Origin of the sequence: Bacteroides sp. D55t1_190419_B8 (genome assembly GCF_015558905.1) — a bacterium.
Lineage (GTDB): Bacteria > Bacteroidota > Bacteroidia > Bacteroidales > Bacteroidaceae > Bacteroides > Bacteroides vicugnae.
Genome location: NZ_JADMOU010000013.1, coordinates 57,672 through 115,342, shown reverse-complemented (window position 1 = coordinate 115,342; position 57,671 = coordinate 57,672). Strand labels below are relative to the sequence as shown.

Here is a 57,671-nt window from a genome sequence, read left to right as displayed (position 1 = left end):
TCTGGGCATCTTCAAGATACTTAGGTTCTTTTGTTTTCATATAGAGCTTGCAGGCTACAACACAAGCCGGAGCATTCGTACAAATATAACGAGTATCCTTATCAGCGGGACTAGTCGTTTTCCATGGCAACGCCCAACCTTTCTCATCTTCCTTGCCCTGAGTGACCATATGTGTATCATAAATCTTTTTGGCCATATTGAAATAGGTATCATCGCCCGTTGCCTCCGTCATATGCAACATTGTCGACGAAATCCAAGCCATATCATCTATAAACTCATTCAAGAAGCCCGTCTCATCTCCCTGCCCCCTCCAATCATACCAATTATTGGCATGGTTCTCAAACCATAACTTGAAGTAATTCTCATAAGTTGCAGCCCGTTCAGGGTCTTTATCCTTAATACGTTCGTAAGCATATACCAACACATCCATGGCGTGCGCCTGTTGCCAATAAAGATATTGCGTCCTGCTTGGAAGTTTATTCTGAACAGCAGCCCAGAATGTTCCTTTCTCTTTATCCATAAATTGATCTATCAAGACTGAAATACAGCTATCGGAAGCCGCAGCCCATATCTCTTCAGGAGTCTTTGTTTCAGCGTTATTTTCATTTTCATCAGGAAAGGATGCTCCCTCATTTTCGTTACTACATGCTATTAACGAAAAAGTAATTACAGCAAATGCCCAAAATAATCTCTTCATGTTTTTCAATTTAAATATGTTTTTATCAGTAGATTCTCTTATTTCATTTTAAGGAAAGTTATTGCTTGCCCTCCACCTTTTGCCATTACTATATCCAATTCGTCCTCGGAAGTAACCGCCTTTTCGTAAATTCTGTATTCTGTCGGGTTGGTCTTCCAGTCGGTTTTCTCCGTATCTGCATAAATAATAGCTTTATAAGACCGATAAGGTTCCAGAAAATCCAGCTTAATATAAACTGTTCTCGCCTCCTCATTGGTAGCTGCGCCCAAAAAGTACTTGTCATCAGCCTTCCGCACAATAACAACAAACTTCCCCGGTTCCCCATCCAAAGCTTTCGACCAATCACAATCGGCATCAAAATCACGAAAGAATTGAAACGCCGGATGCCCGTCGTAGTTATCAATGAGGTCAGATGCCATCTGTACCGGTGAATATAAAATAACCCAGTTTGCCAATTGTTTGGCTAATGTAGTATTTACGCGGCTATTCCCTTTATCAAGTCCATGCCATTTTTTATGTTTGGGTGAACTTTTACTTTTCTCCAACAATATATCAAAAGTTCCCGGAGTATAGTCCATCGGCCCTCCCAATAAACGCGTAAAGGGCAATATCACGTGATGAGAAGGCGGATTACCTTCACTCCAGCCGTTCCACTCCATCCCACGGGCTCCTTCTCTTGACATCATGTTTGGCCATGTTCTGCGAATACCAGTGTCTTTGATCGGTTCGTGCGCATTAATAGTCATGTGATGGGCAGCAGCCAGTTCTACTACTTTCTGATAATGATTCACGCCATATTGTCCGTGATGACTGAGATGATTGGGGAAACCACCCGCATATCCGGTCTTCACATTGATAATCCCCAAGTCTTTATACCACTTATAAGCTTTCTCCATTTGAGCTTCATAATAAGGGATGTTCCCTCCTGTCTCATGATGACCGATAACAGTCACTCCACGTTCTTTTGCATAACGAGTGATTTCTTCTATATCGAAATCTGCAAAAGGTTTCGTATATTCAAAACGTTGATTACCGCCCCAATTCTGCCAACCATCATTCCAACCTTCAAACAAAACACCCCGGATGCCATTTTTAGATGCAAAGTCAATATATTTTTTGGCATTCTCTGTAGTAGCTCCATGTCGGTCGCCCATCGTCCAAGTTTCTACACCAACATGCATTCCCCACCATACACCTACGTATTTCATCGGTTCAATCCAGTCGGTGGTTTCCAACTGACAGGGAGGATTCAGGTTCAGAATCAGTCCCGAATTAATTAAGTCCACAGCTTTATCGCCAATCTGCAATGTTCTCCATGCAGTAGTAAAATGATTCGGTTTCTTCACTTTCACTCCATCGGGCCAAGGAGCCAGATTAGACTTGAAACTCGTACCTTCTCTATGTTGCAGTGTCATTTCGGGAAAGTCGTATAATGCCGCTTCATGAATACTGCCATATACACCGCTATTTGTCTTGAAAGTCATTGGTGTGTTGGCATCTTTAATGGCACTGACCGGTTTTTCCGAATACAATATTTCATAAGTATCAAAGTTAGCCGGAATAGACCACGAAACACCATCTTCAGCAATATTGAATGTAGTCAGTTCATCCATTACAAAAAGAGAATCGACACTTGGAACATCATATTCATAACGGAAACCAACTCCGTCATTAAAAGCACGAAAACGAATTGTCAGGTTTACTTTGCTATTCTTCAAGTGAACGGCCAACTCATTATAATGCTCACGCATGGATTTATTTTCTCCCCATGGCTGAGTCCAATGCTCGTCTTTTGTATGAAAGCTTGTCTTTCTGAGTTTGAACTCATTCGCCAGATTTATATTATTCTTCTCTATAAATCCCAAAACAGAGGGTGAAATCAACATTTTACCATCGCGAAGGAGTTGATAAGTCGGGGTTCCGCCAGCATCCAAAGAGAATACGATTGTATTTCTACCATCAGGTGACGACACCTTCTTATCATTAGCCGCCTGCAGACAATTTACATAAAAAAATGCCAATAACAATAAGCTTAATACTTTTACTTTCATCTTCTTTCTTATTAATTATTTTATTATCGTATTGTAAGAGCGCACGGTTAACTCAAAATTCATCGACTTTCTGTTCGGTCCGGATTTTATCCAATTCCTTTTGTAAGCGTGCCGCCACTTTATCATATTTCGGATTACCATACAAATTGTGTAATTCATTCGAATCTTCCTTTAAGTCATACAATTCATTGTAGTTAATCCCATTCCCGTAGAAATGGATTAATTTATAACGACTGTCACGTATCCCATCGTGACGGCGCACATTATGCACTGCCGGATAATCATAATAATGATAATACAAATATTTACGCCAGCCAGAAGGAGCCTTTCCCTTATTCTTGAAAAGAGGAGCCAATGACGTTCCTACCATAAAATCCGGTTTATCAATACCTGCCATATCCAGAAAAGTAGGAGCATAATCAATGTTCTGAACCAGTGCATCAGATACCGTGCCAGCCTTAATCCTTGTCGGATAGCGGATGATCAACGGAGTACGGAAAGATTCTTCATACATGAAACGCTTGTCAAACCAGCCATGCTCACCCATATAGAATCCCTGGTCGGAAGTATAAACAATAATGGTATTATCCATCAATCCCTCTTTCTCCAGATAAGCCAACAATCGTCCGACTTCTTCATCAACAGATTTGATACAACGCATATAATCTTTGATATAACGCTGATATTTCCACTTCAGCAATTCGTCTCCCTGCAGGTTTTGCTCGATAAACTTCCGGTTACGGGGTTCATAAGCTTCAAGCCACTTCTTACGGTCTGCCGAATCCATGCGGTTCAATGATCCCTCCATGCTCCGGATACTCCAGTCATTCTTCAATCCCGGTCGGTCGCCCAGCTCCCGCACCTTCAGGTCATATGCCAATGAAAGGTCTTTGGATATGCTCATCTGTTGCTTACGCGCAGCCTCACCACGGGTAGCATAATCATCTTTGAATGTTGCCGGATAGGGAAACTCTACCTCTTCATATAAATCCACATATTTCGTATCAGGCATCCAGTTCCGATGCGGAGCCTTGTGGTGTACAAACAGGCAGAATGGTTTATTCCTGTCTCTTTCTTCCAGAAATTCAATGGCATGGTCGGTGATCAGGTTGGTTACATAGCCTTTCTCTTTCACATATTTTCCATTCGTTTTTTTACTCCTGAAACCCGGATTATAGTATTCACCCTGATCCCACAGGATATGATAGTAATCAAAGCCCTTCGGTTCACAACGCATGTGCCACTTACCAACTACTCCGGTTTCATAACCATTCTCCTTAAGTATCTCCGATACAAATACATGCGCAGTGTCAATGCCCGCATCCAGACGACGTTGCCCGCTTTGATGGCTATACAGCCCCGTCATCAGGCAAGCACGACTGGGAGTAGACAAAGAGTTCTCAACAAACGCTTGCCGGAACAGCATACCTTCAGAGGCCAAGCGATCCAGATTGGGAGTCGGAGCCTGCACGGAAAGCGGATGTCCGTAAGCACTAATGGCTTGATAAGAATGATCATCCGTCATAATGTGGATGATATTAGGACGTTGCTGCACTTCTTTCTGTGCAGAAGCATCAGACAGCACAAAAAACATCGGCACAGATGCACAAATAAGGTTCATTTTGTTATTCATGTTCTTCTATTTTTTCAATCTCGTCAAACGCAACTGATCTATCAGTGCCTGATTGACATTAATATTCATATTTTCATTATGAGGTTCAAATGAAAGTGAAATGGTGTGTTCACCAGGTGTCAGATGAACCTGATGGCTATTGCTCCATCCCCAATTCTCCCACGCATTCATCCCACGCTGTGGGAATATCGAAACTCCCGACAAGTGATTATCTACATACAAGGAACGAATAGCACAACGGTTATCATCAGCAATGGTATTATTGCCGTTTGCGTATCTCCAGTCAATCGCATAAAGGCCTTCATCTTTAATTGATACCGGAATTTCAATCATAGTATTCTCTTTCTTGTCAATGTTGACAAAGCCTGTCCCCATGAATCCTTTGTGTTTCCTTTCTGACTTTGGTGCATAATCTTCTACTTCGTATGTGCTATGCTCTTCAATTACTATCGGTTCACTCGCAAATGAAGCCGTATATTTATCTGCGGCAACAGCGATTACCTGATATTCACCATACGCATCCTCCGGCAAACGATAATGAGTTGTCTCAACAAGCTGACATATCTTACCATTTCTCAAAATCCGGTAAGCAACGGCACTTTCTATTTTATTCCAAACTATCTTATTCGAGTCTTCCAGTTTAATAACCGGAGTCTCGATAGAAGCAATAGCTGGTTGCAAATTAACACCTTGCTTTTTGAGTTCATTGTTGGCCATGACAATCTTCACGTCATGATGTCCTGTCAATGTGCCGGCTACTATCGGATTCTGCTTCTTTCCATCCAGATAAAAGGCTTTAATCTTATTTCCATGACCCTCTACCTCAATATCGAGTGTAGAACTACGGTATGGAAAATTCTTTAGTATACGCCTGCCAGTCAACGCCTTCGGAACGAAAGGCTTAAACAACAATTGTTCGTCATCAAAATGGATGCCCATCAACAACTTGTACACAATGCTTAAGTTTCCTGACAAGCTCCATAGCATATTACTTGAATTAATTTGCGTACCTCGATAGTTACCTGTACTTAGCACAAAGTTTTCCTTATTGGTAACAAATAAGGCAGCTGCACGATAAATACTTCCAACCGCGTGAAGAACAGCCTCTTCATTCCCCGCCATAGCTGCAGCATGCATCCAATAAGAAGATACAAAAGGCCAAACGGCATTATTATGGTAAGGAGGTATATTGGGAATTTCCGGATAGAAAATCGGTGTTCCGAACTCGCAGACCGGAGCATTGCGGATAATTTCCGCACGTTTCCCGGCTGGCGCAATTCCCCACAGTATTGCTAAAGACTCGCCTAATGATTCACTTCTGGAAGAAAGTATATTATAATTGCGTCCGTACAAAAACTGGGCATAATAACCTTTCTCCGGCATCCACAAATAACGATTAACCGCATCGGCAACCTGCTTCGATCTCGTGGCATATTTCTTTTCAGCCACCGTATCACCCATCCTACCTGCCATACAACTCAAAACACGGAGGGCTTCCACATGCACCGCATTAGTTCCCAAACACTTCGATTGGAATATATCTACAGGTTGCATCCAACGGGGATAACTCTGATTTCTCCAATCAATAAATGAAGATTCGCCCATCACCAGCCCTGTCTTTTCATCATAGACAGTGAGATAATCATCTTCCACTGATTTACGGATAATCGGATAGACTTTCTCCAACCACTCACGGCTTCCCGTCACCTTATAGATCTCCCAAGCGGCAACAGCCCAAATCATACGGTCGGTACTGCAGGGCCAACTTCCTCCAGTACCCGTATCCTGAATGATACGTCCGAAACGGTCTACTTTCCGGAGCAAACAGTTCATCGAGACTTTAGGTTGCATATAAGCCATGCTCAAAATAATACTATAGCTTACATCACGTGTCCAAACTCCCGGAAAGCCGGAGCCCGTGCGCAATGTACTATCCGGTTCGATAGCATTGACCATTTCATCCAAAGACATATTATACAATGTATGCTCAAGTAAAAAAGGAGTTTGAAGTTGGGGATAAAAAGCCAAGTCATACTTAGGTTTCCATTCTCCTTTAAAATCCCTAGTACGTTCCTCCTCAAAATTAGAAGATAGATGGACAGGAGACAGTGCTTTACCTGTAAACTCCCCCTGTTCAATACGATCTGTATACCAGGCATACTTGTTATTCTTAAAAATAAGTCCATCAGACTGTGCATAAGAATGTCCTACAGAACAAACTGTAGCAATCGACGCGATAAAAAAAGTAGTGTATCTCATAATTTTCATTCTATAATCAAATCTCATTTTATTGCAGCTAAGCGGGCGTACATCTCCACAATGGCAGCTTGTGTCAATAACCATTTGCGATTCTCCTTTTCTTTGCCACTAAAGTCGACATTAAACAAGCCATTCTCTTCACGGGCATATTTCCAAGCACAATCCAAACTTTTCTTAAAAGTGTCCAGATATGTCTTGTTTTTATCTTGCTTATACAACTCAATATAGCCTCTAAGCATTATAGCAGTGAACCATATATCTCCCTTTCTGATTAGCTTAACAGATGATTCATCAGGAGTTGTAACATAATTAAAAAAGTAGCAATAAGCCTCTTTCGCAATATTCCGGGCATCCGTAAGATAAGCAGAATCGCCTGTCAGCTCAAACAATAATGCCGCAGCTTGCATCATTTGCCCGCTATTATATGCAAATTTCGCCTTTCCTATTTTTCCATCCAACTCTATGTGGTCAAAATAGAGATAATCCGTCGTATCTTGTAGTTTTTCTTTTGTCCATTCATATTGTCTTTCGGCTTCTTTAAGGTATATGCTTTCATGAGTTTCCTGATATATTTTCAATGCTAATACCGCAGCGGGAGCATTAGAGCAAGTATTTTTAGTATCTTTTCTCTGTTCACACCAATAAATACCACCACCTAATTTATCATCTGTCCCACTTTTTACAAACCTCCATATCGCCTTTGCTTTCTCCAAATATTGTTGTTCACAAGTCAGCCGATAGAGATCTATAAAATCAATACCCAACCAAAGGTTATCATCATAAAAGCGGTCGGAAACCGGAGCTGTTGAGATATAAGAAGAGTAAGCATGAGGTTCCCTTTTCCGGTCGTAATATGCTTCCAAGCCGGGTAATATGCTGTTTTCCAGAAGTTCCTTATAGATTTTATCACCTGTCGCCTCCAATAGAGCAACTCCCGCAGAGAATACGCCTGAATAAGGCCACAAATAAGCGTATTGATTGAAGCCTCTCTGGCTGCCGGACGCCAGACTGGGTATAGAATAATATGTATCAGAAGGATAATTCTCGTGAAGCAGACAAGTGGTATCTATGGCATAATTGGTATAAAGGGAGGTAAAAGTCTTCTCAGCCCTCTCTAACCAAATGTTCCGCTCAATAGGATGAGAAGAACAGGCAAGCAATAGAAACATGGACAACAACGTGCCCCAAACAGGAATCAATTTCATAGTCATTAGTATTCTGTAGATGTTCTGATGCGGCAAATATAGGAAGAAGCAGAAGTGGGGTTTATACAAATGCATGACAGAAAATTCCATAATTAGCAGAATAACAGAAAATAATACAAAAATGACAGAAAAGCATACTAATATCTTTTATGTGCCTAACCAGCATCAACACTCCATCCCGAAAAAAGTCATTTTTCTCATGTTTTTTATCTTTAAAAAAAGGTCTCATCCAACAAAATTAGTACATTTGTCACAATCAATCCTATGCTAAATATACTCCAATACTATAAGTACAATGAAATGTAAAAAAGGTTTACTCAAACTACTTCTAGCATTTTCGATGCTTCTTCATGTCCAAGTTTCCTCTGCCTATAATTTACACCAATACTCCAATAAAAACGGATTATCCAATAGTGCAGTTTTGTCCATTTGTCAGGAACAGAATGGAATGATATGGATAGGGACTTGTGAAGGACTGAATATTTTCGATGGTACCTCTATTCATGAATATACTCCAATCAATAGAAACCAGACCCTGTCGGGCAACCTGATAAATAAAATCATCGAAACCGAGAAAGGAGTCATATGGGTAGAGACACCTTATGGGCTAGACCGGCTGAACACTCAAGAACAAACGATCCAAAGCTTCAGGGAATTTAAGGATGTTCGTTTGGCCGCAAGCCAGACAAATGATGTTTTCATATTGAAAGAGAACGGAAGTATTTATTATTATCAGAAAAAAGAAAAACAAGTGAAGCCACTGATAATTCAGGCACTTAATCCAAATCATATCTTAGGAATGACTATAGATAACAATAACAGGTTATGGTTATTTGCTTCTAACGGTAATACGCAAAGTTATCAAATAGAAAGAAGCGGTGATGAAATCAAGTTAATTCCACATACGATTTTCAAGAATAATATCGAACTACGATGGGCCTTTTCTGATAAAGACCAGGCTTTTTTTATTGACGATTCCCTCTCTCTTTATGAATACAACTTCCAAAACCAAAGATTATATTATGTCTTTGATTTAGCGGACGAAATAACAAAACGCGGAGATATCTCCTCTATTGTCAAGTCACAGAATGATTTCTATATCGGATTCAAAAGCAGCGGTTTAGTAAAACTTACCTACCTGCCTGACCAGAAAAATAAATACCAACTGGAAAACATTGCCATCCAATCCGGTATTTTCTGCCTGGTAAAAGATAAATATCAAGATATTATCTGGATTGGAACAGATGGACAAGGACTGTATATGTACTTTAATGACACATTTACAATCACTAACACAGCATTGGACACTCCGACTTATCAAGTAAACCATCCTGTACGGGCACTATTCTACGACGAAGAATCGACTTTATGGGTGGGAACAAAAGGAGGAGGTATTCTACGCTTCCCCAACTATATCCCCCACACACAACACTCGTCTCCTTTTGAGCGATTATTTGCCGGCAATACTCTATTGGGAAATAACTCTGTATATTGCTTTGCTCCCAGCCGATGGAAAAGAATATGGATTGGCACGGAAAATGGTATAGACTACTATTCTTACAAAGAAAAGAAGATTCGTAATTTTCCGGTCACTGCCAGCGGAAAACCTGTGAGATATATACATTCTATCAATGAAATAAACGACAGTACATTGTGGATTGCCACAGTGGGAGAAGGCATTATAAAGGTCTCTTTTTCGACAGACGGAACAAATCCGGTCGTAAAGGAAGCCAAACGGATAGTAATGAACGAAGGACGGGCAAACTCCAACTATTTCTTTACCTCTTATCAGGAAAACGATTCGACAATCTGGTTTGGTAATCGCGGATATGGAGCCTACCGACTTAATACCCTGACTGAAGAGATCACGCCATACTACATGGAGAATGCCCCAAGTCAAACCATTAATGATATTTTTGCCATCCATAAAAACTCCCAAGGATACTGGTTAGGCACTAGTGCAGGACTACTGCATTATCAATCCGGCAAGTATCAGCTTTATAATGATACAGATATTTTCCCCAGTAAAACAATCCACGGGATTCTGGAAGATCAACAAATGAACCTTTGGCTTAGTACAAACCAGGGATTAGTTCGTTTTGACCCGACAAAGAAGAACTTTCAGATATATCAACAACAGGGAATGCTTGCTGTCAGAGAATTCAGTGATGGTGCTTTCTTTAAAGACCCATGTACCGGCACACTCTTTTTTGGGGGAACGAACGGGTTTGTTACAATCAGTATCAATCAATACCAACCCAAACTTCACTCTCCCGCTATTCAGTTTACCGATTTGTCCATATTCGGAACTGAATACAATATTCACAATTTCATGGACACACATAGCCAGCCGGAAGCTCTTACCTTAAATTATAATCAGAATTTCTTCTGTATTTCTTTCAATGCGATTGATTTTATCCATGGCAACAATTATACATATTCCTATAAAATAGAAGAACTAAGTAATCATTGGATAAAAAACGGTAAATCCAATCAAGCCATCTTCTCCAATTTAGCTCCGGGGAAATATACCTTGCTCGTAAAATACAAAAACAATATTACAGGTCAAGAAAGTGATATTCAATCACTCATCATACACATCACTCCCCCGTGGTATATGACAGGATGGGCATATACGGGATACATTCTCTTAATCATTAACATAGCTATATGGCTGATTTTCCTGGGTATTAAACGATACCGAAAGAAACAGAATGCAATACTGGAGCGTTTAACTCTTCAGAAGAAAGAAGAAATCTACGAGTCCAAACTTCGTTTCTTCACCAATATCACTCATGAGTTTTGCACCCCGCTCACATTGATTTATGGTCCTTGCGAGAAAATTCTATCTCATGCCAATACCGACCCATATATTCAGAAATACGGGCAAATCATTCTACAGAATGCAAAGAAGCTCAATGAATTAATCCTTGAGCTGATTGAATTCAGACGACTTGAAACCGGTCACAAGCAACTTAGCATCATCCGTTTATCTGCGTCTGAAAATATACAGAACATGGCTGCCTCATTTAATGAACTGGCAGAAAGTAGAAATATAAACTACCAGTTAAAAATAACGCAAAATATCGACTGGAATAGTGATTTAAGCTGCTTGAACAAGATTGTAAACAATTTGCTCTCAAATGCATTTAAATATACACCGGATAATGGCTCCATTGTTATAGAACTTAAGGTAGAACAGGAACAGCTCTATATTTCGGTTTCTAATTCCGGAAAAGGAATTGCCAAAGAAAATCTGGATAAGATATTCGACCGATATAAGATTCTGGATAACTTTGAAACTTCCAGTATCTACTCACGAAGCGGATTGGGACTGGCCATATGCCATAGTATGACAAAGCTCCTTTCCGGCAATATCGAAGTGACAAGCATTCCGAACGAAATCACGACTTTCACAGTCACTCTGCCCAATCTCCCACTGTCTGAAGAACATGTGGAATACCAGCCCAATGATCTGACACAAAATCCGGCATTTGAATCCCTGTCTGTACCCGGACAGGCATCTTTACCATTCGATGCCAATAAACAAACGGTCATGATTATTGATGATGACACTTCAATGTTGTGGTTTATATCCGAACTTTTTGCAGATACGTATAATGTACTTTCTTTCAACAATGCCGAAGATGCTTTGAAACAACTAGAGATAAAGCAACCTGATTTGATTATATCCGACGTAATGATGCCGGATATAGACGGTATTCTATTTACTCAAAAAGTGAAAGAAAACAAAGTATGGTGTCATATACCTCTCATCCTGCTATCTGCCCGCCATCAGTCTGAAGAGCAAATTAAAGGAATAGAGGCGGGAGCTGAAGCCTACATAACGAAACCTTTTAATAGTAACTATCTCAAAAAGATTGTCCAAAGACTAATACAGAGGGAAGAAGACTTAAAGAACTATTATAGTTCTATTGCCAGTTCTTTCCAGCTGGATGATGGCCGCTTCCTGCATAAAGAAGACAAACAGTTCTTTGACAACATGATGGAGATTATCAACAGCAATATCGCCAATCCCAATCTGTCAGTAGAAACACTTAGTAGCGAACTTAAATGTGGTGTCCGACAGTTCTATCGCAAACTGAAACAGATTACGGACAAAACGCCGGCAGATATTATTCGGGAATACCGACTGGAGACTGCCAAGCAATTGCTCTTCTCTTCAAATTTCTCTATTGATGAAATTATGGATAAAACGGGATTCAATAATCGAAGTACCTTCTACAAACTATTCTCACAGAAATTCGGATTACCACCCCGGCAATATAGAGAAGAAAATAAGAACCAATTCAAAGAAAAGATTCAAGATAAAAATAAAAGTCAGGGAGAGTAATTAAAAAATATGTTGGACATGAAATCTTTGACGACTATTATTATCATTGTAATTTATAGTCTGGATTTATGAATTTAAGGCTGCTATATTCAGAACATAGATATACAAGGATGTTATTTTATGGATGTAATATTACAATACTTATTATTTACTTTGTATTTCCACTTTTCACTTTCTTCACGGAAAGATAAGTTTCTATCCGATAGCCATTTCCTGTGAATCAAAACCGGAGAGTACTAGTTTCACAGTTCTTCACAGCCTTCACTGTGAAATAAAACGATAGTCATGTATATGGATGACTGTAGTCAGCTATTCAGCCGACTACAGTTGTCTTACAGGTCAATTGCAGTCGGCTTATAAGACAACTATAGTCGACTATCTATTGATAAATGCTAAACAAATGAGAAAGAGACGACTTATCTGCATTAAGAAAGGACATTTTTATCGAAGAAGCATGACGTCAATGATATCGCTTGACAACATACAATATCGGGAAATTTGTATCCGGTGAAGAGTGTGAAGGGCTGTGAAAAAGCAAGCAGTGCTGTTCATTCACAGGAGATATCTGAAAATAAACGGTTTAGCATGATGTGAAAAAGGTGAATAGAAGAATAAGACTGAACATTGTACTTATCCGCATAATCTACATTACAGAAGATAAATCCCGGACCGATGTAAAGACATCGGTCCGGGATTTACTGTTTTCCATTAACGTTTTAGTTTCAATTCCAGTACATGTTCTCCCGCTTCTAGTTTTACTACACGTTCTCCCTCCACATTGTCGGGTGCATAAAAGGTAGCAGTGCTATTTGCAGGGACAGTTACCTGATAGACAATACGGTTCTTTTTGCGTTCCCATTTTGAACAGATTTCACCATAAGGCGATTGATGTCTGGCTTCGAACTGATTTAGTCCACTAGGGAAATTAGGGCGAAGGAGGATATGTTTGAATCCGGGATTTTCGGGGTCAGGGAAGATTCCGCCCAATCCTTTATAAAACCACCCGCCAATTTCACCAAACATCATATGATTGTCTGAAATGTCGCGCGTTGCATTCAAATCCCAGTTCTCCAGCAAGGTGGTAGCACCATTGGCAATCCAACAGCCCCATGATGGATAAGTATCTTGTACGGCTAATTTATAAGCCGTTTCGGCTTCACCGTTCTCACTCAACGCATTCAATATAGCTTTTGCTCCCAACACACCTACATCCAAATGAAAACCGGCTGCCTCTACCTGTTTTGCAAGATTCCTGGCCACTTTCCTCTTCAGTTCTTCGGGAACAATCCCCCATTGCAAGGGAACGCTCTGTTCTGTCTGGACTCCGCTACCATAAATACCCGTTTCTCTATTCAAGAATTTATCATTAATCGCATTCTTTATCTTGTCGGCAAGGGCAGAATAATACTCGTAATCTTCCGTTTTATTAAACATCTTTGCGGCATTGGCAAGTATCTTGGTATCCACGTAGAAATAGACAGAAGAAGTCAGTTCCTTGGAAGAATGGGATTTAACAGGCACCCAGTCTCCTCTTCCCCACGAGGTTAATCCGGTTGGACTAGTACGATCCACATAGTCTACATACCGTTTGATGTTCTCATAACAGTCCGCCAATAGTTTACTATCACCGTAAAACATATAAATATTCCATGGAATGATGGCGATGGTACTCGTCCAGTCCAGCCCATTATCCGTGCCATATCCCCAGCCTCCTGTAGGGATAATGTCAGGTAATACGCCATTGGGCTGTTGCTCGTCTCTGTGGTCGGCAAGCCATTTCTCGTAGACAGTGATACCGTCATAATTGTACAATGCCGTTTCAATAGCAAAGTGACCGTCGCCCGTCCATCCGTTTTTCTCACGCTGGGGACAGTCGGTAGGATAACCCATTAAGTTGGATAAATAAGCATTATTCGTAGCCCACCAAAGACGGTTGATAAGTGCATTCGAAGTATGAATCGTCCCTTTCTGCGGAACATCACTATGCACAAAGTAGGCAGTCAGACTATTTTCATTCAGTACAATGGGGTTATTGCTTGTTACTTCCACGTATCTGAAACCTTTATAATTGAATCGTGCCATAAACTCATCCTCTCCTTTCCCGCTCAAAACCAGCATATCCGTTTGGAAAGGATCGGAGTTGTCTACCGGGCGGTGATACACATCAATATTTGACGTATTCACTCGTCCGTTGTCATACAACCGCTCGCCATGTTTCAACCTCACGACAGTTCCTTCTTCTCCGGATACTTTGATGCGGGTGACACCTGCCATATTACGGGCAAAATCAAATACATACGTTGTGTCATTGAGCTTTTTCCATGTCTTTACAGGAATTGTTTCTACCGCACGGATCGGCTGCACTTGTTGAGACACTACATTTAGTGAAGGAACAGCCCTATATCCTACCCCACTCCATTGGGAATCATCAAAGTCCGCTGTGTTCCAACCTTTTTGCTCCAGGCGGGCGTCGTAATGTTCGGCTGTATAAATACTATTGAAGACTAATGCCCCCGATGAAGTTTTCCAGTCGCGCTCTGTAGAAACCACTTCAACGGAACCGTCTTCATACGTAATCCGCACATCCATACAGAAAGCAGGGCGGTTGCGCCACGGTGCACGGTGGAAATCCCACACAGCCATCGACTGATGATTATACCATCCATTACCCAGCAATACACCAATCGCATTCCGTCCCTTCTGTATTTGAGGGGTAACGTCATAAGTTACGTAGAAATTACGTCTGTCGAACCGGGTATATAGCGGGTCCAGTCTATGATTTCCTATTTTCTCGCCATTGATGTACAGTTCATACAAACCTGCCACGGCAATGTATGCCCTTGCTGACCGGACACTCTTCTTTGCATCAAACACTTTCCGGAAATAAGGTGCAGGTTGATAATTAATATCCCTGTTATCCCCAATCCAGGCGCCCTGCCAGTTCTCCATCCCCATCATTCCGGTTTCAAAACAATTGATATCCGAAGAAGATTGGATTCCATCCTGATCCCATACATTCACTTTCCAATAATACTTGGTGAATGGGGTGAGGCCCTCGCCCGAATAAGTAATTAGAATCTCTTCAGTATTCTTTTTGCCTGAATCCCAAGTATCTCCTTTTCCGGCAACAAGTTGAAGAGAGTCTTTACCCACCATGACTTGATAAGCTGTTTGTCGTGCCCCTCTCCGGGTATCATTCAACATCCATGATAACCGGGGAGCAGGATTATCCACTCCCAGAGGATTCACTAAATAATCGCAAGCCAAATTCACGGGTTTGCAATTGCCCGGTACCTGCACCTGCGAAAATGTTGTTTGCAACATTAAAAAGAGTAGCCCCGATACTAATGTCAATCGTTTCATTTTATTCAAAAATTAGTCTGTATTTTCTTTCCGTCTCATAAAGAGCATATTGCGCGCTAATTTACGAAAAATATCGCATAGGGAAGTTATTTTGCTGCAATACTCTTACTTTATCAGTTTATAGGAAATGAATCGGAACGGTACACTTACCTCAAAAAAAGCTATATCTTTGCGACCCGAAATATACTTGACTATGAATAAAGTGAATGGTTTGCTATATGGGCTGCTTTCATCGGCCTCTTTTGGACTTATCCCTCTATTTACCATTCCTGCCATGCAAGCGGGAATGCAATTTGAATCGATACTTTTCTATCGGTTCCTGTTTGCCTGTCTGGCAATGGGAGGGATTTTATTGATGAACGGACAGTCATTTCGTATCAAACGACAGGACATTCCTTCGCTGTTTTTTCTTTCACTTCTTTATTTAATGTCCGCAGTATTCTTATTTTGGGGATATAAATTTATGGCCAGCGGAGTTGCCACCACTATTCATTTCATGTATCCGGTGCTTACCACGCTAATCATGATGCTCTTTTTTAAAGAAAAGAAGTCCGGCTGGCGGATCGCTGCCATTGCGTCCGCAGTAGCAGGAGTCTATTTCTTATCCGGCGGAAACACAGAAACGGGGGGCTTTTCTTTCATGGGTCTTTTCATTGTCCTGCTGTCGGCACTCGGATATGCACTTTATCTCGTTACAATGAGCCAACTAAAGATCGGACAGATAAAAGGCTTACTGCTTACTTTCTACGTATTCCTTTTCGGGAGTATTCTTCTTTTTATCGGAACGGAATCTATCAGCCAACTTCAACCCATCAGCGAATGGCATACTGCCGGCAACTTGATCCTACTGGCCTTAATCCCCACCGTAGTTTCTAACCTCGCTTTAGTAAGAGCCGTAAAAAGCATCGGCTCCACACTCACTTCCGTATTGGGAGCCATGGAGCCGGTAACTGCTGTATGCGTTGGAATCTTTCTTTTCGGAGAAGCCTTCACCACAAGCATCGGTGTAGGCATTGCACTGATTATTGCCGCCGTGATCGTTATTATATTAAAACGATAAAAGAGAGGGGGAAAAATGCACTGCCCCCATTACTTGATTTACCGGGCAATGTTCAACTCCTGAACAAGATTCCCCGCCTTACCGTATTTCTCCATAATAAAAAGCATATACCGCACGTCCACTCCGATACACCGCTGCAAATCAGGCTCGAATACGATATCGCTACTCATTGCTTCCCAGTTGCCATCGAAAGCCAACCCCAGCAATTCTCCTTTAGCATTGAACATGGCACTGCCGGAATTACCTCCTGTTATATCATTGTTGGAGATAAAGCAAACATTCATATCCCCCTGTTCATTGGCATATCTTCCGAAATCACCGGAGGAAAGCAGATTTAACAACTCCGGCTGGACAGCAAAGTCAATATCACCGGCATGTTCCTTCACTTTCTCAAAGATGCCTTTCACGGTTGTATAATAATCATAAGTAGCTCCATCAAAGGGAGTATATCCTCCAACCGTTCCGAAACTAAGCCGCATGGTAGAGTTGGCATCCGGATAGAAATTACGTTCGGCATACATACGGCGCATGGCAGCATTGAATAAACGCTCCCCCTGCTCTATCTGCTCGGAAGCCTCGGAAATGCTCTGATTCATCTCATAATACTTCACGATCAGATCCAGACTCAAGGAAACAGCAGGATCCTCTATGAGATTGTACGTAGTATCTCGCTCCAGAAAGCGTTTCAAGCCCTTAGGAGACGTTATATTGGAAGTCGCATACAAAGAATCTACATAGGTCTGAATATTCCCGTTGTAGAACGTATCTATCTTCTCATACATAGCAGGCAGAAACTTTTTATCCACTTTCGACTGATACTCTTTAAGCATGGCAGCAAAAACCTCCTTATCAATGGAAAGATCGAGATTATCATATTTCTCCAGTAACTTTTTCATGCGAGTTATCACTAGCTTCTCTTCCGCCTCAAAGTCGAAATTGAGAATTTCAAGAGCAAGCTGCACCAACTCGGGACCATTGATAAACGATTCACCGAAATAAGCTAACGCACGATTGGTTTCCCGACGATTGCTATAACTCAACTCTAAAGAAGAGAATAAACGAATCAGTTTCTCTCTCTCTTCCGGATGAGACTGAATCCAGTTACGAAGCGCTGCTTCAGCCACCCGTTTCTTTTCCAACACTTTCAAATGCTTGATGGCTTTATTCGTTCCGATGCTATTTTTCCAATAATTGGAGCTTTCATCGTATTTTGAAGCATACTTAATGCGAATATCCGGACGCCGGTCCATCTCCCGTTTCCAGATGGTTTGTTTCACTCCCCGTACATCAATCATTGCCTGATTGATTCCATTCATCATCTCTTCGATACCATACGAGGAAAGGTAACGTTCCGTACTGCCCGGATAGCCAAGCGTCATGCAGAAAGAACCTTCTTTGTATCCATCCAAAGAAATAGGTGCTACATATTCGGGATGATAGGGGACGTTTTCAGGAGAATAATCCGCCGGACCATTCTTGGCATCAGCATAGATACGGAATACACTGAAATCACCCGTATGACGCGGCCACATCCAATTATCCGTATCCCATCCGAACTTCCCGACAGAAGAAGGAGGTGCAAAAACCAGACGGACATCGTTATAATCACGATAAACAGAAAGCCAGAATTCATTCCCTGCATAATAAGCATCTACAATGCCAGTCAATGTAGAATCCTTTTCGGAGACTTCCATACTGATTACATTCATAATCGAATCAACAGCCACACGGCGCTCTGTTTCCGTTTTAGCATGCCGGGCGGCAGACAATACCCGTTTGGTAACGTCTTCCGTACGAAGCAGGAAACGAACATACAATTCCGGATTCGGCAATTCTTCCTCAAGACTACGTGCAAAGAATCCATCTTTCAGATAATCATGTTCCACTGAAGAATGTTGCTGAATACTGCTGAAACCACAATGATGATTGGTAAACACCAGACCGTCTTCGGAAACTACCACTCCCGAACAGAAACCTCCGAAGCTGACAACAGCATCTGCCAGACATGGCTTCTTCGGATTATATATTTTATTTACAGGCATCTGCAAACCAAGTTCTTTCATTACCCGGTCAGTCTGTTTATTCTTTCGGAGATTTCCCAACAGCCACATTCCCTCATCGGCAAACACATTCGACAGACAGAGAGAAAAGACTATCAAGACGGTTAGTCTGAACTTCATATTATTATTTTTAGATTCATTATTCTGTAATCAGCCTCAACTTCTTCGTTCCTACGCGGGCTTTCAGCCATTCGCTGATTTTCTCTTTTTCGGCAACAGACGGATGTCTGGCGAATTTAAGGACAGCCAATGTTACCGTATCCGTCTTCATCGAATCGACCCGTACTTCGAGCGAGTGAGCGATGGAGAGTGTAGTGATGGAAGGATAAAGCACCTTCAGTTCGGGCACTAATGTACGACTCATAGCATCGTACGTTCTGTATTGCTCCAGCGTTGTCTCCAGTTGGGAAATTTTCACCGCCTGTTGTTGAAGCCGTTGCTCACTGTTTTTATAGAAGTCTTCCATGACCATGGCACGGATAGAAGATACATCTACCGCCTCATTGTTCATTCCCTGTAATACAACCAGTTTCGTATCTTCCAGCTTATACTCTTTCAACTTGCTACGGGCAATAGATATCGAAGCGTCAGGCACTTCAGGACCAATCAAAACAACCCGTACTTCTTTATGTTCATAGCTGATTTTCTTATCAAGTACCTGCGTATTCTCAAAGCTCAACTGATCGTTTATAAAACGATTGGCTGCTGCTTCATAGAAAGTGCTCTTTATAATTCCAAATGTCAGATAAACTGCAGGGCACATGGTAAGTACCACAATCAAAACAATGTATTTACGTACAGTCTTCTCACGGGTTTTATCCACAAATTCCTTTCGTTGGAAATGCATCACACGAACTCCGAGGAAAGTAGCCAGACTGATAAAAACAGAGTTGATGAAATAAAGATAAAAAGCTCCCAGGAAATAAATAAGATTGCCGGAAGCCAACCCGTAACCTGCCGTACAAAGTGGTGGCATCAATGCGGTAGCAATGGCAACGCCCGGAATCACATTTCCTTTTTCCTTGGTAGAGAGAGCTACGACACCTGCCAATCCACCAAAAAGTGCGATGAATACATCATAAATAGTGGGCGATGTGCGTGCCAGCAACTCTGACTGTGAACCGGCAATAGGAGCAAGAAGGAAAAAGATGGTTGCCGTAGTCACACTGAAAGCGGTCGTTATGAGAAAGCTCTTCAAAGAGCGTTTCATTAATTCAAAATCATTTAGTCCGACAGACAATCCTACTCCCATAATAGGTCCCATCAATGGAGAAATCAACATGGCACCGATAATAACGGCAGTGGAGTTCACATTCAATCCGAGTGATGCCATGAATATGGCAAAGATCAGAATCCATAAATTGGCACCTTTGAACTCTACCCCCTTACGGATAGAATCTACTGTAGCCAGTTCGTTATCCTTATCTTTTTTCAAGTCCAGATATTCTCCCAGAAAGGACTTGATAGCAAACTTATTACGTTCATCTGTCTTCATAGTTATTTCTTCTTTATAAATCGATTAATAACAGGAATCTGACTCAATGGTAAATCCTTTTTGATAATATAGGCTATAAATAGCAATAAGAGTACGGTACGGAAAGCGAGACGGAGCACTATATTAGGGATAGGAACCTGCTCTCCAATAACGTAAAGTACCGCTGCCAGCAGAACATAAAGTCCGAGGCTCTTCAAATCATAATGAATCGGGTATTCTTTCTGTCCTATCCAATAGGATAGCAACAAGATGACTGCATAGCCTGCAACAGAAGCCCATGCCGAAGCAAGATAACCGTAAACCGGCACAAACAGAATGTTCAATACGACAATAATAACACAACCAATCACCGAGAAGTAGGCTCCCCAATAGGTCTTATCCGTCAGTTTATACCAAAAGGAAAGGTTGAAATAGATCCCTTTACAGATCTCTGCAAGCATTACAATGGCTACTACCCCCAGGCCTTCCCAGTAACCTCTTGCCACCAGATAACGCAATAAGTCGAGATAAAACATGACAGCAAGGAAAGCCAGCAAGGAAAATATAAGAAAATACTTCATCGCAGCGGCATACATCTTCCGGTTGTCTCCTTCGCGGTCTTTGCCAAAGACAAACGGTTCGTAAGCATAACGGAAAGCTTGCGTAAACATTGCCATTACCATCGCAATCTTACTGGTTGCCGCATAGATACCCAATTGCACCAACCCCTCCTGCCGGTCTTCAAAAAGAAACGGATATATCATCTTATCCACAGTCTGGTTTAGAATACCTACCAAGCCTAAGATTAATACCGGGAAAGAATATACGACCATTCGTTTCAACAATACCCGGTCTAATTTATAAGCAAAACCTGTCAGTTCCGGGATGAAGAAGAACATCTGAACAACTGAGATAATCAGGTTGCTAATAAAGATATATCCCACTAAATAATCCGGATCATAAAACCAGGAGACAGTTGACGGACAATGTACATTCAGCCACGGGCACACCAGTAGGAAAAATAAATTCAAACCGATGCCACCAACGATAGAGAGCAGTTTGATAGCAGCAAACTTGATGGGCCGTTTTTTATACCTTAAATAAGCAAAAGGGATGCATTGGAAAGAGTCTAAAGCTACCACAACAGCCATCATCGCTATGAACTCCGGATGATCGCCATAATCCAGTAAATTGGAAATAGGTTGCAGGAATAACAGGCAAAGGAAAACAAAAATCAAAGATACCCCTCCTACCGATAACAAGGAGTTGGCATATACTTTCATCGGGTCTTCTCCCGATTTATTGGCAAAACGGAAGAATCCCGTTTCCATACCGAACGTAAGCAATACAAGCATCAGGGCTGTAAACGCATATACGTTTGATACCACTCCATAACCTCCGGTGGAAGCCGGCAATACCGCTGTGTACAAAGGCACCAGCATGTAGTTAAGGAACCGTCCGACAATACTACTCAACCCATAAATTGCAGTATCTTTAGCTAATGATTTTAGTCCAGCCATGTTTTATTAGTGATTATCATTCAGATTGGCTTAACGTTGCCTCTTTTGTTTGAACAACCAATCCATAAATCCGGGATAATTGAAAGCCGGATTCCAGCTTCCATGATTACAACCGGGAAATTCAATATATTCCACATCTGCACCGGCAGCTTTCAGTGCTTTATACGCTTCACGAGAACCTTTCACCGGAACTACATCATCCGCATCTCCATGGAAGATACGAAACTTCACATCCTTGGCAACTGACAGCCGGCTCGGATTGACTGTACCGCAAATAGGAACTGCAGCTGCAAAAATCTCCGGATAACGCACTACTAAATCATACGTTCCCATCGCTCCCATTGAAAGACCGATAATATAAACCCGTTGTGTATCCACTTCGGGCATTACCAGATAAGAATCAAGCAACTGTTTAAGCGTTTGCAATATAGGACTGATCTCCTGTCCCACTGGCATTTCTGTAGGGATAAGCGACTTCGGACGTCCTGTATAAGCCCAGTAACCGTCTGTCGGACACTGTGGAATTAGAACGAAAGCGGGATACTTTTCTTGATTGACCGGATTAAGAAACATCTGTCCACCATGAGTCAACTGTTTCTCATTATCATTTCCCCGTTCGCCGGCTCCATGCAGAAACAGTACGAGCGGATACTTTTCACCGGGCTTCACCGATTCGGGATGAATCATCCGATAAGGTAAAGAGTCTCCTTCAGAAGAGACAAAAATATCCCTCCCATATTCCTGTTGAGCCGATAAAGAGAGGCTCAAAAAGAGAAAAACAAGTAAAGTAGTCCATTGCTTCATCATCCAACTACGCTTTATAAAGTTCTTTAATTCCGTTTTTATCAGTCATTAAACAGCGTTTTCTGGCTGTTATAAAGACTCCTTCCCAAATGTTTATAGGCAAGTTCAGTCACTTCACGTCCACGGGGAGTACGCTTCATGAATCCTTCTTTTATCAGGAAAGGTTCGTAAACTTCCTCAATGGTTCCCGCATCTTCTCCCAAAGCCGTAGCAATGGTAGTGATACCTACCGGGCCACCTTTAAACTTGTCTATAATAGTGCAAAGTATCTTGTTGTCTATCTCATCCAGACCGTATTTATCGATATTCAGTGCTTCCAATGCAAACTGGGCAATCTCCGTATCGATAGAGCCGGAGCCTTTCACCTGCGCAAAGTCACGTACCCGACGGAGCAAGGCATTGGCAATACGAGGCGTTCCGCGGCTACGGGAAGCAATCTCCGATGCCGCGCGTACCGAACAAGGCACATCCAGTATGGATGCAGAACGACGGATGATATTGCTCAAAACGTCGTCATCATAGTACTCCAAATGAAGATTAATGCCAAAACGTGCACGAAGCGGAGCTGTCAGCAAACCACTACGGGTGGTTGCGCCAACCAGCGTGAAAGGATTTAAATCTATCTGAATACTACGGGCCGAAGGTCCCTTATCAATCATAATATCGATGCGGTAATCTTCCATGGCCGAATAAAGATATTCCTCCACTACAGGCGACAACCGATGAATTTCATCGATAAAAAGTACATCATTCGGTTCGAGACTGGTTAACACTCCTGCCAGATCACCCGGTTTATCGAGTACCGGACCGGAAGTCACTTTAAAGCCAACTCCCAATTCGTTGGCGATAATGTTCGAAAGAGTTGTTTTTCCTAATCCGGGAGGGCCGTGCAACAGCACATGGTCAAGTGCTTCGCCACGCAGACGTGCCGCCTTCACAAAAATGCGAAGGTTTTCCACCACCTTGTCCTGCCCGCTAAAGTCTTCAAAGCTTAACGGACGGAGTGCATTCTCGAAATCCCGTTCTTTTGAAGTAAGCTGATGTTCGCGTATGTTAAAATCTTCCTGTTCCATTTATTTCTTGAAAGTAGGAGACAAAGATAGAGATTTACATTCATTTTCAGTATAAGAAAGACGAAGATTTAGTTTATTTGAAACGTAATAACTACTTTTGCACTATCTATATACACGTTATCAACTATGGTTCTAAATTACATTTGGATAGGATTCTTCGTCATTGCCTTTATCATCGCTCTTATAAAAGTGATTTTTCTGGGAGATACGGAGATATTTACGGCTATCATGAACTCTACATTCGACTCCTCCAAAACGGCATTCGAGATATCACTGGGACTTACGGGTGTACTAGCTCTTTGGTTGGGTATCATGAAGATCGGAGAGAACAGCGGATTGATTAATACACTGGCGCGCTTTCTAAGTCCGGTGCTATGCCGTTTGTTTCCGGACATTCCTAAAGGACATCCGGTGTTGGGCTCCATCTTTATGAATATGTCCGCCAATATGCTCGGTTTGGACAATGCCGCCACTCCGCTGGGACTGAAAGCAATGAAAGAGCTGCAGGAACTAAATCCGAAAAAAGACACGGCTTCCAACCCGATGATTATGTTTTTGGTGATTAATACCTCCGGCCTCATCATTATTCCGATAAGTATCATGGTGTATCGTGCGCAAATGGGGGCTGCACAGCCTACGGATGTATTCATTCCTATTCTGATAAGTACTTTCATTTCGACTCTAGTAGGAGTTATAGCAGTCAGCATCACTCAAAAGATAAACTTAATCAATAAGCCTATTCTCATTTTAATGGGCATTATCTGTCTTTTCTTTTCGGGATTGATTTATCTGTTTCTAAGTGTATCGCGGGAGGATATGGGTACTTATTCTACACTGATAGCGAATATCCTGCTGTTCAGTGTCATCATCCTGTTTATTTTAACGGGAGTCAGAAAGAAAATCAATGTATACGATTCTTTTGTGGAAGGAGCCAAAGAAGGATTTACGACGGCTGTACGCATCATTCCTTATCTGGTTGCTTTCTTGGTAGGAATTGCAGTGTTCCGCACTTCGGGAGCAATGGATTTTCTGGTGGGAGGTATCGGCTATATAGTAGGCCTATGTGGGGTTGACACGAGCTTTGTCGGGGCTTTACCTACTGCACTGATGAAATCACTTAGTGGCAGCGGCGCAAACGGCCTGATGATCGATACGATGAAAGAATTAGGACCGGATTCTTTTGTTGGGCGTATGAGCTGTGTTGTACGCGGAGCTTCAGATACTACATTCTACATTCTGGCCGTTTATTTCGGCAGTGTGGGAATCACCAAAACTCGTAATGCGGTAACCTGCGGCCTGATTGCAGACTCTTCGGGTATCATAGCCGCTATCTTAATCAGTTATTTATTTTTCTTTTAAATCATAACATTCAATTATGGCTGTAACTTATCAAACAGAAGGCGTAAAAATGCCTGATATCAAGAAACGTGAGACTACGGAATGGATAAAAGCCGTAGCAGCTTCTTACGGAAAAAGACTCGGTGAAATCGCTTATATCTTCTGCTCGGACGAAAAGATTCTGGAGGTAAACCGTCAATATCTGCAACATGACTACTACACGGATATCATTACTTTCGATTATTGTGAAGGCGATCGTTTATCAGGAGACTTATTCATTAGCCTGGACACAATACGCACTAATGCGGAGCAATTTGGCGCTTCTTATGACGACGAACTGCACCGTGTCATTATCCACGGGATTCTTCATCTCTGCGGTATTAACGATAAAGGACCCGGAGAACGGGAAATTATGGAAGCTGCGGAAAACAAAGCATTAGCTATGCGACAAGTGTAAGCAAGCCTCGATAGCAAACGATTTCAAAAAGTTTTCGATTTATTAAAACATACACTGTAACGTACACTATAACAAAGGCGCCCCATCGTAATCACTACGGTGGGGCGCTTCATTAGCAACACGATGCTAATATTAAATTATTTAAGAGAGAGAAATTTATTATTTTATCTCTACCGCTTTGTTTATGCGATAGATTAAAAGATCATAATGTGAACGATCAGCCTCAGGCATAGTCGAAATACTCTTTTCCAACATCTCTTTCGTACGCATCAACAGATCAAAATAATATGCAGCAACTTTCGTCTGATTCGTATAAATAGGCGGAACAGATGAAAAACCACTTATTTCTTCAGGAGCCTGCAAAGAGCACAAATGATGCTCTACATTCTCTCCTTCACGTAAAGCCGTCAGATTAATTTCCGATTTCCGTGTATCTGCAAATGACGCCTTTGAAGCCTTAAAGCTACCAATAGGTGCAGTTACCGTAGAGGTGGCAATGATACTTTCCAGAAAAGCTGTCTGCAGAGCTTTCTCAACATTCTCCAACGGACGATGTTTCAGAGTTCCTTTCCATACTACATTATAAATGTCATCCAAATATTCGGAAGCCGTATAAGCTGTTTCCGGGAAACGTTCCGTACACACTTCGATATAAGGCAAACGATTAAAGATATTCTTGAAAATATTCAAACGCATCATATCGGCCTTTTTATCAGCAATTGTAAAATCTGTAGCACGAGCCGTACTCTCTATCCAGTCCAGTTCTTTTGCCAGGCGAAGAACCCTATTCAATGCTGCCTTTTGCTTCTCGCGGTCTACCATCGAGTAACTCGGAATCACATCTTTTTCACGAATATCGTTAAGATAAATACCACCGACATACGAAAGAACCGCATATACACGACTGTTCAATCGATCACAAAGTGCTGAATATACCCGCTTCCGCATTGTCATATCTCTGTCTCCTTCTAAGAACCAAGTATAATAATTCTCACAACCGGTACGGATATTGGAAAGCATATAATCAAATGACTTCAAATGATCGTCTCCCAAACCGCCACGACTATTACGCGGATCCGAATCGAAACGGGGCTGACTACGTATATAAGCATAATGAGGATCTCCTGTGCGTTGACGAATCCAGCTATCCAACGTCACTTTCTCTTCTTGTAATGAAGAAGCATAAATAGGTTGGTACAGATATTTAATAACCAACTCATCATACGGTCCAGGGTTCGTATTAACTAAACGTACTCCCTTCCGGACATCATCTGCCGTAGCTACATCATTAATCACTACCCCACCCATAACAGAAGAAGCCAAACCATACTTTTGTGTAAAGCTAGCAGAACGCAAAGAGTCTACCGGATAAGCAACAGAAGCTCCCCAGTTCGCAGAAAGTCCCAGCCCTGTTCCTACCGCCTGGGCAATAGCAGCCTGAATCAGCTCACCTTGTACCTCTTGTGGGAAAATGACAGTACGGACACGAGGATCGGTTGCTACAGTTGCCGCAATACGGTCTATATACTGTACACTGATCAGGTTTGCATTAATCAAAATAGAAGCATTCAAGATCTCACCGGTACGAGCATCAGAGTGAAGAGTTGTTTGTGCAGTATTCATCCATGAAGCAGAATAACGGATGGTCATGCAGTCCAAACTGTGTGCATTAAACAAAGTGTCATTTTCAGGAAACTCCTTCACACAAATCACATTCTTAAAACCAATCTTTTCAAAAGCTTTATTCCAAGATTCCGCTCCAGCTTTAACATAAGGATGCCATTTGACGGGTAGTAAGCTATCAATATAGAATACTAATTGTTTCTTCGGTTCCACCAGTTCACCCCGACGATAAGCAGCAGAATCCGAAGGCTCAATCCGCCAACGTTTTGCATAGCGTATATTCTTCACCTCTTGTCCAGCTCCGACAAAATCACTTTTCAACTGTGTGGTCAATCCAAGACGTGAATCAGCCAGGCGAGGAGTCATCGGCTCTTCGGGCAAAACGCATAACATTTTATTTACTACAGCCGTCAACGGAACATTCTCATACATGCTATAAGCTCCCATCAAGGTATGATTCACCTTATATGCCAATTCCTCACGAACGGTAATATTATCTCCGGAAGCAGAAACGCCTAAAATAGACGATTTATCAGATTCTAATGAGTGGTCGCGAGACACAAAACCATAATAGCCGTTAGCAGAAGTCGACGGAAAAGGTTTGGTAAAAGCCGAACCTTCCAAGAATAAGCTTTTCATATTCACCACAAGAGCCGAACTATCCGGCGTACACGCCAACACTTTAAAGCTCTTGAAGATGCCCGGATTATGTGAATTATTCAGCGCACGGGCGATATCAGAATCACCACTCGTATTGACAGGTTTGCTCAACAAAGGCATACGTGCCACGACTGTAGAATCGATCATCTCAAAACGCAGACGTACATCTGTTCCTCCCAACTGTCCCGGTGCACCTTCTCCCCCATCACTTGTATTCTCAATGGAAGATGTGAACAACAGCTCACGACCCAACATCGCAACCGGAAACTCCACATATATCTTGTCTTCCACCTTATGAATAGTCATCAACCCATGAGCTGTCTGTACTTTCTTATTCTTAAAAAGCTTCTGATAAGGTGTCAGCACTTCTTTCTTTTCCTCTTTTTTCTTCTTTTTAAAAGGCCATATCGCATTTCCGTCTTGTGACAGGCAACACATAAAAAGAAGCAATAAACAAAGTATCTTACTATATCTATTTCTCATACTTCCTATCATTTTAATGCCTGGTCAATTTTGTACAACAATAAGCGATAATGGCGTTGCGTATCAGCAGAGCCGGTAGAAGCACTTGCTGCAACCAAGCTGCGGATTTTCTTCAGTTCACCGAAATAAACGTGTTCCATCGGTTCCAACGGAGCCTTTAAATCAACATCATCTTCAAAACCGCTAATTTCCTCCAGACGAGCTGCTTGCATCTCAGCATGCTTATTATTAAAACATCCCATAAACTCTTCCGAGATAATGCCGAAACGCTCACGCGAAGCAGCCTTCAACCATTCAGGAATTTCAATAATACCATACATATCCGTAATGCCTTTACGAGTCGCATTTTTAGCAACTCCAGTTACAGATCCTTCTATCAATTTTGTCAAATAATTCATCTGCAAACGCATCTCCGTATCTGTCAAAGTTTTACCAGCACGTGTTGGTGCCCATACAAAACGTTCGATATCTGCCAGATATTCTTTTTGAGTATAAGGAGCGGATGTTGCCTTGTTCGAGCAGATAGAAACAGCACCACAACGGGATAAAATACCATCAATAATCGCATTCTCCATTTGCATAGCTACAGAAGTACGAATAGGGAACTCTTTCAAGGTCTCATCCGCCTCCAACCAAGAAAGATCCTTCAACTCATTCAGCAAAAAATTCAATGCTTTTCTCTGTTGTTCTTTCGACACAGTCTGATAACTCGGACGTTGATCGCCATCATAACGCTCATTCAGGTAAATACCTCCGATATCTGCTAACACGAAGCTTAAATAGCGTACATATCCGTAGACAATCTCATCATATAAAGCAGTACGGAACTCAAAATCCTTATCTTTGTCTGCTACCCATTCATTAATATGTTTCAGGATATATTGCAGATTACGACGTCCATACTCTGAAGCTTTCACAGGATCATCCCCTAAATCTTCTTCTACGGAACTCGGGTCAAAGCGACGTTTAAACTGCTGCTTACCATAACGAAACTTAGGATCACCCGATTTCTCACTGATCCATTTGTCCAGTATAGGAATTTCTTCTTCAGATGTTTTCGCTTCAAATATCGGTTTATACAACCAAGAGATCGCATAATAATCATAAGCACCAAGTTCAGGAGGTGTCATACGTACTCCTTTCTCCTTATCACCCGGCTGTGCTATATAGTTGTTACGTGCATAATCCATGATAGAATAGGTTGTTCCATATTCCTGAGTAAACTTCGGATCACGCAACGACTCTACAGGAATGGAAGAAGAACCCGCCATATTGTGCATCAGGGACAAAGTATGCCCTACTTCATGAGAAAGTACGTAAGCGATACAGTCTCCCAATAAATCTTCACGCAACACTACATCACGAACATCCTTATCTGCCGGTGCAGTTTGCAAGAAACGCCAGTATTGAACCAACTGCACAATATTATGATATACCGTTACTGATGCGTTTATAATCTCTCCCGAGCGAGGGTCAATCCAAGAAGGTCCCATTGCGTTAGCTACTGTAGAAGGGGCATAACGGATACAAGAATATTTGATGTTTTCCGGATCAAAGTTAGGATCGTCTTTAGGAAAATCCTTTGCTATAATCGCATTCTTAAAGCCAATCTTCTCAAATGCTTTCTGCCATACCTCAACTCCTTTATGGATATATTTATTCCAACTCAACGGAAATGCATCATCAATATAGAAAATAATAGGTTTTTTAGGCTCTACCAACTCTCCACGCAGATATGCGGCAGAATCCGATGGTTCCAGATTCCAACGATGAGCAATATGGCGAGTACGCAATCCGCGTCCTTCGGAAGCAAACTCAACAATAGAGTGTTCGAAAATACCAATACGCGGATCGGCATAACGATGACGCATCGGCTTTTCCGGCAACAAGATAAAGCTACGGTTCATCACAGCCGAGAAAGGCATGTTTTTTACTGCATAACTTCCTTTAGCTCCTACACTTACTTTATAAGTCAGCAAGGAACGAACACTGATATTGTCTTCGAAGCCTTTGATGCCTTGTATAAAAGAACTTTCCTTTTCAAAATTCTTATCAACGCTCCCTCCCATCATTTCTATCAATGAATAAGGAGAGAAAGGAGAAAGCATTTTCTTATCACTCAACAGATAGCTGGTCATATCAAATACAACCGCGGTACTGTCATTATTGTAAGCCTTTATCTCAAAAGTTTCGGCGATAGCCGGCATTGTACTACTCTGCAAACGTTTTTTAATCTCACGATCGTCCGAGCATTGTCCTGCCTGCACACGACGCAATGTAATCGTTGAATCACGCTGCACGAAACGAATCAAGAAAGGATCACCAGACTTCTCTCCTACACATCCAAACTGATTGTCCGTTGTTTCTGCAATTGTAGATCCCAACAGGATATCACGATTGAGCACTTTGAGCGGCAACTCAAAATAAACTTTGTTATCAAACTGATGAAGAGTGATGAAACCTTTTGCCGTCGTGACTTTCTTACCCTTAAACAGCTTATCATACTTGGTTTCTTTTTTCTCTTTCTTTTTTGTCGTAGCTTCTGTTGAAGCTTTTTTCTTGCTTTTCTTCTTGGCCACAGCGGGAGTAATCATAGCCCCGCATAATGCAACCAAAAGAAGTAAATAGATTTTTTTGTACATTACTATATATTTCCTTTAAGTGTTTTCCTTTTTCATATTTGACAATTTTACCAGGAATCACGAGTTGCCTTCCGTTTGAAAAGCACTTGCACAATTTTGCCTAAACTTTCTTGTTTAAACAACACTTTTTTATCACTATCCCCATTTTTAATCACCTCTTCTAATACCGACTTACTTAAATCCAGCACATAAAAGTCTCCATTTTCCAATCCTACTCCAGCGTGTCCTTCGTATGCACCACCTCCGGTGTCAATTCCTGTTATCGGTGCGTTAAATGTAGCAAACTTTACCATTTTTTTACCTGCATCGCCTTCAAAATAGTATAAATAAAGGATATTATCGCTACTAAATAACAAGTATGGACGATCTGTTTGTTGATAATAGCAAAGTGAATATACGTTTTTCTTACCTGCACCTATCAATCCGTCAAAAGGGACTTCATCTTGACTATTAAAATAAGCACCTGGAGGATAAGAACCACCTGTATAATCATCCACCTCAAAATCTTGAATATAGTATTTTCCTCCTTTCTCTATAACAGATTTATAACTTAAAGAACCACCCCAATCATAAGGAGATTCTGCAACGCCAATATAATGTACTACACACCCCTCCATATTGTCAAAACGTTCATCCCAAGCTTCTAAAGCAAGTACATTACCTGAATAATTCTTTTCTGTCATGCCACCTCCAATTACAAAAACTTCAGTTTTCAGGTCAGCTATATGTAAATAACGATTAGAATTCTTATCAAATAACAAAGTTCCTCCATGCGTATAAAACTCAGGCGTCTTGGCTATCATAGTTCCATCTACAGGATTGCCTTCATAAAGTAAAGGTCTGTCATCCAAAAAATAATTAGTATTAAATAACTCGTACACATCCTTTACGCGAGTATAAATTTTACCATCCTTCCCTATAGCCATTGAAAGATAGATCATATCATATACACTTTGCGGTTCAAATCCTTGCGGATAACTGGCATTAATGAACATAGCCGGCAATGTTCCTTCTATTTGGTATGAGCTACCGGATACATCCACACAGCCTTGACCTCCTTGTTGAGTAATCCACAACCAGCTTGTATTATCTTCCCCTTCCCATTGAGTAACAAAATGTTGCTCCATAGATAGCGGTTTTCCACCCAACGATGCCCCTTCATTAGAAAGACCAAATACATCTTTAGTAACATCCAATGTGTATTTCCGATCTTCCTCATTTTCTGCTTCCGTACGAGTGGGACGCATATAAGTCAACATCGTTGTCCCATCTTCTTTGGCCGACAAAACCACCCAAGCACTCGAAGCATATGGAGAAATAACCGATATCAATGCTGTACCGAAATAAGTCACACCAGTAATTTCATCCTTTACAGCCAAACGCAAATCCTTATATTGTCCCGGATCGTCCACAATCCAATTCAAATTTCGTTCTGTAGATATCTCCTTCCCACCGAAAGTCCACGAGTAGGTTAATTCATTCGATTCCTTTCCAACTGCGAACTCCAAGTTGGGAGTTATTTCCAATTTATCTCCCATCACGTATTCATTGTTTTCCAATGGGATGTGTATCGTGATATCATTCATCTGCCGATAATCATAGTTTCCCTTATCCTCATAACAAGCCGAGAATAGGCAACATGATAAAATCACCGCTACAAACATTAATTTTATCTTAATCATTTTCGTCTTCATTCTATAAAATTAGTAAATAGGTACGGTCATAGCCTTTCCATCGTCCTCTTTTAAACCATATAGTGCAATGGCATCCTTCAAGCGTAAGGCACATTGGCGTTTTTGTGAAGCATTCATACTACCAAAATCAGCTGCTCCCTCACCACCATATTGTACCAAAGCTCTGTACTTGGCACGTGAATAAGTGCCCAAATAAACGTTCTTCACATCCTTATCCCACCATAATGGCTGACTTTCCACAGCATTGAACACCACTCGAATAGTATCAAAGTTCTGAACACTCCCCGCGAAATAATCGTTTGCCTCAATCTTCAATAGAAGCGAAACATCTTCAGTCAAGTTTTCTGTCTTAATAAGTTTCAACTCCAAATTATCCGTAGCAGAATTTGCTTTAAACACAGGATTCTGAGGGATACTATAATTTTCAGGCAAAGCTGTGGTTTTTTCTTTCACAACACCTATCTTGTAAGGAGCATCCTTCGTAAACGGATCACCTACTAATCCCAAACTAATTTTTACAGTCAATTCATTATCTAACGGATAGTTATTGAAAGAAACCCGAATTGCATTTTCATCTTCTTCAGCATCTTTCAATTGACTAAAATATAAGTATTGCCCACCATAATATGATTCTATCTCATCTTCCGAACAGGAAAACAAACAGCAAGCAAAAAGTAACAACAATATATATGGTTTCATAAATATGTACATAATCATTTTATTCATTAAATATCTTCATTCTCTGGAAGGTCGAATACAAATTTCACATTATCGGACAATGATTTATCATTGAAACGCTTGTATTGAAAATAAAGCTGTCCCTCACCCACAAATTCTTTACGCATCTCTTTCAGTAATTTTCTCCTAAAGTCCTCCATTGAAGAGAAATTAGAAGAACTAGAAATCAGTCCTCTTGCCGAACGAACCTTGTCAACCATCTTCCCCGCCTCTGTGAAATTCCCATTTTGGGCATAATACTCTGCCATAATGTAGTACATTTCACTCAAACGAAGTACCGGAATAACATCATATCCCGTTTCTGATTCCTCTAATAAGTATTTCTTAGAATATTGTAAGCTTCCCAAATTGCTGACCCATACCTTTCCCCGCTGATCCTCACTTGAACCTTCATAAATATCTTCTACATTGAACAAGAATAAGTTATCATTACCACTTGTTACAAAAGGCTTGTAATCATCAAGCAACGTTTCACTATTCACAGAAAAAATCAAATTCGTACAATCCTTCATATCACCACTCAACGTTTCTGTAAATCCAAATAACGTTTTTTTGTTATTAGAAGCTTTTGTTACCTCATCTGCACAATCAAACGCTTTCTTATATTCCTTTTCCCACATATATACTCTTGCCAATAAAGCAGTAACAGCATAATAATTCATACGGAATCCACGAAAAGCAAAGAAAACCTCTTCAGGAAGCTCACCAGCAAGTCCCTTTCCAAACATACGGTATTCTGTCTCCATCCACACCGGATGTTTCTCCACATCACACTTTGCTACCAACTTCTGTGCTTTCAACAAGTCAGCTTCTATTTTTTTCAAAATATCAGCATTAGAATAATATGCAGTACTTATCACCGGATAAGAATCTACGTAAGGAATATAACTTTTCCCATCATTTACCTCCATAGAAGGAGCAAACATACGAAGAATATCGAAATGAAACAATGCCCGTAGTGCCAACGCTTCTCCCCAAACCAAGTCCCTTTCCATCTCATTCTCAACAAAAAGAGCAGGATCAGCTTCACTCACCATACTAATAAGTTTATTACATCCGGCGATGGCATTATAGCTTTCGGTCCATAATCCTGAAATGATCGACTTTACATCGGTATCATCATATTTATATGAAGCTGCTTTAGCATAAACCTCCGTAGCTTTCATCTTCTCTGTCAAATACTGCTGTCCTAATACTTCTATAAAGCCCCAACTCATATTTTTGCCGTAAAGAGTACTTCCCGACAATTGCAAATAAAGCCCATTCAATGCATTGCGGTAACCATCTCCATTGCTATACATATCGTCAGCGTTCACCTCGTTGCTCGGTGATACTTCCAACCAATTACAGCTACTCATCAAAAGCAGAGTAAGCAACGAACATAATATGTTTTTTTTCTTATTTATCATTATTCTAACTTTAACAGTTTCAAATTATAAACTCATTTTAAGTGATATAGCAAAAGAACGAGAATACGGATAATCCAATCCACGTTCAGCACGTACTGTAGACACATGGAAAAGATCGTTACCAGAAAGTTCTAATCGCAACATGCCTAAATGATACTTCTTCAACCAAGAAGAATCAAAATCGTAACCCAATGTAAGTGAATTAAACGTCAGCATATTATAATCCTGTATAAAACGACTAGTAGGACGAGTGGTAGCAACCAATTGAGTCTGCAATGCAGCATACGGTGTACGATCCCCTACATTTTGCCAACGTCCAGTCAGGACCCGACGGTCTACGTTCTGTGATGAAATACGGGCATTCTCAACCTTATCTATCAAAGTACGATTGTAACGCTGTCCACCAAATTCATACAAGAAAGAAGAAAATAAAGTAAAATTCTTCCAACGCAAATTCAACCCAAAAGAACCTTGGGCCTTCGGCTCTTCATTACCTACCACCACTTGATCGGCAGCATGCCAATCGTAAGTGATAGTTCCATCACGTTTCACAAATATCTCCTTGCCATCAGACGGATTAATCCCCAATGAACGTACAGCAAAGATAGAGGTCAGTGAACCACCTTCCACATATTGCAGATGAGTATCCGCATACTCTTGTTTGGTTCGCTCATATGCTTTGTCATAATCTTCATATTTAGCCAAAACCTTGTTATTGTAATCTTTCAGACTATCTGAGATTTTTAAAATTTCATTTTTATTGTGTCCTAAGTTAGCATACAAAGCCACCATCCAGTCCTTGGTATTAAGTAACGTACTTCTAATTTGAACCTCTATCCCCTTATTCATCACCTCTCCGATATTATCCTTATAAGAAGTAAATCCTGTAGAACTAGGTAGTGTAATATTAGTCACCAAGTCTTTTGTCTTTTTACGGTAATAAGAGAAATCCATTTGAAACAGTCCATCAAACATATTCAAATCAACACCAAAGTCCCAGTTTCCTGTCTTTTCCCAACCTAGATTAGAATTCCCCAAAGCAATAAGCGAAGCTCCAAGCCCGGTTTTATACCATCTATCTGTAGTAATACGATACATAGTTTGTGCATCGTAGGGAGAAAAGTTTACCTTACCTGTCACGCCGTAAGTTGTACGAATTTTCAAGCGATCAAGCCATTCCCAATCTTTCAACCTTTTATAGTTATGAATATTCAACCCTACCCCTCCTGAGAAGAAAGGAGCAAAACGATTATCAGATCCAAACTCTGAGTTTCCATCAAAACGGGTAGACACATCAGCAAGATAAATATTATCATACGAATAGTTGAAGGTAGCCAAAGCACCCAACAAGCGGCTCTTCATATCAGACGCAGAGGGATTACCATAAATAGAGTGCGCATATCCCGGCGCAGAGAGTGTTCCTGAAGGGAATCCCCGATAGGATATAGCCAATCCATTACCTGCGCTGGACCTAGCATTCACACCTGCCAGAAAATTAAGATTATTCTTCTTTATACTATGATTATAAGAAATAGTCAAATTTGCATCCCAGCTCAAGCTATTACTAGTTACTACGTCCAATTGTCCGGAAACAACATTATTAAATGCAAGTTTTTCTTCATTTTTTTGCGAACGGGGATCTAAAAAATCATTTGCTTCCGAATTTGACTTCGTAATACTAAACTGCCCCTTCAATAACCAGTGGGGAGTGATATTCCAAAGTAACTCGATATTGTCAATTAACTCCCATGATTTATCATGACTATAACTACCCAAAGTAGCTTCATATAAAGGATTTTCACTCCCGTTTGTGGCATTCCACCCATAAGTCGTTTTCAAATAATTCCCATATTCATCCAAATACTCATCATACGGCAACTTAGAAGTATAATCAGAGAAACTTCCATAAGGAGAGTCTGACGATTTAGTATATGTATAAGATAGATAATTACGCAATTGGAATGCCCCCAATCTATAAGACAACGAAAGCCCGGCTGACATACGATCACGAAAAGATTCCTTCATCACACCTGCATCTTTGTGATAAGAGAGATCAACTCCCCAACGCAGGTCTTCCGTACCACCATCTAAATAGAGACTATGTTTATGATTAAAAACAGTACGTAATGGTTTTGATAACCAATATGTATTCACTCCACGAACTACATTATTCAACTTTTTATTATAAATCTCATCCAATTTATTTTGTTCAGTAATATAATTCTCACTTTTCGGATCAGCCTTAAATAGCTTTGCAGCTACTTCTGTTTCCAACTTTTCGCGTGCATCCATAAGGTTATAATCCGTCAAATCCGGATATTCCAATGTTCCTGTAAAATTATAGTTCACATTAATCTTACCCGGTTTAGGAGTTACAGTGGTAATAATAACCACACCATTCGCAGCACGTGAACCATACATTGCCGTAGCAGCAGCATCTTTCAAGATAGTAATACTCTCAATACGACTCGGATCCATATCGTACAACTTTTGCACAGAGATCTCAAATCCATCCATAATGAAGGTAGGAAGATTCGGATTATTTTCCAAAGATGACTTAGAAAGACTTTCCGCATCCAGCTCGGTTGTTCCAATACCGGAACGGCCACGAATATACAATTCTGGCACTTTATTCGGATCTGAACCGGCCAGATTATTTTCTGCAATACGAAAAGAAGGATCAAATACCTGCAGAGCCCCCAATACATTGGTTTTTGACACTGACATTAATTGATCTGCAGAAACAGTCACCGAAGTTCCTGTAAAACTATTCTTACTAATTTTCACATAACCGGTCACCACGACTTCATCCAGCTGCTTTTCGTCCGGCTTCATCACTATTCGCAAAGGTTTATCATTGACAACTTTTATTTCCTGTGCACTCATACCTAAATAAGAGATTGACAATACAGGATTGTACTGATTCGATAAATTAATAGAAAATTTGCCCTGACTGTCTGTTACCGCTGAAGTATTTGTTTTTAGTAACTTGATATGAGCTCCCGGCAAGGGTCCTCCTTCTTCATCTACTACAACTCCGGTTACAGTTTTTTTCTTTTCTTTTGGCTGTTGATATACAATAGTCACAATATTGCCTTCAATCTCGTAAGTATAGCCTGTATTAGCCAATACTTTATCCAAAACTTCAGTAATAGGTTGCCCCTTACTTTGGATCGTGATACGAGACATACTCTTTACTTGCTCAGTGTTATAAATAAAATTTAAACCAGTCTGAGCCTTCACTGCATCAAAAAACTCTTTAACTGATGCAGACTTTAAATTAAGGGATACTTTCATTGAATTAGACTGCGCTGTTGCCGATATCGGTGCGAACAACAGAAAAATAATACAGAGAGACATCACAATACGCTCTCTGGCCCTTTTTATTTGCATGGACTCCTCCTTTTTTAGTAAATGTGGTTAATAATTGTTTTTATTCTCTTCTAATAATAATAGCTTCGCCTTCAACATCCATTTTCAGATGAGTAACTCTTTGAATTGCTTTTAATATAGGAATTATGGAACCGTAACGATCAAGGTCGCCGGTAAAACGTATCGTCTTTATATCTTCATCTTCAAACATTATTTCCTTATCATACCAACGGGATATCACCTCCATAAGAGTTTCCAAAGAACAATTGTCAAATACAAAACGCCCACTATTCCAAGCTATATAAGGTGATATGTCTACCTTGCTGATTTGAACATCTTGTGTTGCTCCATTTAGTACAGCCAGTTCTCCAGGATGTATCTTATGCTCATCTCCCTGATTAGGAAGGACACTGATAGCCCCTTCCACCAGTACCACTTTCGTGACTCCGGCTACATATGTATTAACATTAAAAGAGGTACCATATTGCTTGACAATCCCATTTGCTGTTATAACCCGAAACGGTCGTTTGTCATCCTTAGCTATTTGAAAATAAGCCTCTCCATCCAAATAAACAGTACGGCTAACAGTGCTAAAATGCGACGGATACTTTAAAGTTGTGTTATAATTCAAATGAACTTTTGTTCCATCCTCAAAGGTGAGCCAAAATTCACTATCATCATAAGTGACTAATTTATTATTGTCAGTAGCAGCAACTTCTTCATTTTCTGTTTGTGTTTCTTTCACAACCTTGGGGGATAACACCGGCAAAATAGTCGAATCCTGCAATGATTGATTAGTAACCGATTTCAATTCAATTTCTTGCCCACCGGCCAATACAAGGATAGCTTTCTGCTTTCCCATCTTTTCCGACCGTAACATTGCTAATTGATCGTCCTGTACTCTTACAGGTCCGGTATCGGCATTTCGCCACATTCCAACCCAAATGGCTGCACCAATAATCACGGGTATCATAAGGATAGCAGCATATTTCCAAAGCATTCTGCGATGGATTCCACGAACTTGAAAATGTTTTTTCTGAAATTTTTTCCATGCCTGTTCTTCGTCTACCGTTGCAGACAGACGATATCTTTCAGCCAAATCAGTACCATGCATTAAACATTCATAGTTCTTTTTATTTTCCAAAGAACTTTCAATCCAAACCTGCAATCGCTTCCTTTCTTCTTCTGAAAGCCGTCCTAGTAACTGATCATGAATTACAGAATTTATGTTTCTTTTACGTTCCATTATATGTTTTTGCATCATTTATATAAAAGACGACTAAACAGATAAAATGAGGGACAAGTTAAAGCAACTTTTTTTTTAAGAAACATCTTTTCTATGGAAGAATAGACAAGAGCAACGCAAAATGATGTGGACCTAATTTTTTCCTAAGAAAAGACATTGCCCGTTTCTTTTGTGTCTTAACGGTCTCAAGAGAAACACAAAGCACGGCTGCTATTTCCTCGTTTTTCTTACCTTCCATATACAACAAAAAAACTTGTCTGCAACGTTCTGGCAAAGAGTCAATAGTCATAAACAGTTGGCGAAAAATCTCCTCAGTGAAGAAACCATCCTCCTCATCATCTCCTATACTGTATGCCTGATGTGATTCTATTATCTTTTGCAAATAATCAAATTCAACATCCTTATGCTTGAGATAATCAATTGAAGCATTCCGAACGGAATTATATAAATAAGCCTTAAATGACACCAATGACTTAAATGACATTTGCTTTTCCCAAATGGTAGAGAACAGCTCCTGTACAATATCTTCTGCAGCTCCAGATTCCCCTGTTATCTGTATTGCATAGCAAACCAATGCCTTATAATAAGTTTTATAAAGCATACGAAAAGCTGTAGCATCCAGTTTATTTATCTGCTCTATGGAAATCTCTTTGCTATCCATTTTGGGTATTTTGTGCCAAAAATACAATTAAATAGCGATATTCCATACTAAATATAATATTAAATTACTCAGAGCATACCTCATGAAATTAATATTTTTTTACACATAAAGATACAATTCAGATACTAAAATAACAAAAAACGCCCCATCATAATCACTACGACAGGGCGTTTTCATTAGCAACACGATGCTAATATTAACACTAAATTATTAAGAGAGAGATTTATTACTTCTTGTCAGGAGCTACTTCAGGAGTAACCAATTTCTTGATTGATTTCATATTCAGATATAGAAAAGCCAATCGCGGAGGTCCATCCTGAGCTACCAATTCCAAAGAATCAGTTGTCAACTTTCCAATGCGTTCACGTGTTTTATACACTTCTACCTTTCCATCGTCTTCCTTGCTGAAACCTTCGATAATCAAATAACCGTCCTTATCAATCTTCCAAGTCTTTAAATCCAAAGAAGGAATATTAACAGCAGAACATTTCCCGCCTTTTTTAAACTCAAATCCTTTGAGTTCACCAGTAGATTCATAGGTATAAGGATTACACCATTTACCAATAATTTGTTTTTCCACCTTGTCTTGTCCGTAGCTGCTGAATGCAAAGCAAGACAGAGCTATTACTGTAATTAATAGTTTCTTCATTTTTTTATTTTTCTAATAAGTCATATTTTTGATCAATTCCGCGTTCTCTTAGATGAATACCCTCTTTCATCCAACGCGGCTCTTTTGTTCCTTTCAGGTAATAGTCAAAGAACTGCATCATCCGAATGGTCCAATCTTTCTGAGCGGCCTGACTACTAAGGAAATGTCCCTCGCCCTTGTAGTTAAGATGCCATGCCGGACGCTGTAAACGACGCATAGCCAGATAAAGTGCACGACCTTGTTCGTAAGCAACGGCTTCATCCTTATCATTATGCCAAATTAGCAATGGTGTATGTATCTTATCTGCCTCTATGAGAGCCGAACTTGCCAAATACTTATCCTTGGCTTCCCACAATGTCTTTCCCATACGACTTTGCCATTCTTCGTACATGAAATAACGCGGCAAGCCGCTACCATTACGGATTCCCAGATAACCAGTCACCATATCAGTAATAGGAGCTCCGATATTAGCACAAGCGAATATATCTGTCTTTGTCACCAGATAACTGGTTTGAAATCCTGACCAGCTATGCCCTTGCAAACCTATCTTCCCCGGATGTGCTATCCCCTGTTCTATCAAATATTTTGTTCCACTTACCACGGCATCGTAACAACTCTGCCCAGGTGTTCCTATGGTGAAGTGTACATCCGGCATAAATACAACATATCCATTGCTGACAAAATACATCACATCCGCCATTGCACTGCTCAACATAGGAGCATGATAAGTATTCAATCCTCCGGAATGTGTCTCGTAAAACTGCACCAGTACGGGATATTCTTTTTTTGCATCATAATCTTCCGGCAGATAAAGTATTCCCTTATTAGGTTTATTCTCATAATTGGTCCATTCCACTAACTTTGCAGTACCCCATTTGTATTCACTTTGTTGAGGATTAGCATTCGTTATACGAATTGGATCAGAGAAATCAGATTTACTCCACCACAGATCACGAAATTCTGATATATTCTGACGATTCCAGATACAAAACTTCTGATTGTCAGAGAAACGATGAATTGCATAGATATAAGGACCTTCTGCGAGCTTCTTCAAGCGACCTTTCATGTCAAGTAAATAAACACCTTCATCCATTGTGTTTTCATCCCATACGCTGACCATGACCGTCTCGTTCGGTTCGAATACTTCCTTATCAATATTGCTGGTCATTTTACGGATAGATTTCTGATTTTTACGACCATATCCTTTGGTTAAACATTCTGGTTGACTCTCTCCGGTCAAATCTATTTTCCACCAGTCATAAGCGTCATAAATCAGCACATGATTACCATCGGCAGTCCAGCCTGCAATACCATAAGCAGGTGCAGGATTCGGTTTGTCATAAGTCTCCTCGAATACAGGATATCCAATAGCCGTTGAAACATCAGTAACCTCACCCGTTGTTCCGTCAAACTTATTCCACACTTGTGCAACAGGATCATACATTACAGCCCATTTGCCGTTCATCGACCACTTCGGTCTTGTCCGATAACTACGTCCTACTAACCGCTTTTCCCCCGTATGTACATTCACAGAATAGACATCAAATGGTATATCATGATGCCATTCCTTCTGCATATGGTAAGGGGTTTCGTCTGTATAAAGTACATGATGAATCTCTTCCGCACGGTCCGGCACCAACAAATCAGCATAATCCGGAGCTACTTCCGTCACTTTTTTGGAAGCAATATCATAAATATATTTCGAATATTGAGGACGGAAATAACGGCTGCGAGTCTGCAAAGGAGGAACTTCGCATTCATTCCAAGTCCACAATTCCAGTTCGAAACTCTTATCCGGCTTTGCCTCTTCTTTATTTTGCTCCACTTTTTCCTGACAAGGCCGGAGTTCCATCGTCAGAAACGCCTGACTATGCGACAGACTAGCGCGAACAAGCTCCATCCCAGTAGGAAGAACAATGTTTTTACGATCGAATACCAAATCACAGGTATTCTTCTTCAAAGAAAAATTGTACCATAATGAATCTTTCACACAAAACTCTCCTGTCATCCGCTTTGTATTCAAACTGAAAGAAGCCGGTTCTTTCTTTACAGGACTCTGATAAATAGTCTGATAAGGTCCGGCCAGTGGTCCATAACACAAAGCATTACCCTTCGCTTGTCTGTGTACAAAGACAATAGACCGTCCCTCATTGTACAAAGTATAATAGCCAATACTGTCAATCTGGAAAGCAGTGCCGGTTTTGATATTACGAACCACTAAACGATCAAAAGAAGGAACATGATTGATTGTATCTTTCGGAACGTTTGTTACTGAAACCGAATAAGGAGTCCCATTTACCGGTCGAAAAATTTCTTTATACGCCCATTCGGTCTTTACACCTGAAGGCAACTCCATCAAAATTGTTTTCATATTTCCCACAGAGTCCGCCTTCTGATAAGAAAGAGCCTGATCCGAATTATAAAAATCTATGTTTTCCACATCATCCAACAAAATCTCCTTACGGGTACGTGTATCAAACAAATGCAAAGTGTTTGCCTCTTTGTTTTCAGGATTATATTCCATAGGAGAAATCCGATAGGTTACCCATCGTCCTGTCGGAGAAATATCAGGTGATTCGACACGTTTCCACGACATACAGGCTTCAATATCTAGCGGTTTCTTCTGTGCATGAGCATCGACATTCGGAACAAAACCGATTAACAACCCTACCATTAATCCGATTCCCATTTTTGTCCGCTTCATTTTATCTTCTCCTTTCATCTTTTATCATATCTTTATTCAAATCAACATCACAATCCGCCGAATTGTCGTACAACAACAAACGTGCAAAATGACGCCACATTTTATGCTCAAAAAAGCTCTCGGACTCACCGAAGAATCCATGAGTACATTTCGGCAGCACAAACATATCAAAGTTCTTGTCCGCTTTAATCAAAGCATCTACCAGACGTAAAGTATTGGCCGGATTCACAGTCTGGTCTATGGCACCGGTAAACAACAGCAATCCATGCTTGTAATTCTTCGCCAGTTCCTGATTCGGACGCACACGTACACTATAATCATACGTTTTGCTTTCTACTCCCAAACTGTCTTTAGTCGTTGTCACCTTCTCATCTACACCATAATGAATCTCCACGAAACCTTTATTGTAAATACGATTGTCATGGTTACCAGCCGATGAGACAGCAGCCGAATAAAAGTCCGGATAAGTGCAAATAGCAGCAGCCGACATAAATCCGCCGCCTGAGTGACCGTAAATACCTACCTTAGTAGCATCTATAAACGGATAGCGGGCAGCCAGTTGCTCAATAGCATATTTATCATCCGCCAGCGGATAATCACGCATATTGTTATATCCGTAGGTGTGATAAGCCTTTCCACGCATCGGAGTACCGCCTCTGTGCCCTACGGTAATTACAATAAATCCCAATTGAGCCAAACGGGTATTATAAACATCATTTATTGTAAAACGAGTCGGCACATACTCGAAGAACGGCCCCGGATAAACATTCGAAATGATAGGGTAAACTTTCGTCGAATCAAAATCGGCGGGCTTCCACATCACACCATAAAGGTCAGTTACTCCGTCGGCTGCTTTTACTTTAAAACGTTCCGGAGCTTTCCAGCCCATTTCATAGACAGGTTGCAAGTCTGGTTTCTCCAATGTCATGATTACCTTCCCATTCCGGTTACGAACCACATTTACCGGCTCCTGCGACACAGTAGAATATGAATCTACCAGATAGCGACAGGACGGAGAGATACTGACTTCGTGTGACGCATTCTCCGGCGTCAACAGACGGAGTGCATTCGGACGATCCAAATGAGCTTCATAAAGAATATAGTAATAAGGGTCAATTCCTTTCTCCCGTCCGTAACCATAGAAATACATCTTGCGTCCGATAGTATCAATCTGCGCAACCGGACCGGCTACCCAAGTGCCGTCTGTCAGTTGATTTTTCAGGTTTCCTGTTGCTGTATCATACAGATAATAATGCCCCCAACCGTTACGTTCGGAACGGAACAGGATTTCTTTTCCGTCATTCAGGAAAGAAACATTACGCATCTGATAATCGAGATACGGCTTATTTTCTTCATGAATCACCACACGCACTTTTCCGGTCTCTACATCCACTTCGCAAATATCCGACTGGTTCCATGTACGGTTATAACGTTGGAAGTACAAGCGTTTTCCGTCTTTTGACGCATACAATACATCAATATACTGATCCGGCCAACGATTGATATCCACCTTCTTAACTTCCCGCTTGTCTATATCTCCCAACAGTAATTCATATTGAGTCACGTTTTTATCGCCGGCCAATTCGGCTTTATAAGGAATCAATTCAGGAGAAGGCTTGGATAAAGAATTAATAACCCACAAGTCACGAACCTTTCGGTTGTCTTCACGGACAGCATAGAAACGGTGGCTTCCCGGAATCCAGTGAGCTGATTCGGCTCCGAAACGACCTTCCATCTTACCTTCGTCTTCACGATTGAATGTATAATCCGGCATACCGTCCGTCGTCAATTGAACCGGGATTGTATCCTGTCCCTTTTTCGGGTTTCCAACGAAATACAAATTATCCTTGCTGGCGTAAAGAAAATACAAGCTATCCGGAGAATATTTCATCCAATACGGGTCGCCAGTCTTATAAGTCGGCTTCTCATCAAGTTGCTTCAATTCTTTCGTATGGATATTGTATGTATAAAGTCCACTGTCAAAATCAATACGAATAGTTTCGTTGTCTTCCATAAATGTGAAAGACAAATGCGGATCTGCTGAAGAATAGGCTTTCTTAGTATATACTGCAATTTTGCTCAATAACTCATCCGTATCAAACAACAAGCATTTCTCCTTTTTCTTCGGATTAACATAATAGTATTTCTTCCCTTCACGTGTTGTAAAGGAGTAATAAAAACAATCCGTATCATTGATAAACCTCGGCCTGACTTCTGTAGAATACTTAGCTATAGGGTTCTGCTCCAACAAACGGAACTTTTCCGCTAACTGATAATTCGCTTTTTGTTGTGCACCAGTAAGGTTGCATGATACTAAAGCAACTGCCAAGCACAAACATCTAAAGAGATAGTTTTTCATAAAATCTTATCTATTGTCTTATTTACTACGGTTAATATCTCCCCAATAGTCTGCACGGGCATCACCTAGCAAATGTTTGGCAAAGAAACGGTACATTTTCTTCTCAAAATACTTATCGGCAGAACCGTACCCATGACCGGCTCCGGGAATGACAAGCATATCAAAATCCTTACCGGCCTCAATCAAAGCCTGCGCCATACGGTATGTATGTGCAGGATTCACGTTCTTATCCATATCTCCAGTGACAAGCATCAAGTGTCCTTTCAAATTTTTGGCAATCTCAGCATTCGACTTTACGCTAAACTTGTATTCATAATCTTTAGTCTCATTGCCCAAACTGTCTTTCACCACTTTCTCTACTTCTCTTACACCGTTGTAACATTCTCCCCAACCACGATTATAGATACTGTTATCATGGTTCCCAGAGCAAGAGACAGCTGCCGTATAAAAATCAGGATAAGTACAGATAGCAGCTGCAGCCATAAATCCGCCACCGGAATGTCCGTAGATACCAACTTTCTGACCGTCAATAAACGAGTGACGTTGAGCCAACTGCTCAATAGCATATTTGTCATCTGCCAACGGATAATCACGCATATTGCCGTAACCATAACGGTGATATGTCTTTCCCCGCATCGGAGTATCTCCCCTATGTCCTACAGTGATTACAATAAAGCCAAGCTGCGCCATACGAGTACAATAGCTATCATCCAACGTAAAGTTAGTAGGTACAAACCCAAAGTATGGCCCCGGATAAACAACCGAGATAATCGGATATTTCTTTTCCGGATCAAAGTTAGACGGCTTCCACATCACTCCATACAAATCTGTAACATTATCGGCAGCTTTCACCACAAAATTTTCCGGTTTCTTCCAGCCAGCAGCATATACTTGACTTAAATCAGGTTTTGCCAGCTCCATAATCACCTTGCCGGTATTATCCTTCAATAATATCTTCGGCTCCATATCGACTCTTGAGAATGTATCAATGAAGTAGCGCTTAGACTTCAAAAAGATTACCCGATGCTGCCCGTCTTCTTTAGTGAGTAGAGTTGCTCCCTCGCGATCCATATTGGACTTATACAAACGATAGTAAAACGGATTGATCTTCGGGTCATCTCCATATCCATAAAAATAAACCGTACGTTGCAGCGTATCAATAGCGGCAATATGTCCGCTTACCCACGGTCCTGAAGATATCGCATTTTTCAGGTTCCCTTGACCGTCGTAATGATAATAGTGTCCCCATCCAGTACGTTCGGAACGAAATAGAATATCTTTTCCATCATTCAGCACTTCCACACTACGTGCATGCGGATCACGATAAGGCTTATCCACCTCATGAATCAGTTCTTTGACTTCCAAGGTAGAGGTATTGACCGAACACACATCAACCTCATCCCATGTACGTTTGGTACGTTCAAAAAAAACATACTTGCTATCCGACGTTACATTAAAAGGCATCACATACTGGTCATTCCACTTCTGTATCTTCGCTTTTCTCGCAGTCCGTTCTACAATATCAATGATTACAAGTTCATTCTGGGTTACATATTTATCTCCCGGAAATTCATACTTATATTTCTTCAACTCCGGCTTGTCCGAAATCGAGTTAATCACCCAAAAGTCACGCAATTTCCGATTATCATCAAGCACAATATATGCATGCCGGCTATCAGGACACCAACGAGCATTAGAAGGAACTTCACCATTCTCCCCCGCATCATCCTCACGAGCATACGAAAAATCAGGGACTCCGTCCGTCGTCAATTGCACTTCCGTAGTATCTACTCCCAATGCCTTGTTGCCCTTCACATACAAGTTATGGTCTTTCGCATACAGTATGTACTTCTTATCCGGAGAAAAATTCATCCATGAATATATCGGCTCGGCATCTCTGTCATCTGCCTTTTTCTCCTGCACCTCTTTCAATTTACGGGTAATTCGATTGTAATCATACTTTTTCGACCTGTAACTGAATAGAAATGACTTTTGATCTTTTGCAAACTTTAATTCTGACAGATCCAATCTTACCGAATTCACAACCTCATGAGTTAAGCCGGAAAGCAACATAGCCATTTCTTCGTTATCGAAAAGTAACTCCTTCTTTCCCTCCTTGGGGTTGACATAATAGTAGTGTTTACCTGCCGAAGTCGTAAAATCAAACCAGAAATTATCCGTATCATTGATTTCATGCGGATAAAGGGACATACTATTATTAGACAGTTTTCCCCCTAATGTAAATTCATGAAACTTCTCCGCCAATTCATAATTAGCTTGTACTGTATCATGCCCAGTAGAAGCCTGTCCCCATCCTTGCAATGCAAGAGTAAAAGACAAGCTGCCGGCAATAAAAAGTTGTTTTAATACCATAATGGTTATTTATTATCAAAAAATCGCTTTTAAAGCTCTTCTAGAACGCAAATGACATATAATCCATACCGCGTCCCAGTTTATAAAGGACATCTACTATTTTACCAAATGTCTTGTTTTCTTCCGAAGTGGTTTCATTCGGGAATTGTTGTTTAAGAGAAACCGCCGTACACGTCCCATCTTCCAATCTTGTTTCTACAACACTGTATATATAGAAACTTCCGTCTTCCAAAGCAACTCCTAATTGCCCGGCATAAGGATACTTCTGTTTATATAAGTTAGTGGTTACATCCATACCCGACAACGTCTTAACAGCCGCAGGTAACGGTTCCCCCAATGGCATCAATTCACCTCTATATTCCACATCTCCATAAGCATCCCAACCATATTGATAATAATAAAGTTGGTTTCCGCTGGCAATGACCGCATAACGCTTGTTTCCAAAATTAGCCATACCACGATAATCATTGATAAGGCCCAAAGAAGCCTCGTAATACCAACCTTCCAGGCAACCAACATACCTTCTTTCAGCCTCCAGTCCGAAATAACGTAATTCATACACCGATGTTGCTTCATCTTTCAGCAGAACTGTCCAATATGGTTCAGCCGATGTTATATCATTCCCAGAGTTGTATGGAGCGGGTAATGCATCCACCACAGTCTTCTCTATATTCGAGAAATGATCTTCTCCACTCGGATCAGTGATATTATACATATTTCCACTTGTATAGCTGGAATTTTCAGTAATCACTGTACCATTAGTAGCATATCCCATATCCAAGATTCCCACCAATGAATTATCTTCTTCCGTCAATGCAAGCATCACATCTGTAATATTGTTATTAAACTTGTAGGCTTGGAATAAACGACTGAACCGAGTATTATTATTCAATCCTATGGGCATATAAGTACCCGCATGAAAATCCGTTATATCCGCCTTTTTTTCCCAATAAATCAATCCATTCTCGTCCAGTAGTGCTTTGGATGAAAAAGTCATAGCAGCTTCTACCGGAGAAAAATCAGCTGGGATATCTCCGTGAAATTCTTCATCCGTATATACCTCGCGTTCCAACGTATTGCCATTAAGTTCGACCCATCGATCTTGCTTCACCACCAACTCATCATACACGCCAATCCCATACTCGCTATTATAATCCATTTCACCAATATTGTTCATTAACCCTTTCGGATTTGAACCAAGATTGGAGACAATATCACGTTTTACTATATGATAAACCAACGAATCGCGAGTAAACGTCTCTCCACCATACGTTACCTGATAACGTTGTGTTGTAGGCACAATGAAATGGAGCACAGATCTCCCACCATCATTCGACAAAATCACCCAGCCACGCTGATAGATAGATCTCACATTAATGGTTGTGGATTTCCCGAACTGAACTCCCGTCTTATTATCTGTTACCGCAAATGTCACTTGATATGTGCCACTCTTTTCGGCTTTAAATGTATAAGTGGGACCTGTTTCGCCTGTCTGCAACTTCTTATCTACATACCATTCATAGCTGACATCCGGTGTAATACTATCTATTGTAAACTTAAAAGTAGGTGCCAATACCAATTCTTCTCCTTCTATCACACTATAATCCAAATTAAAGTTCTCAAAATTGAGTGCACCACCTTGCATTTCATTTATCAGCTTGTAGTTATAGTTGTTATCATCATCCAAGCAACTGGAAACAACTCCGACTAAAACTACTATCACTGCATATATTCCTAATTTTTTCATACTTTGCAATTTTATAATTTACCCTGCCACTTCTACAGTAATCACATTATTATTCTCATCTTTCACCCAATCTTTCATATCCTTTCCTGCGTTCATCTGCTTCAAGGTATTCTTCAATCTCAATGAATATTTACGCAACACCTGCTTGTTCTTTCCATCAAATACCATATCATCCTTTTTCAACTCGTCCAAAAACATCTGATACTTTTTTTCTGAGTACTCACCTAAATAATACCAATCAACCGAATTTCCTGGATTTTCCTCCGTCCCAGCATCGTTCACCGACCACCAGTCGGGCTTAAACAAACGATCGGTAACAGAAATGAGAGCACGCGAATACAAATAATCACCTTGTTTCACTGTATTTGCTTCTACAACCTGCAACGCTAATATCTTCGTTTCTGTCCTCAATATCGGATCATTCTTCAATGTTACATAAATAGTATCCGTAAGCAATCCTTTTCTAATCTTACAATCTGCAGGCAATACATACAAATTAGCCGGCAAAGTAGTACGTTCGACATCTGCAATTATATTGAAATGTAAATCTTCATCCTGCATCTGCCCATAAACAGAAACTTCTATCGGTATCTCAGCATCCTCACCTTCATTATACATTTTAAAAGATACTGTAGTAGTATCCTTAGTCATATCGTTAACGAATTTCAAATAGGCTGTGTCGTTGCTGCTGACCAACAATCCCTTCTCTTCACATGAAGCGAGCATCAGACATACGCTGTAAAACAACACTCCCCATATAGCATATCTTTTCTTCATTTTCGTTTCTTTTAAGTAGTTATTCTAAAATAGTATCACACTTAAATGTTTGATTCCGAATCGGGCTTGGGTAATATCATATTTTCGTCAGTTGGTAACACGGGATTACTATAATAAGAACTGGCAGGCATCGTCCTATTCAACCGTTTATACATATAGAAAATCTGTCCTTCACCTAAGAACTCACGACGGGCATCATTTACCAGCAAGTTTATAAACTCTGACTTATTTGTGACATTATCAAATTTCTTTGATACTCCTCTTCCTTTCTTTACCAATTCCAAATACCCCTGCGCTTCTTGGGGATTAGTATCAAAAATTGCTTCAGCGGCAATGTAATACACTTCAGACATACGTATCATAGGAATTGTCTGATTATTTGTTATTCCGACAGTAGTACTCTCCGTCTGTTTGTAATATTTCAAGGTACGATAATAAAATCCATAATACTTTTCTTCCAGTTGATACTTAAACCGCCAGTCACTGTCTTTTTCATCTCCATACAATTCTTTTGCCACCTCACTATCAAGACACAGATAATGTTCCTCACTAGAGCCATCGGAACCATGATTTATTTCCAGATCCCATTCCACCAATTCCTTGGGGGAATAAAGCCCAAAAATAATATCATTATACATCTTCATATTTCCATTCCTGAAACCGGATGAACTGGTTGATGCTTTAAAATAACCTGTTTCACTTTCTTCATCAATGATTTTTTTGGCTTCTGCATAAGCTTCCGCATTCTTTCCTGCATACAAATAAACACGAGCTAGTTCTGCTGTTACCGCATAATAATTCAAACGATATCCCCTAGATCCAGCAAACAGGCTTTGTGAAAGCTCATTGATGTCAAATCTAGAGTCTGTGCCCATTTTGGATTCTTTATCGACTTCCCCCAATATACGCTGTGCTTCCTTCAGATCAGCAATAATCTGTTCCAAACAATAACTAACCGTCTGATGATCGTTAACATAACTAGGATAAACATTGACATAAGGAATAAAAGTACGGTTATCTTCTCTGAAACCAACAGATGAAGGAGACGGAGCATAAATACGAAGCAAATCAAATTGTACAAATGCACGCAATCCAATAGCTTCTCCCAAAATCATCTGACGTTCACCGTCAAGCCCGTAAAAAAGACTAGGGTCAGCTTGAGCAGCTTGCTGAGCCAATTCATTACAATTGGCAACCACATTCCAAGCAGCATTCCACATTGCATCAGTAACAGGAACCAATTCGGTATTTTTAAAAGCAAGATTTGCAATCTTTCTCATGGGGGTACCACCAGCTATACTTGGAGCTTGTTCTATGTAATAAGCCTGTGCCCAGGCATCCAGAATCCCCCAAGTAAGGTTACTTCCATACAAATCGAAAGTAGCCATTTTCCGGTAAATACCATTCGTCGCTGTACGAAAACCATCACCGGAAGAGAACAAATATTCCTCCTTTATCTCGTCGGAAGGATAAAGGTCCAGCCAATCTGAACACGAAGAAAGAGTCAAGGCTACAAACGCAAAAGAAATAAACGTAGTATATATTTTTTGTATCATAATGGTATACTTAGAATTGTGCTTTAATAGAGAAATCGACCGTCCATGACTTCGGATAGCTTAAGCCTCGCTCCTGACGGATAGAATTCCAGTTAATAAAATCGCGTGTACTTGCTTCCAATCGGAGCATATTCATCCCCAAATGTTTCTTTATCCACTCCCGATTAAAATCATAGCTCAAAGTCAATGCACTCAAGCGCAGATAAGCCTTGTCCTGAACGAAGCGTGAAGTCGGCATAGTAACATTATCAGCATTTTTAATATCTTTAAACTGAGCAATATCTCCCGGTTGTTTCCATCTGTCGGTCAACACACGCAAGTCTACATTTTGATATTGTATTCTAGCGTTTTCCACCCGATCCACCAAGGTCTGGTTATACTCCTGTCCGCCCCATTCGTATTGGAAAGCCGCAAACAAGCTCCATGCTTTATAGGCAAGATTAAACCCAACAGAACCGTTGAATTTAGGTTCAGTATTACCAACAACCACTTCCTGAGTGGCATTCCAAGTATCAGACACACTACCATCACGATTCAAGAATATTTCCTTACCTGTAGTGGGATCAATACCCAAAGACTTCACAGCCCAGATAGAAGTAAGTGACTGTCCTTCCTCATATTGAGAAATAGGTACTCCATATTTAGAATTATATTTACCATACTCTTCATTCACTATATTCTGATAAAACTCTTTTACTCGCTGATTGTAGGCACGTTGTGAATCTGATATTTTCACAATCTTATTCTTGTTGTGTGCCATATTTCCCCACAGAGCCACCAACCAGTCACGATTACGGAATACTTCACCACGTACTTGCAACTCGAATCCCTGATTCAATACTTCACCCATATTGTCTTTATAACTAGAGAAACCTGAAGTTTGAGACAAACTGACATCGTTCACTAAATCGATGGTTTTATCATGATAATAATCCACATCCACTGTCAAGCGCTGATTCAAGAACTGCATTTCAATGCCTACATTAAATTTATCAGTCTTTTCCCAAGTCAAGTCATTATTTCCTAAAGCTTTCAGCACTGCTCCAAAACCAGTTGCATACCATTCATCGAAAAGTGATTCATACATGGTTGTTGCGGCGTAAGATGGGAAACTAGCCTTACCTGTCCGACCATACGATGCACGTACCTTCAATTTATTGACTATCTCGTTTCCTTTTAAGAACTCATAATTATGAATGTTCACTCCCAAACCTCCGGAGAAGAACGGTGCCCAACGTTGATTGGACCCAAAATCAGACGACCCATCAAAACGTACTGAGAAATCAGCCAGATAAATATCATTCCATGTATAGTTTCCGGTAGCCCACGTACTGACCATACGTGAAGTATTTTCGGTACGCGACGGTTTTTCATATATCTCGGCCGCATAATTCGGTGAATGGAATTGTCCGCTCGGAAATCCGCGATAATGAGCATTTGTCGCATCTGATGAGCCGGAAGATGCCTCCCACGCCACAGACAGATTCAAATTATGTTTATTGAAAGAACGTGTATAATACAAGGCTGCATTCGCATTCCAACTCAAATTATTCCCATTATCTACATAAAGGTCACCCAAATTATGCCCACCGTCACGAGGGGAAGCGGTTGTTTTTGAAGATAACGGATCGATGAACCGTTCTCCGCTAGAATACTTGCGGTTCACACTGAATTGCCCCCTGACGGTCCAATAATCAGTTAAATACCAATTCAAGCTCAAATTATTAGATACTTCATCATAAGCACTCCAAGTATAATTGCCAAGAGTCGCTTCATATAATGGGTTTTTAGCCGTGCGCCCACCACTAACTTGCGAAAATTTTAAATATTCTTTCAATGTACCGTTATCATTATAAGGTGTATCATACGGCTGTAGAATAGTATAATCACTAAAAGAACCATAAGGCGACTCTTTAGATTTGGAATGAGTAAACGATACCGTGTTTTTCACTTGTAAAGACTTCATTCGATAATCCAAGGAGAAACCAACACTGTAACGATCACGACCGGAACCTTTCATCACACCGTTCGCTCCATTATAAGATGCATCTACACCCCAACGCAAATTCTGCGTACCTCCTTCTATAAAAAGACTGTGTTTATGATCGAATGCATTTCGCAGAGGCAATACCATCCAGTCAGTATCCACACCACGTTGAATCTCAGCAAACTTCCGGTTGTAATCATAGATCTCAGTACCAAAATCATTATTATCGAAAAGTCCGGCAAGACGTTCCATTTCCAGTTTCTCCGAAGCGTTCGCCAAACTATAGTCGCGCAAATCGGGCATTTCCAATGTACCGGTGAAATTGTAAGAAACACGAACTTCGCCCGGTTTCGGAACAACCGTAGTGATTACCACCACGCCATTAGCAGCACGCGAACCGTAAATAGCCGTAGCAGCAGCGTCTTTCAATATAGTCATACTTTCTATGCGGCTAGGATCCAAGTCATATACCTTTTCGATGCTAACCTCAAATCCATCCATAATAAATGTAGGAAGATTCGGATTATTTTCCAGATTCGATTTGGTCAATTGATTCTTATCCAAATCTCTGACACCTACTCCTGAACGTCCACGAATATACATTTCAGGTAATGCGTTAGGATCGGAACCAAATTGCGTATTAGTCATCAAGCGGAAAGAAGGATCAAACGACTGCATGGCATCAAGCACATTTGTCTGTGACACCTTACGCAATTCATCACCTGTTATTTGCGTAGAACTACCCGTAAAACTGGATTTACGGATATTACTATATCCTGTAACGACTACATCCTCCAATGTTTTCACATCGTCCACCATAGTAATCTCAATCATCTTCTTGCGTGTAGCATCTACCTGAAGAATCTGCTTTTTCATACCGATAAAAGAGACTTCCAAAGTCACTTTGTCACTTTTCACATCCAGCGTAAACTCACCTTCAATATTAGTAGAAGTACCCGTACGAGTACCTTTCACAATAATGCTGGCTCCTGGTATCGGTTCCTTATTCGAATCAATAACCGTACCATGGATGCGGTTGTCACGCTTCTCGGTCTGCAATTTACGGACAACAATAATACCGTCTTTCACCACATAATCAAATCCTTGAGGATTTAAAATTAACTTCAGAGCGACTTCCCATTTCTCATTTTTTGCATTAATTGATACCGGAGGAACACCTTTAAACATTTGTGAATTATACAACATATTCACTCCTGTTTGTTTCTTCACTGCATCCAAAACTGTCTCGATAGAGACATTATGCAGATTCAAAGTTACCGTCTTATCCTGTGACGGTAGAGCCCATGTGCTAAATGTGCAACACACTGCCACTAAAAAACATAGCAGCCATCGTTTTTCTCTCATAAATTAATGATTAAACTTTACCTAATATTCTATTTACTCTTAATCTTTCATTCTATCGTATATCAATACTTTCCGACCACTGATTTTATAGGTCAAATCACCTGTCAGTTCTAATGCATCCAGGAATGAATTGATCGCTCCGTTACGCTTCAAACTGCCACTGTAAGTTATATCCCGCAAATCCGGTGTTTCATAATAAACTTGTATATCATACCAGCGTTCGAACGTCTCCATAATCTCCCCTAAAGAACGATTTTTAAAGTTGTACACACCGTTTACCCACCCGATATATTCATCCAAGTCGACGGTACGTTTTTCTGTACCATTGGCAGAGACTGCCGCTTGTTCACCCGGCTGAAGAGTTACCGTTCCTACATTCGGTGCAGAGAATTGTACTTTTCCATGTACCAATGTAGTGTAACAAACAGAAGCATCGGTATAAGCATTCACATTAAATGCCGTGCCAAGCACCATCACTTCTCCTAGATGAGTTTGTACCACAAACGGATGGGATTCATCCTGTACAACCTCAAAATAAGCCTCACCCTCCAAAACTACAGTCCTGCGTTTACCCGCAAAGCGTACCGGATAAGTCAGCTTGGAACCAGCATTCAAATAAACTGTCGTTCCATCGGCGAGGATTACAGTATTTTCCCCTCCACGTGGTATGACAAGTTCATTTGACTTGACTGGCTTCTCTTCGACGTTTTTCTCTTCGTGTTGTGTTGTGACGGTTGGCTCATATGACAGCACTCCTTCCTTATATTTTACCTGGACGCCATCTACTATTACGTCAAATTCTTCCTTACGCACATCAATAATGCTGCCATCGGGTAAAGTCAATTGTGCCTGTTGAACTCCCGGCTGAATCAATGGTCTGCTTTCCTCTTCAATCGAACCATAATTCGACATATAGAAAGATAAACCGATTACTAAAAAAACAACAGCTGCTGCAACAGACCACCAAATCCGGAAAGCACGAGGCTTCTTTATTATCGCCGGTTCCGTTTGTCCGATTTTCTGAAGGAAAGATTCATAGGCTTTCTTTGATGAATAATTTTTATATTCTTCAAATGCAACTCTTAATGTCTCGCCATTCTGCAACTGTTCAAACACTTTTTGTAAGTCCGGGCATTCCGCCAATCGCTTTTCAAGCTCTTGCTGTTCCGATTCGTTAGCTTCTCCTAAAAGAGCTTTTTTCATTAAAGCGGCATCTTGATATACATTTTCGAACTTCTTCATCTTATTTCTCCTTTTTAAATTAAACATTGTTTAATTTGCTTTATTATAGATATACATAACTCATAGAAAGGGGTGACAAAAAGATGATATTTTTTTGAGATAAGAGCGTAAAGAAGAGGATTTTAGGGACAAGAATATAACATTATGTCACAATTTGAAAGAAATCTATTCGCTTTTAACAAAGAAAATAAATCTTAAGCAATCAATAAAAAGATAAAGAAGTATCAATTTGACTTTTTTATCTTTTTAGAGAAATAAACAAAGAATTATAGAATGTACAGAGTCGCCCAGTCTCTCACGAAGGAATTTATAGCTACGGGTCTTTTGAGTTTTAACAGTATTGATACTTATTTCCAAACGTTCGGCTATCTCTTCCCATGTATATCCTTCGATTCTCATTAAAATGATCCGGCGTTGTTCGGCCGGAAGTTCTTCGATATGGCAATAGAGCTGCCGGATAATTTCTTCTTTTACCGTTAACGCATAGATTACGTCTTCATCCTCCACGTCTTCTTCCTCGGCGAGAGAACTTAAAATAGTATCATGAATCTGATTATTGCGTATATATAATAAAGTATTATTATAGCAGGCGCGATAGAGATAATTTGTGAGCTCTTTGATATCGGAAAAGGTACGTTTACCTTCCCAAACAGAAATGAAAACTTCCTGAACCAGATCTTCCACTGCATCCGGAACGGGCAATATTTTGGCGACATAAGCGCATAGAGCAGCATAAAAACGATCGTAGAAATCGCCCCATATCTTTTCATCCTTCCGGTTGACTCCTGCTACTATGATGTCAATCTTATCGTCCATACTGTCACTCTACCTATCAAAAAACGAAACAGATTTCCCTGAAATCGCTATAAACACTTACTATAGCGGCATTTATAAATGCAAATATATTGTTTTTTTTCAGAAACGCAGGCCCAACTAACCTACAAAATAGAAAATAAAAGGCTTCTCTCTTCTAATCAAAAAACACAAAGTCCTCTATCACCTATCACCGTACCTCTCCAATCGGCTTATTCATCGT

General features: G+C 40.6%; 33 protein-coding genes (1 of these 33 only partly in view). 4 read left to right on the top strand and 29 right to left on the bottom strand.

Features of this window, described 5'->3' with window-relative positions:
* The 5 genes in view from I2I13_RS13350 to I2I13_RS13330 are tightly spaced (at most 52 nt apart) and all read right to left on the bottom strand, a layout consistent with a single transcriptional unit that may run on beyond the window.
* On the bottom strand, positions 1–697 hold the 5' portion of the coding sequence (locus I2I13_RS13350; protein ID WP_195649688.1) for a glycoside hydrolase family 76 protein. The gene continues 524 nt to the left of window position 1, outside the view; 697 of the gene's 1,221 nt are visible here — the first part of the coding sequence; it begins with the start codon at positions 695–697; its stop codon lies beyond the left edge, outside the window.
* A 38-nt stretch (positions 698–735) separates the two neighbouring features.
* Entirely contained in the window at positions 736–2,748 is a 2,013-nt protein-coding gene (locus I2I13_RS13345) for a glycoside hydrolase family 97 protein (RefSeq protein ID WP_195649687.1), read from the bottom strand.
* A 52-nt stretch (positions 2,749–2,800) separates the two neighbouring features.
* Complete coding sequence (locus I2I13_RS13340) at positions 2,801–4,381, bottom strand: sulfatase (RefSeq protein ID WP_195649686.1); 1,581 nt, start codon at positions 4,379–4,381, stop codon at positions 2,801–2,803.
* Between the two features lie 6 nt (positions 4,382–4,387).
* The gene (locus I2I13_RS13335) at positions 4,388–6,640 is read right to left on the bottom strand and encodes a glycogen debranching protein (RefSeq protein WP_195649685.1); all 2,253 of its coding nucleotides are present in this window, start codon (positions 6,638–6,640) and stop codon (positions 4,388–4,390) included.
* Between the two features lie 23 nt (positions 6,641–6,663).
* Positions 6,664–7,845, bottom strand: coding sequence for a glycoside hydrolase family 76 protein (locus I2I13_RS13330; protein WP_195649684.1), 1,182 nt, complete (start codon positions 7,843–7,845; stop codon positions 6,664–6,666).
* Positions 7,846–8,140: 295 nt separating this feature from the next.
* Here I2I13_RS13330 and I2I13_RS13325 point away from each other — a divergent pair, with 295 nt between their 5' ends.
* Entirely contained in the window at positions 8,141–12,199 is a 4,059-nt protein-coding gene (locus I2I13_RS13325) for a hybrid sensor histidine kinase/response regulator transcription factor (protein WP_195649683.1), read from the top strand.
* A gap of 708 nt (positions 12,200–12,907) precedes the next feature.
* Here the strand turns inward: I2I13_RS13325 and I2I13_RS13320 are convergent.
* Positions 12,908–15,562, bottom strand: a complete 2,655-nt coding sequence (locus I2I13_RS13320) for a glycoside hydrolase family 78 protein (protein ID WP_195649682.1) — start codon at positions 15,560–15,562, stop codon at positions 12,908–12,910.
* 193 nt (positions 15,563–15,755) lie between these two features.
* On the opposite strand from I2I13_RS13320, the gene I2I13_RS13315 reads away from it, so the two are divergent.
* Positions 15,756–16,622 (top strand): DMT family transporter, encoded by an 867-nt coding sequence (locus tag I2I13_RS13315; RefSeq protein ID WP_195649681.1) that lies wholly within the window; start codon positions 15,756–15,758, stop codon positions 16,620–16,622.
* A gap of 38 nt (positions 16,623–16,660) precedes the next feature.
* Here the strand turns inward: I2I13_RS13315 and I2I13_RS13310 are convergent, their stop codons facing one another.
* From I2I13_RS13310 to ruvB, 5 genes are read right to left on the bottom strand one after another with little or no spacing between them, the layout of a single operon-like run.
* The gene (locus tag I2I13_RS13310) at positions 16,661–18,802 is read right to left on the bottom strand and encodes a S46 family peptidase (protein WP_195649680.1); all 2,142 of its coding nucleotides are present in this window, start codon (positions 18,800–18,802) and stop codon (positions 16,661–16,663) included.
* Positions 18,803–18,821: 19 nt separating this feature from the next.
* Positions 18,822–20,177 (bottom strand): TIGR00341 family protein, encoded by a 1,356-nt coding sequence (locus I2I13_RS13305; protein WP_195649679.1) that lies wholly within the window; start codon positions 20,175–20,177, stop codon positions 18,822–18,824.
* 2 nt (positions 20,178–20,179) lie between these two features.
* Complete coding sequence (locus I2I13_RS13300) at positions 20,180–21,676, bottom strand: oligosaccharide flippase family protein (RefSeq protein WP_195649678.1); 1,497 nt, start codon at positions 21,674–21,676, stop codon at positions 20,180–20,182.
* A gap of 30 nt (positions 21,677–21,706) precedes the next feature.
* Positions 21,707–22,483, bottom strand: a complete 777-nt coding sequence (locus I2I13_RS13295; protein ID WP_195649677.1) for a dienelactone hydrolase family protein — start codon at positions 22,481–22,483, stop codon at positions 21,707–21,709.
* A gap of 38 nt (positions 22,484–22,521) precedes the next feature.
* Complete coding sequence (gene ruvB, locus I2I13_RS13290; RefSeq protein ID WP_148367853.1) at positions 22,522–23,553, bottom strand: Holliday junction branch migration DNA helicase RuvB; 1,032 nt, start codon at positions 23,551–23,553, stop codon at positions 22,522–22,524.
* Positions 23,554–23,679: 126 nt separating this feature from the next.
* Here ruvB and I2I13_RS13285 point away from each other — a divergent pair, with 126 nt between their 5' ends.
* Entirely contained in the window at positions 23,680–24,912 is a 1,233-nt protein-coding gene (locus I2I13_RS13285) for a nucleoside recognition domain-containing protein (protein WP_195649676.1), read from the top strand.
* A gap of 16 nt (positions 24,913–24,928) precedes the next feature.
* Positions 24,929–25,348: an rRNA maturation RNase YbeY gene (gene ybeY / locus I2I13_RS13280; protein WP_007762844.1), complete on the top strand. Its 420-nt coding sequence runs from the start codon at positions 24,929–24,931 to the stop codon at positions 25,346–25,348.
* A gap of 159 nt (positions 25,349–25,507) precedes the next feature.
* Here the strand turns inward: ybeY and I2I13_RS13275 are convergent, their stop codons facing one another.
* The 18 genes from I2I13_RS13275 to I2I13_RS13190 all read right to left on the bottom strand — a co-directional run bounded on the left by I2I13_RS13275 (position 25,508) and on the right by I2I13_RS13190 (position 57,451).
* Positions 25,508–28,114 (bottom strand): zinc-dependent metalloprotease, encoded by a 2,607-nt coding sequence (locus I2I13_RS13275; RefSeq protein ID WP_195649675.1) that lies wholly within the window; start codon positions 28,112–28,114, stop codon positions 25,508–25,510.
* An 8-nt stretch (positions 28,115–28,122) separates the two neighbouring features.
* Positions 28,123–30,708 carry a zinc-dependent metalloprotease gene (locus tag I2I13_RS13270; protein WP_195649700.1) on the bottom strand — a complete coding sequence of 862 codons (2,586 nt, stop codon included), beginning with the start codon at positions 30,706–30,708 and terminating at the stop codon, positions 28,123–28,125.
* A gap of 95 nt (positions 30,709–30,803) precedes the next feature.
* Positions 30,804–32,438 carry a PKD-like family lipoprotein gene (locus tag I2I13_RS13265; RefSeq protein ID WP_229128634.1) on the bottom strand — a complete coding sequence of 545 codons (1,635 nt, stop codon included), beginning with the start codon at positions 32,436–32,438 and terminating at the stop codon, positions 30,804–30,806.
* Positions 32,439–32,459: 21 nt separating this feature from the next.
* The gene (locus I2I13_RS13260; protein ID WP_195649674.1) at positions 32,460–33,149 is read right to left on the bottom strand and encodes a DUF4843 domain-containing protein; all 690 of its coding nucleotides are present in this window, start codon (positions 33,147–33,149) and stop codon (positions 32,460–32,462) included.
* 26 nt (positions 33,150–33,175) lie between these two features.
* The gene (locus I2I13_RS13255; protein WP_195649673.1) at positions 33,176–34,597 is read right to left on the bottom strand and encodes a RagB/SusD family nutrient uptake outer membrane protein; all 1,422 of its coding nucleotides are present in this window, start codon (positions 34,595–34,597) and stop codon (positions 33,176–33,178) included.
* A 24-nt stretch (positions 34,598–34,621) separates the two neighbouring features.
* Positions 34,622–37,990, bottom strand: a complete 3,369-nt coding sequence (locus I2I13_RS13250; RefSeq protein ID WP_195649672.1) for a SusC/RagA family TonB-linked outer membrane protein — start codon at positions 37,988–37,990, stop codon at positions 34,622–34,624.
* Positions 37,991–38,030: 40 nt separating this feature from the next.
* Positions 38,031–39,215, bottom strand: coding sequence for a FecR family protein (locus I2I13_RS13245; RefSeq protein WP_229128633.1), 1,185 nt, complete (start codon positions 39,213–39,215; stop codon positions 38,031–38,033).
* A gap of 91 nt (positions 39,216–39,306) precedes the next feature.
* The gene (locus I2I13_RS13240) at positions 39,307–39,876 is read right to left on the bottom strand and encodes an RNA polymerase sigma-70 factor (protein WP_148367846.1); all 570 of its coding nucleotides are present in this window, start codon (positions 39,874–39,876) and stop codon (positions 39,307–39,309) included.
* A gap of 226 nt (positions 39,877–40,102) precedes the next feature.
* The gene (locus tag I2I13_RS13235) at positions 40,103–40,525 is read right to left on the bottom strand and encodes a lipocalin family protein (RefSeq protein ID WP_148367845.1); all 423 of its coding nucleotides are present in this window, start codon (positions 40,523–40,525) and stop codon (positions 40,103–40,105) included.
* A gap of 4 nt (positions 40,526–40,529) precedes the next feature.
* Entirely contained in the window at positions 40,530–43,247 is a 2,718-nt protein-coding gene (locus I2I13_RS13230) for a prolyl oligopeptidase family serine peptidase (protein ID WP_195649671.1), read from the bottom strand.
* Complete coding sequence (locus tag I2I13_RS13225) at positions 43,231–45,588, bottom strand: DPP IV N-terminal domain-containing protein (RefSeq protein ID WP_195649670.1); 2,358 nt, start codon at positions 45,586–45,588, stop codon at positions 43,231–43,233. Before I2I13_RS13225 ends, I2I13_RS13230 begins: the two co-directional genes overlap by 17 nt.
* Before the next feature lie 18 nt (positions 45,589–45,606).
* Positions 45,607–47,961, bottom strand: a complete 2,355-nt coding sequence (locus I2I13_RS13220; protein WP_195649669.1) for a DPP IV N-terminal domain-containing protein — start codon at positions 47,959–47,961, stop codon at positions 45,607–45,609.
* 40 nt (positions 47,962–48,001) lie between these two features.
* On the bottom strand, positions 48,002–49,708 hold the full coding sequence (locus I2I13_RS13215) for a PKD-like family lipoprotein (RefSeq protein WP_195649668.1): 1,707 nt from the start codon (positions 49,706–49,708) through the stop codon (positions 48,002–48,004).
* Positions 49,709–49,726: 18 nt separating this feature from the next.
* On the bottom strand, positions 49,727–50,485 hold the full coding sequence (locus I2I13_RS13210) for a DUF4843 domain-containing protein (RefSeq protein ID WP_148367840.1): 759 nt from the start codon (positions 50,483–50,485) through the stop codon (positions 49,727–49,729).
* Positions 50,486–50,526: 41 nt separating this feature from the next.
* The gene (locus I2I13_RS13205) at positions 50,527–52,041 is read right to left on the bottom strand and encodes a RagB/SusD family nutrient uptake outer membrane protein (protein WP_195649667.1); all 1,515 of its coding nucleotides are present in this window, start codon (positions 52,039–52,041) and stop codon (positions 50,527–50,529) included.
* A gap of 10 nt (positions 52,042–52,051) precedes the next feature.
* The gene (locus tag I2I13_RS13200; protein WP_195649666.1) at positions 52,052–55,393 is read right to left on the bottom strand and encodes a SusC/RagA family TonB-linked outer membrane protein; all 3,342 of its coding nucleotides are present in this window, start codon (positions 55,391–55,393) and stop codon (positions 52,052–52,054) included.
* 39 nt (positions 55,394–55,432) lie between these two features.
* Complete coding sequence (locus I2I13_RS13195) at positions 55,433–56,635, bottom strand: FecR domain-containing protein (protein ID WP_148367837.1); 1,203 nt, start codon at positions 56,633–56,635, stop codon at positions 55,433–55,435.
* Between the two features lie 246 nt (positions 56,636–56,881).
* The gene (locus I2I13_RS13190) at positions 56,882–57,451 is read right to left on the bottom strand and encodes an RNA polymerase sigma-70 factor (protein ID WP_195649665.1); all 570 of its coding nucleotides are present in this window, start codon (positions 57,449–57,451) and stop codon (positions 56,882–56,884) included.
* Positions 57,452–57,671 lie beyond the last annotated feature (220 nt).

What these genes read in the sequence shown, in the direction of transcription:
- I2I13_RS13210 (WP_148367840.1), bottom strand. Translation starts at nt 50,485, where the DNA reads ATGAAGAAAAGATATGCTATATGGGGAGTGTTGTTTTACAGCGTATGT.
- I2I13_RS13200 (WP_195649666.1), bottom strand. Translation starts at nt 55,393, where the DNA reads ATGAGAGAAAAACGATGGCTGCTATGTTTTTTAGTGGCAGTGTGTTGC.
- I2I13_RS13300 (WP_195649678.1), bottom strand. Translation starts at nt 21,676, where the DNA reads ATGGCTGGACTAAAATCATTAGCTAAAGATACTGCAATTTATGGGTTG.
- ruvB (WP_148367853.1), bottom strand. Translation starts at nt 23,553, where the DNA reads ATGGAACAGGAAGATTTTAACATACGCGAACATCAGCTTACTTCAAAA.
- I2I13_RS13220 (WP_195649669.1), bottom strand. Translation starts at nt 47,961, where the DNA reads ATGGTATTAAAACAACTTTTTATTGCCGGCAGCTTGTCTTTTACTCTT.
- I2I13_RS13245 (WP_229128633.1), bottom strand. Translation starts at nt 39,215, where the DNA reads ATGGAACGTAAAAGAAACATAAATTCTGTAATTCATGATCAGTTACTA.
- I2I13_RS13315 (WP_195649681.1), top strand. Translation starts at nt 15,756, where the DNA reads ATGAATAAAGTGAATGGTTTGCTATATGGGCTGCTTTCATCGGCCTCT.
- I2I13_RS13275 (WP_195649675.1), bottom strand. Translation starts at nt 28,114, where the DNA reads ATGAGAAATAGATATAGTAAGATACTTTGTTTATTGCTTCTTTTTATG.
- I2I13_RS13225 (WP_195649670.1), bottom strand. Translation starts at nt 45,588, where the DNA reads ATGAAAAACTATCTCTTTAGATGTTTGTGCTTGGCAGTTGCTTTAGTA.
- I2I13_RS13195 (WP_148367837.1), bottom strand. Translation starts at nt 56,635, where the DNA reads ATGAAGAAGTTCGAAAATGTATATCAAGATGCCGCTTTAATGAAAAAA.
- I2I13_RS13320 (WP_195649682.1), bottom strand. Translation starts at nt 15,562, where the DNA reads ATGAAACGATTGACATTAGTATCGGGGCTACTCTTTTTAATGTTGCAA.
- I2I13_RS13330 (WP_195649684.1), bottom strand. Translation starts at nt 7,845, where the DNA reads ATGAAATTGATTCCTGTTTGGGGCACGTTGTTGTCCATGTTTCTATTG.
- I2I13_RS13285 (WP_195649676.1), top strand. Translation starts at nt 23,680, where the DNA reads ATGGTTCTAAATTACATTTGGATAGGATTCTTCGTCATTGCCTTTATC.
- I2I13_RS13190 (WP_195649665.1), bottom strand. Translation starts at nt 57,451, where the DNA reads ATGGACGATAAGATTGACATCATAGTAGCAGGAGTCAACCGGAAGGAT.
- I2I13_RS13235 (WP_148367845.1), bottom strand. Translation starts at nt 40,525, where the DNA reads ATGAAGAAACTATTAATTACAGTAATAGCTCTGTCTTGCTTTGCATTC.
- I2I13_RS13255 (WP_195649673.1), bottom strand. Translation starts at nt 34,597, where the DNA reads ATGATAAATAAGAAAAAAAACATATTATGTTCGTTGCTTACTCTGCTT.
- I2I13_RS13260 (WP_195649674.1), bottom strand. Translation starts at nt 33,149, where the DNA reads ATGAAACCATATATATTGTTGTTACTTTTTGCTTGCTGTTTGTTTTCC.
- I2I13_RS13340 (WP_195649686.1), bottom strand. Translation starts at nt 4,381, where the DNA reads ATGAATAACAAAATGAACCTTATTTGTGCATCTGTGCCGATGTTTTTT.
- I2I13_RS13230 (WP_195649671.1), bottom strand. Translation starts at nt 43,247, where the DNA reads ATGAAAGGAGAAGATAAAATGAAGCGGACAAAAATGGGAATCGGATTA.
- I2I13_RS13345 (WP_195649687.1), bottom strand. Translation starts at nt 2,748, where the DNA reads ATGAAAGTAAAAGTATTAAGCTTATTGTTATTGGCATTTTTTTATGTA.
- I2I13_RS13295 (WP_195649677.1), bottom strand. Translation starts at nt 22,483, where the DNA reads ATGATGAAGCAATGGACTACTTTACTTGTTTTTCTCTTTTTGAGCCTC.
- I2I13_RS13240 (WP_148367846.1), bottom strand. Translation starts at nt 39,876, where the DNA reads ATGGATAGCAAAGAGATTTCCATAGAGCAGATAAATAAACTGGATGCT.
- I2I13_RS13305 (WP_195649679.1), bottom strand. Translation starts at nt 20,177, where the DNA reads ATGAAGACAGATGAACGTAATAAGTTTGCTATCAAGTCCTTTCTGGGA.
- I2I13_RS13205 (WP_195649667.1), bottom strand. Translation starts at nt 52,041, where the DNA reads ATGATACAAAAAATATATACTACGTTTATTTCTTTTGCGTTTGTAGCC.
- ybeY (WP_007762844.1), top strand. Translation starts at nt 24,929, where the DNA reads ATGGCTGTAACTTATCAAACAGAAGGCGTAAAAATGCCTGATATCAAG.
- I2I13_RS13215 (WP_195649668.1), bottom strand. Translation starts at nt 49,708, where the DNA reads ATGAAAAAATTAGGAATATATGCAGTGATAGTAGTTTTAGTCGGAGTT.
- I2I13_RS13270 (WP_195649700.1), bottom strand. Translation starts at nt 30,708, where the DNA reads ATGATTACTCCCGCTGTGGCCAAGAAGAAAAGCAAGAAAAAAGCTTCA.
- I2I13_RS13265 (WP_229128634.1), bottom strand. Translation starts at nt 32,438, where the DNA reads ATGATTAAGATAAAATTAATGTTTGTAGCGGTGATTTTATCATGTTGC.
- I2I13_RS13250 (WP_195649672.1), bottom strand. Translation starts at nt 37,990, where the DNA reads ATGCAAATAAAAAGGGCCAGAGAGCGTATTGTGATGTCTCTCTGTATT.
- I2I13_RS13310 (WP_195649680.1), bottom strand. Translation starts at nt 18,802, where the DNA reads ATGAAGTTCAGACTAACCGTCTTGATAGTCTTTTCTCTCTGTCTGTCG.
- I2I13_RS13325 (WP_195649683.1), top strand. Translation starts at nt 8,141, where the DNA reads ATGAAATGTAAAAAAGGTTTACTCAAACTACTTCTAGCATTTTCGATG.
- I2I13_RS13335 (WP_195649685.1), bottom strand. Translation starts at nt 6,640, where the DNA reads ATGAGATACACTACTTTTTTTATCGCGTCGATTGCTACAGTTTGTTCT.